This window comes from Cupriavidus sp. SZY C1 (assembly GCF_032190535.1).
In the GTDB taxonomy this organism is placed as follows: Bacteria; Pseudomonadota; Gammaproteobacteria; order Burkholderiales; family Burkholderiaceae; genus Cupriavidus; species Cupriavidus pauculus_C.
In genome coordinates this window covers 57672-111246 of sequence record NZ_JAUANU010000009.1, presented here as the reverse complement: position 1 = coordinate 111246, position 53575 = coordinate 57672, and the positions used below count along the sequence as shown (strand labels likewise).

Genomic DNA, 53575 nt, shown 5'->3' with positions numbered 1-53575 from the left:
GTTGCTATCCGAACTGCCGCTGCTATGCGGAACCGGTAGTACCCGAGGACTGACATGGCACCGTACCGTCTTCGGCAGGCCGGTCTACTCGCGCGTGGGCAAGCGAAGGAAGATGTTCGGGATCGTATGGGAAAGCAACTGATGGCAATGCGCATCTACACGACGCAGCGGCGCAGTCAGAACACGTGATCCCTGAATGACCAAAGCACTACACATCTATGTCCACGTGCGCGATTCGACGTGGAACGAGGAGGACCATCCGCGTGCGCAGAACGGGCAATTCGGCAGTGGTGGCGGCGCCGGCGGCGCGGGGAAAGTAAAGCTGAAGGGCGACGAACTCGGCGACTACACGAGCATGGCCGAGTTGCGACAAAAGGCCATGGCCAGCGCCGAAACGTTCATCGGGAAATCGTTCGAGAACAGGGCAACCGGCCACCATATACAAGTCACCCGGCGAGGCGTGAAACACACGATTTCGGGCGCGTCAGACACCTTGGTCCGTTCGATTCCAGCCATTCCCGCGCTACTCGAGAACGCCAAGCTGGTTTCGACAGCGTCAGACAAGCGGGGAGACGTCAACGTGCTAGCAGTCGAGACCTATCACGCTCCAATAGAGCTGGATGGGCAGCAGCACAACGCGATTCTGACCGTGAAGAGGTATTCGGATGGGCGTCGCTATTACGACCACGGCCTCGTGAAATGAGAAAGAGACCGCCGTTTGAGTAACGTACCTCACACGCTGCCAGGGCGGGATGGTTTGAACGTCCGGGGTCTCCGAGACCAATTATAGACATCCTCCAGCAGGTTTGCATATTCCTGCTGCATTTTCGCGACTAGACCGTATGGAACATCACAAATCGGGGAAATGCGGGTGCGACTCGGCTCCGCACGCTCGCGCGCATACCCGGGACGGCATCACCGCGTCCGGCGTGCTCTCTGCCGAGCAGATCGGCACGCGGCAATCGATCACGCCCGAAGGCTTCCTGCTTTGCGAGGAGGTGCCGATCGCGCGCGTCGGTTCGCAGGACTACGCGTACTTCGAACTGCCGACGCTTGAGGCGAAAGACGGCGTCATCGTTGCCGAGCGCACGGCTGACGTCCTGTTTAGCGCAGAGACGCTGGCCAGTTTCGAGGGCAAGCCGGTCACGATCGACCACCCGCCGGATTTCGTGACCCCGGCGAACTACATGTCCGTCGCGCGCGGCACGGTGCGAAATGTGCGCCGCGGCGAAGGTGCGCAGGCCGATTTGATGCTTGCCGACCTGCTCATCACCGACGCCGAGGCAATCCGCCGTGTGCAGAGCAAGGGCGCGGACGCGCTCACGCAGGTCAGTAACGGCTACGACGCCGAGTACGAACAAATTGCGCCTGGGCGGGCGCGACAGGCAACGATCGTGGGCAACCACGTCGCCCTGGTGAAAAACGCCCGCTGTGGCCCCGTGTGTTCCATCGGGGATAGCCTCTCCAACCTACTCCCGACAGGAGATTTCAGTATGGCAACGAAGAAGCCCGAGCAATCGACGCTGCTCGCGAAACTGCGCAAGGCGTTCATGACCCGCGACTCGGACGCATTCGAGCAGGTCGCGAACGAGATGACCGGCGACGAGGACGAGGCAGGCTCCGGCCTGCCGCAGATCCATATCCATGTGCCGGGTTCGGGAACGCCGCCGGCCGGCGCTACCGGTGATGCCGATTCCCCGGCGGGTGATCCCCCGGCCGGCCCGATGGCAGAAGTGCTGACGGCCCTCAAGGGCCTGACGGACGCTGTGACCGCGATCGCCGATCGCGTGACCAAGCTCGAGGCCGGCACGACCACCGCCGATGCCGATCCGGGCGGTGACGCGGACGACGATCCGAGCAAGACCGGCGACGCAGATCCGGACGACGACGCGGGCCAGATGAAGACCGGCGACTCCACCGCTTTCCGCGACGAGTTCCAAGACGCTATGTCGCGCGCCGAAATTCTCGCGCCGGGCGTGAAGCTGCCGACCTTCGACAGCAAGGCGACCGCCAAGAAGACCAGCGACTCCCTGTGCGTGCTCCGCCGTCGTGCGCTGCGTGCGGCGGGCGATAGCGATAACGCCGGCCTGGTCAAGTCCATCACCGGCGGGCAGGACATCAGCCAGATGACCTGCGACTCGGTCAAGACGATGTTCATGGCCGCGTCCGAAGTGGTGAAGCAGAAGAATCTCCTGACCGCCAACTCGCACAAGACGCAGACCAACGACGGCGGCGGCGAAAACTGGGCCGAAGCTCAGAACAAACGCAACGCTGATTTCTGGGCCAACCGCAAGTAAGGAGCTGACATGCCCTCGTACCAAGCATTCCAATACCGCATGCCGGCGGGGTTCGCCGGCGACCTGCAGCGCGCCGAGATCGCCACCATCGAGACGCAGATCATTGACGCCGCGACGCCTCCGACTTCCTTCGGTGTGCCGGTCAAGATGGTCGGTGGCAAGATCCAGCCGATCAACAATGCGGCCGACACCGCAGCGTCGGTGTACGGCTTCAACATCCGTGCGTACCCGATTCAGGGCAACGGCACCGATCCGCTGGGCACCTCGACCCCGCCGACCTCGGGTGTGACCGACATCCTGAAGCGTGGCTACATCATGGCTAACCTCGGCGGGACGGCCGATGCGGCCAAGAATGGCGTGGTGTACGTTCGTGTGGCCGCCGCCAGCGCCGGAAAGCCCATCGGTGGCGTGGAAGCCGCTGCGGACAGCACCAACACCGTTGCGCTGACGAATGCCTACTTCACCGGCCCCAAGGATGCATACGGGGCGGTGGAAATCGCCTTCAACATCTGACCCGGCGCCTAACCGCGCAATCCTGAGCCCGCCCAAGAGGCGGGCTTTCTGCTTCTAGGAGAGCATCGAATGCAAGCCAATCTGAATCACAAGCGTCGGGCTGGGATCGTCGGGACAGCCGTAGCGGCCGCCTTGGTCGCTGCCGCCTCTCCCCGCCGTATCCTCGCGCGCACGCAGGATCAGCAGTACACCTACGACCAGGCCACCGTCGATTCGACCGGTGCTTTTCTCGTGGGCCAGCTGGAACGTCTGGACCAGACCCTGAACGAGCCGCTGGTCGAGTTCACCTGGTCGCGAGACATCGATCTGCGTACTGACGTGTCCGCTGCCGACGAGATCGCCTCGTTCACCAACTCGACCTTCGCGTCGCCGGGCGGTATCACTGCCGGGGGGCTGAACTGGATCAGCAACGAGGGCAACGCGATTTCCGGCCCGTCCGTGGACATCGGCAAGACTGGCCAACCCATGCGCCTGTGGGGCTCGGAAGTGAAGTACACCGTGCCCGAACTGGTCAAGAGCCAGAAACTGGGCATGCCGATCGATGCGCAGAAGGTCGAGGCGATGAACCTCAAGCGCAATATGGACATCGACCAGATCGTCTACATCGGCGACCCGACGATGTCCTTCACGGGGCTGATCAACTCGGCATCGGCTGTTGGCAGCGTGAGCAACGTCGCCAACGGTGCTGCCGGCACCCCCCAGTGGACGACCAAGACGGCCGACGAGATCCTGAAGGACGTCAACGACACGCTGACCGCTGCCTGGGCGGCATCGGGCTGGAAGGCCATGCCCAACCGCTTGCTGCTGCCGCCGGCGCAGTACGGCTACATCGCCTCGGCGAAGGTCAGTTCGGCTGGCAACATGTCGATCCTGACCTACGTGCTGGAGAACAACATCAGCTCGCGTAGCGGGACCAAGCTGGAAATCCTTCCGCTGAAGTGGCTGATCGGTGCGGGCGCCGGCGGCACGCAAGGTCAACTGGGTACCGTCGACCGCATGGTCGCGTACAGCAAGGACAAGAAGTATGTCCAGTACCCGATGACCGAGCTGCAGCGCACCCCGCTGGAGTATCGCTCGCTGTTCCAGATCACCACCTACTGGTCTCGTCTCGGCCAGGTCGAGTTCCGCTACGGCGTGACGCTCGCCTACCGCGACGGCATCTAAGGGGGTGGACATGGCGAAAAACCACGTTCACACCGCGTTCTCGCTCACCGAGGACAACGGCAACGTCCGCAAGTTCGTTGCCGGGGAAGAGGTTCCGCGCGAGTTGGTAGACCACTGGTACGTGAAGCTGCATACCGGCGAGGCCCCTACCGTTGACCCGGGCGCCGAGGCTGCGGCCGACGAACTGCTCGCGGAGCTGGAAGCCAAGGCCAAGGCGCTGGACGAGCGTGAGAAGGCGCTGCAGGATAGCCAAGGCATTCTGGGGAGCATCCGGGAAGAGCAGAATGCCAAGGCTCTAGCGCTTTCGGAGCGCGAGAAGGCCGCCGATCAGCGCGAAGCGGACCTGAACGCTCGTGCCGAAGTGCTGGACGGGCGTGAGGTGGCCATCGCCAATCGTGAAAAGGCGGCCGAAGCAGCTGGCAAGGACGCCAATCAGCAAGGCCGCCGCCAAGGGAAATGAGGGGTATGATGCCCCCCTAAGGGGCATCTCGCCCACAGGATCCATATGGACGTCGCAAAGTTCCGCAACGACTTCCCGGAGTTCGCCGACCCGACGAAGTACTCCGACACCCAAGTCGCGCTGTGGCTCTCGGTCGCGGGTCATCTCGTCAACGGCGAACGCTGGGGGCCGCTGATGGACCTCGCCCTCGGACTAGTCGCCGCACACCACTTGGTGCTTGGGGCGCGCGACGTGCAGGCGGCAGAGGTGGGTGGCGTGCCTGGTCAGATGACCGGGCCCCAGTCGTCGAAGTCTGTCGATAAGGTCAGCGCCAGTTATGACACCGGTGCTGCGACCATCGATGGCGCGGGCTTTTGGAACCTGACTTCCTACGGCGTGCGCTTCGTCACTCTTTCCAAATCCATCGGCGCCGGGCCTTTGCAATTCTAGCCATCGGCGCTCGCAGGGGCGCTCAATGGCTGGTTTCATCAGGACGGATCGACTGAAGGAAGTTCTCGGGTCGATCAGCGGGCTCGTCGATAAGCAGGTGCTGGTAGGGGTTCCCGACAGCACTGCCGGTCGCAAGGACGAGGGCGCGCCGCTCAGCAACGCGGAAATCGGATACATCCAGGAAAATGGGGCGCCGGAGATCAACCTCCCAGCGCGCCCCCATCTGGTGCCAGGCGTCGCCGCGGCGCAGCCGAAGACCCTGCCGCTGCTGCAGAAGGGTATCGAGGCGGCGTTGGACGGCGACCTTGACGGCGCCAAGCGGCGCATGAGCATGGCCGGGCTTGCAGCCCAGTCCTCGGTTCGAGCGCTGATCAACAGCGGCATCGGCCCGGCCCTGAGCGAGGCCACGCTACGCAACCGCGCGCGGCGTGGCAGGAAAGGGGCGAAGGAAGAGTTGGCATCCCGCGCCGCCGGCCAGCAAGCCAGCACCGAGCTGGCCAAGCCCTTGGTCGACACCGCCCAGTACCGCAACTCTATTACCTACGTGCTTCGCAACCGGAAGTGACCATGGCACTACTCGACGTCGCCGACGTGCTGCTCGACCCGGATTTCATGGACACCGGCCTGGTGTGCAATCGGATGGTGCAGACGTTCGACGGGCACGGCCGCGCACAGAACACGGCCACGGCCGCGCCGTTCGCCGCAGTGGTCACCAGCGACAAGGGCGACATCCTGCAGCGTGGCTCGGACGGCAGCCTCATCACCGGGTCGATCACGCTGCATACACCGTTTCGGTTGAAGGACGGCAGCCCCGGCCAGGATGCAGACGAGGTGATCTGGCAGGGCCGGACCTACACCGTGGTCAGCGTCAATGACTACAGCCATTTCGGCCGCGGCTTCGTAGCCGCTGTCTGCGATCTGAAACCGCTTTCGGGGTAATCCATGGCAAACACCAGCGCCACCGGCGGCTACCTTGCGCCGACGGCGCCGGTGCCCGTCGAAGACGACGAGCTCGACAACCTGCTGCAGGAACTGGTCGCCGGCGTGAGCAGCCTGCCAGGTGAGATGGTGCGCCCGCGCTGGCAGCCGACTGTGCCGAAGCAACCCGAGCCGGCAGTCAACTGGTGTGCGCTGGGAATCACCTTGCAGGCGAATGACGCCGGCCCGGCGATCCAGCACGACGGCGATGGTGACGGCAGCGACGAGTACATCCGGCACCAGCAGATCGACCTGCTGTGCTCGTTCTATGGTCCGGCCGCGAAGGGGTACGCCCAGCGCCTGGCCGACGGCATGGCTATTCCTCAAAACAGCGAGCAAATGGCGCTCAACGGCATGAAGTTTGTCCGTGCGAGCGAGATACAGCCCGCGCCAGCGCTCATCAACCAACAGTGGACCCGGCGGTACGACCTGACGCTGACCCTGCGCCGCAAGATCACCCGGACCTATCCGGTCCTCAACCTGTTGTCCGCCGAAGTGCAGAGCACCACCGATTCGGTGCCGCCGGTGGCCGCAACGACCAACATTCACCAGTAGAGGAATGACCATGTCCAACGGACTGCCGGTATCGCGGCTGATCGACGTCACCATCAACATGTCGCCTCTGGCGGCACAGGGCGCCAACCTCAATACGGAGTTGATCCTTGGCGCTTCGCCGGTGATCGACACCAACGAGCGCATGCGCACCTACGGCACCATCGATGCCGTAGGCAGCGAGTTCGGCAACACCGCCCCGGAATACCTAGCCGCGCTGCTGTACTTCCAGCAGACGCCTCAGCCTTCCGAGCTGAAGATCGGCCGCTGGGCCAAGTCGGCAACGTCAGGCTCGATCCGGGGCGCAGCCCTGTCCGCTGCCCAGAAGGACATCACCGTCTGGAAGGCGGTCACGGCCGGCTCGTTCAAGGTCACGATCGACGCCACGGTGAAGACGCTGTCGGCACTGGACTTCTCGGGTGTCACAAACCTGAACGGCGTGGCAACGATCATCCAGACCGCACTGGCCGGTGCGAGCTGCGTGTGGAACGGCACGCAGTTCGTCATCACGTCGCCGACTACCGGCACCGCGTCGAAGGTGAGCTATGCCACGCCGACCGGTTCCGGTACCGACATCTCGACCATGCTGGGCCTGACCAGCGGCCTGGCGTCAGTGCCGGTCGACGGTATCGTGGCCGAGGCGCCCGACACGTGCGTGAACATCTTCCTGGACCGCTTCGCCAACAAGTTCCTCGGCATCCAGTTCGCCGATACGTCGGTGACGAATGACCAGCACGTGGCGGTGGCCGACCTGATCGAGGCGGATCAGCGCCACATCTACGGTGCCACCACGCAGGAACCGCAGGCGCTGGACGGCACTGCGACGACCGACCTGCTGTCGCGCTTCAAGGCCAAGAGCTACAAGTACTCGTTCGCGCAGTATTCGAGCACCAGCCCATATGCTGCCGCCTCGATGTTCGGACGTCTGCTGACTACGGATTTCAACGGCAACAACACGACGATCACCCTAATGTACAAGCAGGAGCCGGGCATCGTGCCCGAGACCCTGTCGAGCAGCCAGGCCAACGTGTTGCAAGACAAGCGCGGCAACGTGTTCGTCGAGTACGACAACGAAACGGCGATCGTGCAGTACGGCGTGACGCCGAGCGGCATCTTCATCGACTCGGTCTACAACTCGATCTGGTTCCGCAACCGCATCCAGACCGACGTCTACAACCTGCTGTACCAGAGCACGACGAAGGTGCCGCAGACCGACGCCGGTAATGCGCTGATCGCAACGACGATCGAGGCGGCATGCGCGGCTGCGGTGAACAATGGCTACCTGGCCCCCGGTGTCTGGAATGCCGGCGGCTTCGGCGCGCTGAAGCAGGGCGACACGCTTGCCAAGGGCTACTACGTCTACGCGCCGCCGATCGCGCTGCAGTCGCAGGCCGACCGCGAAGCTCGCAAGTCGGTCGCATTCCAGGTCGCGGCGAAGGAAGCCGGCGCCATCCATACCGTTGACATCCTGGTCAACGTGAACCGCTGATAGGGGAAAGAGACCATGCAAGGCGGAACCTATTCGTTTATTGATGTCCAGGCATCCATCGCCGGGCCGGGCGGGTCGTTCTCGCTCGGCTACGGTGAGGCGACGGCTGAAGAAGGCATCACCGTGGCTATGGCCAACGACAAGAACGCCATGACGGTGGGTTCGGACGGCAGCGTCCAGCACAGCCTGCGCGCGGACAGCTCGGGCCAGATCACGCTGCGGTACCTGAAGACCGCGCCGATCAACCGGACGCTGATGGCGCTGTACAACGCCCAGAAGCTCGACAGTCGGCTGTGGGGCAAGAACGTCATCACCGTGACCCAGTCCGTTGCGAACGATGCGATCGCTGGCATCTTCTGCGCCTTCAAGAAGGTGCCGGATCTGACCTACGCCACCGAGGGCGGCACCGTCGAATGGGTATTCGACGCTGGCCGAATCGAAGGCATGCTGGGGACGTACTAATCATGGGCCGTGAAATCGAACTTAACGGCGCCCAGTATTCCATCGGGCGGCTGACCGCAAAGCAACAACTGCACGTGTCGCGCCGTATCGCGCCGGTGATCCCGCCCATGATTCCGGCATTCCTGAAGCTGGCCGAGAAGCTTAAGGCCAGCGGCGCTGAGGCGTCCGATGCATCTGGCGCGGACAAGGCGAAGATGTTGATGGCGGGAGACCTTTCGGACCTCGGCGAGTCGCTGCAGCCCTTCGCTGACGCGCTGGCGGCCATGAACGATGCCGATGCCGATTACGTCATAGATAACTGCCTGACCGCCGTCCAGCGGCAGCAGCCCACTGGCTGGGCGCGCGTCGTGTCGCCCGAGCAGAAGACGCTCATGTTCCAGGACATGGACATGGCGGTGATTCTGCCGCTGGTGGTGCAGGTCATCGTGGCCAACCTCGGCCCTTTTATTCAAGGGTTGCTTACCAGCCTGCCGAGCAACCCGGATCAGTCGGGACAGGCTGGCTAAGGCACTTGCCGGGTGGCGAGGACTGGCTGATGGCGCCGGTTCTCGAGGGCTTGTGCAAGTACGAGTCCCTTGTCGACGGCACGCTCGGGCTGGAAGACATCGCGCTGATGAATGACGCGCTGGCCGTCCGGGCCGACAACCAGGCGGCCGCACGCCGCATCTTGGAACAGCAGAGCAATGGCCCAAAGCACCGTAATCCGTGAGTTCCTCGTCGCCTTGGGATTCAAGGTCGACGAGAAGGGCCTGAAGAAGTTCAACGACGGCGTCGAGCAGGCCACCAAGGGCGTCAAGCAACTGGTGACGACCATCTCGGCCTCGGCCCTGGCCGTCAGCGTCGGCGTGTCGGCGCTGGCGTCGAAACTGGAGAACTTGTACTTCGTCTCCAAACGCACCGGTGCGGCGGCCAACAGTCTGAAGGCGTTCGACTTTGCCGCCCGGAATCTGGGTATCTCGACAGAGACCGCCTTCGGCGCGGTGGAAAGCCTGGCGAAATTCCTGCGGAATAACCCGGCGGGCGAGGGCTATCTGGCCTCCATCGGTGTGCAGACGCGCAACGCCAATGGCGAACTGCGCGACACAGTCGACATCCTTGCCGACATCGGCACGGAACTTGCCAAACGGCCGACGTGGCTGTCCAGCCAGTACGGCAAGATCCTCGGCATCGACGAGAACCTTCTGCTGGCGATGCGTGACGGCGACTTTGCCAAGTTCATGCAGCAGTACCGGGAGATGTCCCGGCGCAACGGGCTGGACAAGGCCGCCGAGGACGCGCATGCCTTCATGGTCGCCCTCCGCGGGCTGGGCACGACCTTCGAGAACTTCGCGATCAAGGTTGAGGGCGCGCTGCTGCGCAGGGTCGGGCCGCAGCTCGCGCGGTTCCAAAAGTGGTTCGAAGATCATTCCGGCGAGATCTCCGAGCGGGTGGCGGAGATCGCCAGCGCTATCCTTGCTGCTGCCGCCGCGCTTGGGCCTCCGCTGTCCTGGCTGGCCGACAAATTCATCGAGCTTGATCAGGCGACGGACGGATGGTCGACGAAGATCATGCTGCTTGTCGGCGCCTTTGGGGCGCTGGGCGGTTTCAAGATCGTCAGCGGCATCTGGAAGATGGTCGCGGCAGTGCGCGCGCTAGGCGCAGCAAATGCGGCGGCAGCGGCGGCCGGCGGCGCTTCGGCTGCCGGAGGGGCCGCCGGCGCGGGGGGCGCGGCAGCGGCTGGCGCCGGTTGGCTGGCGCGCTTCCTGCCGTGGGCGGCTCGGATCGGTGGCGCTGCGGCGCTCATGTTCCATAGTGGCGGCCTGAACAACGGCGAGGACGCCGAGCTGGCCCGCAGGCGCGCGGCGGCCGGCCAGCCGGCTGGTACGGGAAATGCCGGCGTCGACGCCGTATCGTTTTTCCAGCGACTAGGCTGGTCCCATGACCAGGCCGCTGGCATCGTTGCCAATTTGCAGCGCGAGAGCACCGCCGGCTTGAATCACCGCGCCGTGGGCGACAACGGGCAAGCTTACGGTGTCGCCCAGTGGCACCCTGACCGCCAAGCGAACTTCAAAGCATGGTCCGGAAAGGACATCCGGGATTCGTCCCTGATGGAGCAACTGCAGTTCGTGAACTACGAACTGACGCGGGGCGCCGAGCAACGCGCCGGCCAGTTGTTACGCGCCGCGCAGAATGCCCAACAGGCTGGCGAGATCGTTTCTCGCTACTACGAACGGCCGGGCAAGGAAGAGGCGGACAAGGCCCGGGAAGCCGCACTTCGCGGCCGTGCTGCGGTCGACCTGAAGCAGGAGACGACTATCAACCTGTACGGAGTGTCTGACCCGGCGGCCGCCGGCCGGGCTGTAAATGACGGCCAGCGGCAGGTGAACGACGAAATCGTGCGCAACATGCAAGGGGCAATCTCGTGAGCTTCCTCGACATCATCACCTTCGTGCCTAAGACCATCGGGCCAGTGAAGATTGGCTGCACGCTTGAGGAAGCCCACCAGGACGAACTGCAGATTACCGAGCACCCGGTGGAGAAGGGGGCGCAGATCAACGATCACGCGTTCAAGCTGCAGCCGGAGGTAACGATCCAGTGCAGTTGGTCCAACGCCGATCTGGCCGCACTCATTGGCACCCTGGAATCGATTTTCACCGGGGGCGGCCTGCCGTCTAACGACTACATCAGCACGGTGTACTCGCAGCTGATCGCGCTGCAGGAGACGCGCCAGCCCTTTGATGTGGTGACATCGACGCGTGTGTATCACGACATGCTGTTCAAGTCGCTGCGCGTTGTTAAAGATCAGAAAACTGGCGAGGCTCTTAGCGTTACTGCCACGCTGAAGCAGATCCGGATCGTGCAGACGAAGGCGACAACGCTGCCGCCGAAGGAAAACCAAGCCGATCCCCAGGCCACGGCCGAGACCCAGAATGCCGGCACCAAGGCTGCGATGCCGGCCACGCCGGCGCCGGGCGGATCGGCGCCACCGACGAGCATGTAATGCCCACCTTCTACGAGATCCCTCTGACGCCAGATCCGCAGCGGTTCACGGTGACGCTCAGCGGCGTTGAATACCGGATGACGGTGCAATACCGCGACGCCGGCGGCGCCGGCTGGGTGCTGGACGTGGCCGACGCGACCAACCTGCCGATCGTGAGCGGCATCTTGCTGGTGACCGGTGTGGACCTGCTGGGCCAGTATCGACATCTGGGATTTGGCGGGCGGCTCTGGGTGCAGGGCGCGGCCGACCCCGATGACGTTCCGACGTTTGAAGACCTCGGCATCGGGTCGCACTTATACTGGGTGACCGACTAAGCTGAAAGACAATCAATGGACGACACGAACCGCAAGGAACTGCTGCTCTGGGCCGAAAAGGCTGCAATTGAAAGCCTGAAAGGGCATCACGCGAGCGCGGATGTCATCGCTAAAGAAGCCTCCACAACGCTGACGATTTTTCTGGCAGCAATGGGCGGTGGAATCGCCTATGCATTGAAACTGCTGGAGGCTGGCGAGTGGAAATGGCAGGCGGCGGGCTGTGCGTTCTTCACAGTTTGGTTCTTAGTGTTAAGTGTGCTGCTCGTTGGGAAGTGCCTGATGATTCGGGCGATTCCCCCGGTGTTTAATGAACCGAGCAACCTTTACATGCCCCAGTTTGCGTATCTCGATGTGATCGAATCCGAGCTGGATGGATTCCAGCGTCGGATAGCGGCCGTCGGAAAAGAGAATGGACGCGTCGTCTGGTGGTTGAACCGGCTGCGTATGGCAGCGGCACTCAGCCCGGTCGCTACCGCTTTGGCTTTGTGGGTTGGTTGGTGGACGGTTGGCGCCTAACCGTTCCCGGCTCAGACGGCCTCCGCTTCTGTCGGATGTTCGCGTCCCGAGTCGGGGTTCGGTACACTGGGGTCGTCGGGTCCGGGACTTTTGGCTTATTATTAGACGTCGTCATGGTGACTCTGGTTGTTCAGGTGTAGGAGCCGGTAAACATACCAGAGTCAGACGCAGCCCCGCCTCGGCGGGGCTTTTTCATTGGTGGCGATATGACCCAGCAATACGGCCGCAAGGTCTCGCTGATCATTGGGCGCGACGCCGGATCTGCCCTTGATCTGTCGCACCTCCGGATCGTTTTTGACGTGCGCCGTGGCGACACGCAGACGCCGAACTCAGCGCGTTTCCGTGTCTACAACCTTTCCGAAAACACCACGCAGCGTATCGAGTACGAGTACAGCCGGGTCGTTCTGCAGGCCGGGTATCAAGGTAACTACGGCATCATCTTCGACGGTACGATCAAGCAGGTTCGCCGCGGTCGTGAGAGCCAAACCGACACCTACCTGGACATAACGGCAGCCGATGGCGACTCAGCGTACAACTTCGCTGTGCTCAACATGACGTTGGCCGCGGGATCGACTCTGTCCGATCACATCGCGGCGGCGTGTACGGCAATGAATCCGTACGGCGTGACTCAAGGATACACGCCACCCCTGCCGACCAACCCTCTGCCTCGGGAAAAGGTCATGTTTGGGATGGTGCGCGATTTCCTCGCTAAGACCGCGAGGACCGCCCAAACTGTCTGGAGCATTCAGGACGGCAAGGTCGTCAATATCCCGGAGACATCCTATATGCCGGGGGACATTCCGGTGATCACCTCAGAGACCGGAATGGTGGGATTACCAGAGCAGACACAGAACGGCATCACTATCAAGATGCTGCTCAATCCCAATGTCAAAATCGGATCGCTGATCAAGATCGACAATCGCAGCGTTCAGCAGCGGGAGAGAAGCCTAGCGGTTGGGCAGCAGGCCGACGAGGCATTTATCGCAGAGGGGAACCGGCTCCAGGATGACGGGTACTACTACGTGATGCTGGCCAACCACAGCGGCGATACGCGCGGGAATGAGTTCTACACCGAAGTCGTATGCCTGGCGGCGGACGTGACAGCGGGCGTCCAGAACTTTACGGACAGGCAGGTAGTGCCGCCGGAGGGTGTGATCAAGCCGTGGGGTTGATCACAGTCCAGGCCATCCTTCGATGATTACGACACTGCCGTCGGGCCGGAAGTTGACTTTGGAGAAATCAACAAGGTTGCGAGCGGAAGTGTTTCCCTGCGGTCCGATGATCACGACGCTCCCTTTGCTGGCTGAAAGGGTGCCACCCCAGCATCCAATGTCTGGCTTCCTGGTGTTGTAGATCTCAGCTTTACGCATGTGCCTGGCGTTCACGATGGGCAAGCCGCATGGCTCTGATTCGTGCAGGACGTAGATGAAATGAGACCGGTCGATCGTATCTCCTTCCTTTCGTGTTCCAGGCGGTGTGACATATGCCGTTTGCGCGAGTACCGCATTGGCAAAAAGTGCGAGAAGTAGGGGCAGCTTCTTCATTCTGGAATCCAATGAACAGACTAGAGAGAATCGGCGAACCCGAGGTCGCGCTTCGCGTTGCATTCCATGGGCTGCGAGCAGACATCTGGACCGCCATTCCGGGAATCATCCAATCTTTTGACCCGGACGAGATGACCTGCCGGGTTCAGCCAGCAATCAAGGCAAATGTCCGGCAGAAGGACGGCGCGGTCGTTTCAGTTGCGCTTCCGCTCTTGGGCGATTGCCCTGTGCAGTTCCCATCTGGCGGAAATTGTAGTCTCACCTTCCCGGTTTCTCCAGGAGACGAGTGCCTGGTGGTGTTCTCCAGTCGGTGCATTGACGCTTGGTGGCAGTCCGGCGGTGTTCAGGAACAGGCCGAGCAGAGGATGCACGACCTGTCGGACGGGTTCGTGCTCCTTGGATTCCGGTCGAAGCCCCGGGCGCTGCCGAATGTGAGCACCACGGCCACGCAACTGCGATCTGAGTCCGGCACGACCTATATCGAGATGAATCCAACGCTGCAGAAGGTCAAGATCGTCGCGCCTGGTGGATTCGACGTGGTCGCACCCCTGTCGACCTTCTCGGCAGCAGTGACGATCACGGGGCTGTTGACGTTTGTGGGCGGCCTGGTCGGAAGCGCGGTTAGCGGGGCGGCAGCCGTCTTCAATGGCGTACTGAATGTCATTGGGCAAATCACCGCGAATGGAAAGCGCGTAGATGACACCCACACCCACAACGGCGTGCAGCCCGGCAGCGGCAGCAGCGGCAACGTGAACTAAGGATCTCCATGCGGTACCGAAAGCTATCCGGCACTGGTGACTATGTCTTCGGTGGGCAGCAGGCCGATTTCTACAAGGACGTCCCCGAGGCGGTGGCCCAGGCTGTGCTCACGCGGCTGCGCTTGTTGCGCGGGGAATGGTTCCTCGACAAGACGGCTGGCACGCCATGGAGTACCGAGGTGCTGGGAAAGTACACCAACGGTACCTACGACGCCGCTATCCGCCAGCGCATCCTGGGCACGCAAGGCGTGAGGGAAATTGTCGAGTACTCCGGCACCGTCGACACCGAGAAGCGGCACCTGAGCGTGGTCGCGAGGATCAACACCATCTACGGCCCCACCACCGTTGAGGCGACTCTGTAATGGCCATCACCACGACCGCACCCACAATCGATGCCAGCGGCATCACCGCGCCGACCTATGCTGATGTCCTCGACTATCTGAAGGGAAAATTCCGCGGCATTTATGGGCCGGACACGTATCTGGAGGAAGATAGCCAAGACGGCCAGTTGCTGGCTGTGTTCGCCGACTCTATCAACGATGCCAATGCCGTTGCCGTGGCAATCTACCGTTCCTTCAGCCCGGCCACCGCGCAAGACGATGCACTGTCGAGCAACGTCAAGATCAACGGCATTGGGCGAAAGGCCGCATCGTTCTCTACAGTCGACCTGCTGATCGTCGGCCAGGCCGGTACGACCATTACCAATGGCGTCGCCACGGACGCGAACAAGAACAAGTGGACGCTGCCGGCGACCGTGACGATTCCGCCTTCTGGCCAGATCACCGTCACCGCGACGTGCATTTCAATCGGCGCCATCAGCGCAGCTGCGGGCACGATCAGCCAGATCGGCACGCCGACGCTCGGTTGGCAGACGGTGACGAATCCGGATGACGCCGCGGAGGGCTCGCCAGTAGAGAAGGACGCAGCACTAAGGCAGCGGCAGACCGTATCCACAGCGCTCCCATCACTGACGGTGCTGGACGGCATCATCGGGACAGTGTGGAACGTGGCGGGCGTGACCCGAGTGCGCGCATACGAGAACGACTCGGCCACGACGGATGCGAATGGTTTGCCGCCGCACTCGATTTCTCTGGTGGTGGAAGGCGGTGATTCCACCGATATCGCAAACGCGATTGCCAAGAAGAAGACGCCTGGGTCGCCAACCTACGGCACGACGGCTGTTTCCGTGCAGGACATCTACGGGCGACCGATCACCATCCGATTCTTCCGACCCTCGACGGCGGCTATCACGGTAGCTGTAAGCCTTAAAGCTCTGACCGCTTATACCACCGCGGTCGGCGATGCGATCAAGCAAGCGGTCTCCGACTACGTTAATGGCGTAGCCATCGGTGGCGGAGAGTCGGGCAGCGTCGAATGGGCCGACTCGATCACGGCGGCCAACAGCGTCGGGGGTGGCACCGCCTTCAAGCTTACGGCTCTGACATTGACCGGGCCAGGCGGGGCGGGCGGGCCTGACGTGGCCTTGGGATTCAGCCAAGTGGCCGGGTGCACGCCGGCGGCGGTGACCCTGACGGTGACCTGATATGGCAGACATCACCAAGTACACCGGCCGCGTCACAAGCGAGCACAACCAGCAGCCAGCCTTCATGGCCGTGGTCGAAGCGCTGGCGCAGCCGATGGTCGAGCTGCAGAACCTGCTTGGCAGCATGCCGGGAAAGTTTGACCTCGATGCCGCGGTGGGTGCGCAGCTTGATGATGTTGGCCGGTGGGTTGGCATCTCGCGCAACGTGCCGGTGCCTCTGACCAGTGTCTACTTTTCGTTCGACACCGCAGGGCTTGGCTTCGACCAGGGCAATTGGAAGGGCCCATTCGATCCTGACACCGGGCTGACGCGGCTAGACGACGACACATACCGGCTGGTCATCCGCGCAAAGATTGGCGCGAACCACTGGGACGGCACACTCGGATCGTCGAAGGCCATCCTGGACTCGATCTTCGGCGGTGGCACCTCCGTCTTCATCCAGGACAACCAGGACATGTCGATGACCATCGGCATCTCTGGGGACGTCCCGTCTGCGGTGTTCCTAGGTCTGCTGGCGAACGGGACCATCCCTCTCAAGCCAGAAGGCGTAGGCATCAACATCGTAATCGTCACATCCCTGGATGGTGAACCGATCTTCGGCTTCGACATGAGCAACGATCTCGTCGCCGGCTTTGACACCGGCGCATGGGGAACACCACTGTAAGGAACACAATGGCAACAAATGACTTCCTAGTGTTTGGCGGCGGTGCTGGCGCCAACGTCATCCCGCAAGTCACCTATTCTGGCTTGACCGCCCGAACGGCTGGCTTCTCGTCGGGCGTCGCGCAATCAGCCCAGCTCAACAAGGTCTGGCGTCAGTCGAGCATCATGGCTGCGGTGCTCGCACAGTTCATCTCGGACCAAACTGGCCAAGACGCAGTGGATGACGGGACGACGGCAACCCTATTGGCAAACCTAAAGGCTGCGGTGCGACTTCAGCATGGCCAATGCAGGCTGTCCGTCGTTAGCGGCACTCAACTCAAGCTCTCCCCCTACAACGGCAATGGTCTGATCATCAACGGACTGCCGCAACAGGTCCCCGGTGTGGGTGTGAGCGTCAGCAACGCAGGATTAGCTGCCGGCACCTTGTACTACGCCTACTCCTACATGAACGCGGGGGTCATGGCTTTGGAGCTCTCGAGTACAGGGCATTCGACCGGGACGGCGGGCGTTGAGCAGAAGACCGGGGATCCTACACGTACGTTAGTCGGCATGGTGCGCACGAATGCTTCAAGCCAGTTCGTTGACTCGGCCACCCAGAGGTTCTGCCTCAACTGGTTCAACCGGCGATCGATTGCGGCGACCAATACCTTCAATGTCAACCGTTCGACAACAAGCACGACGCCTGTCGAGTTGAGTCCTACTGAACGCGCCGAGTTTCTTAACTGGGGAGACGAAAGCACCTATGTGACCTTTCTCGCGTCCGCTTCCCAGAACACGACGTCTGGCTCGTTCTCGAGTTCGGTTGGCTTGGACGGTATCACGCCTGCACCGTTCAACATGGTTGTCAACGTCACGGCCGTTAACACGCCTCAGAACGTTAGCGCCATGGGTGCGTTGACGCCCACCGAGGGCTATCACTATTTGACGGCATACGGTGCGGCGACGGCAGGGTTCACAGCAACCTGGCTGGGCCAATACCCGACGCTAACAGCAAATATCAGGGGCTGATATGAAATCAATTGGACCGACGTTTTCCGAAGAACTGAAGGAAGCGGGACTGATGGGCCTTCCGTTCTCTTGGGGGGACGATGGCAGCATTGCGTTCGCGCCATCGATTACCACGGAGCAAAAGGACGCAGTCATGGCGGTGTATGACCGCCATGACCCTAAGATCGTCGCGACTTAACCCGTCCACAACAAACTTTGGCCCGCTTTGGCGGGCTTTTTCATTTTCTCCGGGGAAATTAATGAACGAGGCCGACATGGCAAACGAAGCAGTGAAGCTCGCGCCTGCGGCGCCTGTAACCGTGATGACCTTCATGGGCTATAGCGTGCAAGACTGGGCCAGCTGGCTGACGGCCTTTTATGTGCTGCTGCTGATCGGGAATTTCATCTGGAAGGCCGTCCGCCCCTGGCTGCGGCGCGGGCCGGATGCGGAGGCACCCGATGCTTAAGCAGCGGATTGCGGTCGCAGCGCTAACGATGTCGGCGGCGGGCTTCGCCGGCTGGCAGGCATCCGAAGGTTTCACCGACCACGCCGTCATTCCAACGAAGGGAGACGTCCCGACAATCGGCCATGGATCGACCCGGTACGAGGATGGTCGGCCGGTTCGAATGGACGACACGATTACGCGGGAGCGGGCGGCGATACTCGCCAGAAATCTGATGACGGCTGACGAGAAGCGCTTTGTTGCAAGCCTGCCAGGCGTAAAGCTTCACCAGGAGGAATTCGACGTCTACATGGACTTCGTCGGTCAATTTGGTATCGGGAATTGGCGGGCGTCCAGCATGCGCAGGGACTTGCTGATGGGTGACTATGTGGGCGCGTGCAATGCGTTGCTGCTCTACAAGTACTCGGCCGGGTACGACTGCTCGACGCCGGGGAACAAGCGCTGTTATGGCGTATGGACTCGCCAACTGGATCGCAACCGCAAATGCCTGGAGTCCCAATGAGATACGGAAGCCGCAAGTTCCTGACTGCGTTGCTGGTCATCGTGTCCGCCGACGGCATGCTGCTGGTCGGCACAATCGATGCCGCGGTGTGGGGCGCGACTGTAGGCAGCGTCGTCGCTGCCTACATCGCAGGCAACGTTGCGCAGAAGGCGGTGACGAAGTGAGGGCCCCGATCTACCGAGTAGTGGCTGCCGTCGCCTTGGTCGCTGCCATCTTTGCCGCCGGCTGGGTAACGAACGGGTGGCGCAAGGACGCCGAAATTGACCGGATGAAGGCGGCCAGCGCTCAAGCGGACCTCGCTGGCGCCAACAAGGCGATCGAGGACCTTGGCGCGGCCAGTCAGACCATCCGGTCCAAGGCCGACGAGTTCAACGCCAGCCAAGCCGCGCTTGCCGCCAAGGTCGATCAGGCCGTGAAGGAATTCCGAAATGCGAAAAAGCCTCTGCCCGTGGATTGCCGCCCTGATGATTTCCGGGTGCGCAAGCTATCCGACGCCGTCGATGCGGCCAAGCAGGCCGCCGCCGCTCGATAGTGCATTGGCCGCGCCATGCCGGATCCCGGACGCGCCGGCGGCGGCCGACTATGACGCTTGGCAGGAATGGGTGATGGGCGATGTCCTCAAAGCGCTAGGTGACTGCGCCGCCCGGCATCGCCTGACCGTAGAGGCGTGGCCTCGGTAGCCGAAAAAGACGGCGAGACGTGCGGGGCGCCGCCTCGCCGTGTGAACGCTGTGATCTTTCACAGCGGCGAACCTTTGTTATCGGCGGCACGCCGAAATTCCGTAGGACTTAGCGTGCGGCGGGCGCCAGCCCGGTGAACGCATTGAACTGGCGACGAAAGCCCGTGTTGATAGAAATCAGAAGGGCAAAATCGAGAAGGAGACCAAAACACAGTCCAATCAGCGCGCCCACCAGCTTCTTGGGCTTGATGGGGCGCTCAGGTGCGTAGATAGGAGCAACCGCTCGTGTGTTAAACGTGCGTGACGGGTCCAGTTGTTCTTCCAGGGAGCGTTGCATTTCGCGCAGTACGCGCAGTTCCGTGTCGCTGGATCGAATCGCCTCGGAGAGCATCACGTTCTCAGAGAACTTCTTGGCTGCCGAGTCCCCGTTGCTCTGGATCCGTTCCAAGATAAGCGTGCGTTCACGGGTCAAGGAGTCAATCGACTTGTTGGTGTCCGCGAGGCTCTTCTCAAGCCGCGCTTTTCCGGGCTGAAGAATCTGAGCATGTTCTGCTTGCAGGATGCCCAATGCGGCCTCGGCAACTTTCATTGCTTGGTCACGGGATCGAGCTTCTACGCTGAGTTCGACGAAATGGTCGCCCCCACGCGCTACCGTTGCCTTCAGCGTACTCATCGGGAGAGCCGACATATCGACGCTGGAATCCGGGGGTAGCCCGGCCGCTTTCAGCGCCTGTTGCGCGAAACCTTTGAAATTGACGCGCTGGACCAACGCACCTGGATCAGTCAGGCGACGGTCCCTTCCAATCCCCATTTGGCCGATGCCGACAAGAACGGTAGCCTGCCAACGGGGCGCAAACGTGGTTGATATGAAGGCGCCACAGGCTGCGGCAGCTATGGCGATGACTGTAAGGAACGCTGCAACGCGAATACTCGACTTCATTTCTCTCGGCTGGGTCCGTGAAGATTCGCCTTGCCAAAATGTCTCAAGACAAGGAACGGCGGACCCTCGAATATACAACCAACTGCGACGAATCGTTCCCTACTTTTGTGGGGATTTTGCTATGCGGAACGAATTTGACATGTCTGGGTAATTTGACTCTGATGTCGACGTTGCGACAGGTTTGGTGGAGCACGGGCGACTTCGTCTCCCATTTATCCGCACCCGGTCCCAAAAAAAACGCCACGGCCGCCATAGCCGTGGCTTCAACGATTTAGGAAGTAGCCGCCGGTTTCCCGGCAGGTCAGAGGATGTCACGGGGAAGCCGCTTGGTGCATCGCCCGAAAGGGTGAAAACTACCGCTTAAATCGCTCGGGGTACAAAAAGCCGCGGCCCGGATGGGTCGTGGCTGAATGTAAGTTCCTGTTCCCGGATCTGTCCTACGCTGGCGCCCCGCTAGGGGCGTCCAACGCGCAATACCCGTGGGCCTCAATATCGTTCATGACGGCGGACGGCATCAGACCCAGCATGGGGGTGTCGACGTCTAGTTGAGCGTCTGCCGATGTTTCGATGGGCCCTAGCCACTCGATGACGTGAGAGGGGAGCGTAGCCAAATTGGTACCAACTCGGACGAAAAGCGCGCGATGTCCGCTGCGATGGAGCGTGATCAACATGACGATGTGAGCACAGCCGGGTGGGCGTTCATTGAGGAAGAAAATATACAAATTACCGCGGAGGATCGCCAGTGCCTAATGCGCAGGACGCTTCTACCCGGCCATCCTTGTTACGAAGGCCACCCTAGCTCCCTCCGGCATGGTAGCGTCGTGCAAGCATGTACAGGGTATTTTATGCTTGCAAAAAACGAGTCCGGTAGGATAGTATGCAAGCATATTGTTTCGCGGAGTGCTTGCATGGCTGGGAAGAAGGAAGTGCCCCAGGCTCAGAAGGCCGAAGGAAAAGCTAAAGGGGGGGTCGCAAGGGCGCAATCGCTGTCGGATGAGCAGCGCCGGGATATCGCCAAGAAGGCTGCCTTGGCTCGGTGGGGAGCAAAGCCCATTAAAGCGACCCACACCGGAAACTTCAAAGAGAACTTCGGCATCGATGTGGACTGTTATGTCCTCAACGATGAGGCCAAGACTGCCGTGATTAGTCAGTCGGGTATGGCTAGAGTGCTGGGAATATCTCCGCGTGGCAATGTCTTGGAGCGGTTTGCGGGCAGTGAAACCATGGCGGGATTCGCCGGGGCCGAGCTACTTCATAAACTGCGAAATCCCCTTATTTTTCAATGGGGTGTCGGCGGGGCGGAACAGCCTCCCTCAAACATCAAGGGCTTTGAGGCTGGGCTGCTGATCGATTTATGCAATGCGATCACCGCTGCAAACTCAGCGGGTCGGCTGGGGAAGCGTTACGAAAAGATCGTCCAGCAGGCATCGATTGTTACAGGCGCTTCTGCAAAAGCTGGAATCCAAGGCCTTGTCTACGCATTGGCGGGCTACGACCAGACAAAAGAAGAGGTCATTGCCGCGTATAAGTTTTATGTCATGGAGGAGGCGCGCGAATACGAACGTGAATTCCCCATGGAGTTGTACGAGCAATGGTACAGATTGTATGGCTTGGCGAAGCCGGAGCGCGGCAGGCCTTGGGAGTTCCGGTATCTAACTATTGATCACATATATAAGCCTCTTGCGAAGAGCAATGGGAAGGTTTTCGCTCTCGCGCGATCCAACAAACAAGAATTTGGGGACAAAAACAATAAAATTCACCAGTTTCTTTCTGAGGTTGGCGTGAAGGCTCTGAGGACACAAGTGGGCAAGATAGCCGGTATAGCAATGGTTTCTGAAAGTCGTGAGCAGTACGAAAAATTCATTGCCGAAAAGATCTACGGTCAGTCAAGCTTTGACTTTGGGGAAACGTGACTATCGTGCTCATCTCTTGAACCTCGCCGGCGGCACTGCTTCCGGCCGCTTGACCTTTATCAGGGCGGTCCATGAAAAATGCCGGCGCACGGCCGGCTTTAAAAGGAACGTGTGGGGGCGCGATTCAGGCGATGACGTTTAGCTGGCCGGGCGTGATGCCGAGCGCGGCGGCTACCTTCACCCGCGTCGCCTTGCGCATCTTGCCCTTGCCGTTCTCGATCTCGGCGTAGCCAGGCTGGGAGATGCCCATGCGGTCGGCAACTTCTTTCTGGGTCAGGTTCAGATGCTCGCGCCAAGCGCGGGCCGGGCTAAGGCCCTCCACTAGGAGACGGTGGGCAACCTCATTGGGAACCCAGTCACGGTCAGCGCCGCGGTCGGAGACATAGTCGGCGTATGGGATCACTACGAAGGCCGGCTTGCCTTGTGCGTCGTGGATGATCTGAATGTTTGGCGGTGTGTCCATCGTGTTCCGTGTTGTCCTGGTAAAGAAGTATAGGACAACATAAGAAAACGTAAAACTAAAATATAGGAAAGTAATGCGGAAGCGCTACGTGGGCTCTCCGGGCGGGCACGATCCGTTGTGGAAGGTCATCGCTTGAAGCGTTCAGGCGGCACCGCGCCGGGGCGCTTCACCTTGATCCAGTCCGTCGAGCGCACCCCGTCCTGATAGCTCGAGCCCAGCCGCTTCCCTACCACGCCTTCCAGCTTCAGCTCTAGGGCGGAGCGATACAGCCAGTCGCCGTCGTCGACGCCCGTGACATGGAGCACCTGGCCGCCGTGCGAGCGCAGCAGCTTGGCCAGCATTGCCTTGCGCTTCTCCAGCGCTATGGGCCGGAAGTCCCTCCCCATGGCGACCAGAACGTCGAACACGCAATAGACGACCAGGTCCGCGCCTTCGTACCAACCCTTGCGCCGCGCACGCGCGTGCAGGCGGTCGAAATTGCTACGCCCCAGGTCGTCCAGCACGCATACCTCTCCATCCAGCACGCTGCCACTCGGCATGTCCGCGACTGCGGCGGCCACCTCCGGGAACCAGGCAGTCGCGTCAATCCCGCCGCGGCTCTTCAGCCGGGCCGTGGATCCGGTACTGGCCAAGACGCGGTAGCCGTCGTACTTGATCTCGTAGAGCCAGTCGCCCTCGCGCGGAATGGTTTTTCGCTCTGTAAGCAGCATGGGGCAGAGCTGGTCCAGTGTCGGGGCGCCGTCGCCTCGGGGCATGGCGCTTAGCCCTTGACGTCGCGGGGGTCATGGCCGAAGGAGTTCCGAGCGCGGATCTGGCCGTCGAGGCCGTGAATCAGCAGCTCGACCTTGTCGCGCTTGGCGCGCTCGGTGCCGGCGGCAATCGCTTCCTCCTGCGTGAAGAACATTGTTCGGTCGCCGCCGCCGGCCGTCTCGACGGCCCATTCGTTCCCGGCCGGTACCACATGGATATCTGCTGCCATGGCTGTCTCCTAGAGTTATGAAGACAGTCTGCGCGCGGTCCACGCATCGCCACTATCGGTAGGCGTCTGACATCCACCTAAGGGACGCGGGCAAAAAAACCACGCAGGGATGTTCTGCGTGGCGACATGGAAAATCGCGGGGTCAATCGCGAACCTTTAGTGTGCCCCGGTCGTGTGATGTTGTCGTCCCTACGCCGGTGGGGACGCCACGCTCTAAAGTTAAATCGTGTTGTGACGTAATACCGGATTCACTTGCTTTTCCAGTGAACCCGTTCCGTAGTAGTTCGGGGCTGGCGGCCCCGCCGGCCTCGCTTTTTTGCATGCAGCTACGACCCGTCCTTGGCAGGCAGGGTCCGCCGAATCTTCTCTAGCACCCTGCGGTGCTTGTCCTCAGCCTCTTCCCACGTCTCAGACTCGAAGGACTTGCTCATGCCGCCGTTGACGGTGGTCCGGAACATGGGCGGCTTGTCGTCTCGTAGGCTCGCCCAGCCGGAGAAGTAGGTCCAGACCTCGACCGCGTATTCCGGCAGCAAGTCCTTAATCTGCCAGGCTTTGCCATCGCAAGTCATCCACATGGCGTGCTCGGTGTAGTCGTAGCAACGCCGCGGCGCGCCCGCTTCGTCCAGGACGTAATAGCGGTCGTAAGCCGGGTCGATTGGATTGCTGGGCAGGCCGCCCGGCGGCGCGGGTGGGCGGGGCAGGGCTTTAAGCCGAGGCATCTAGCAACACCTCCAGTTCCCGTCTCGCTTCCTCGACGGCCTCACCGGCTGGTTCGCCGTACCCGTTCTCCCAGCCGTGGAAGCCAGCAGCCTCCGTTCCGGCCGTCAAGTTATCCAGCGCAGCCAGTAGGCGCCTGGCCGCGTCGCTCACTGTCGGGCGAGCCAGCAATGGCTCTCCGCACCGGTCGTTCATCTCGCCCTCATGTCTTTAATGTATGCCGCGCAATGGGTGTCAAGAAGCACATTGAAAAACCCAATTGGCAGGTTGTGGCAACAGCACTCACACTGGCTATATACTGTATGAATATACAGTAGTTGTATAGGGGTTCGATGGGACTTGCGCGGGTCCCCCGGTCGGTCAGGCAGGGATGGTCAATCCAAAAAAGTGAGGGGTACGTGAACGCAATGAACGAAAGAAGCACGCCGCCGGTGCCGGCCGGCTTGGAAGGGGCAAGGAAAATCGCAGAGGGTGTCGCGGGCATCTTCAGCGCCTTGCAAGCGCTGGGGGTGGACGACCAAGAGGTCGAGCGGCTTTGCCAGGTGGGAGCTGCCCTAACGCAGAACCTCAGCAACGAGCTCGAGATCGCGCAGGAGGAGAGGGCGGCCCGGCCTCAGTTGCGCGCAGTGCCGGTGGTCAGCTTCTTCAATGCCGACGATTCCCTAGAAGGCGAACACTAGGCGCAAGCCTGGGCCCGCGCGATTGCGACCAGACGCGGGTCCGCCTGCGTCAGCACGTCCAGAAGCAGCCGTTTCTCCTCGAGGTAGAGCTTGGCAAACTCTGGGTCGTGCATGACGATGCTCGATGTATTGCTGATCAGGTCGGCACACTTGACCGTTTGGACCCAGCCTGGCGCAGCGGCCAGGCGAGCCCGGGAAGCGGCTTTCCTTTCGGCCCGGTTACCCTGTTCGAGGTCGGACAGGAACATGACTCCACGCGAAACGAACTCACCGAAAGCCTCGGTCAAATGATCGGGCGTTACGGACTGGTCTTCTACGCAGTCATGGAGCCAAGCGGTGGCCACCATTTCCTCTGCGCGATCCCCATAGCTTGAGAAGGCCACCGAACTCACAATCCCCGCTACCTCGGCAAGATGGTCCAAATAAGGGTTGTTTGTGTATTTCCGCCGCTGGTCCTTGTGGACTTGGCGGGCGAACATCATGGCGTTGTAGGCAATGCTCATGCTTCCTCCGTACCTGATTCTGCGAGTCTCGTGCTTGCGAGCAGTATACGGCGGCTGCCCGCTCCTGAATTATTGGTTTTGAATAATTTGGACTAAACGGAGGCGCGGCTTGAATGGCCCGCCCAGTTTGCCTATCGTAGAGGTCCGCACCTTCAGGGGGGAGGCGGCCATGTGGATCTGCATCCGATGCCGCGCCGAAATCTCCGTCGATGCTGTGGAGCCTGGCATCGACGACTTCGGCATCTACTTCATCTGCCCGCATTGCGGTCGGCGCAACAAACTGATCAACGTTAGCGCGCGGGACAGAAACGGCCGCCGGCGAGGTGGACTCTTGCTGCAGCAGACCGGTAACTGACGCAGGCTGCTGCTTCCATCAGTCTTTCTGCATGGCCGGTGGTTGCGGTAGGGGCATCCAGTGGGTTGGATCAGGCTGCATGCCACCATCGCAGTCCAGCCATCCTTCAAAGCCATCGCTTTCCTGCTGGTCTATCCAAGCGCCGGTCAGATCGCGCTGTTCGCGGACGTATGGTTCTTCGCTGCACCACCAACCTTGTGCAACGGACGATCCATTGGTCACGATGATGTTTGTCCCATCCTTCGGCGCCGTCGCAATCGGCTGCCACCCAGCCTGCTTGCGCGAGGCTTGCCATGCGGCGAGCGGCGATATGTCGGCGTTGTTCTGCCACTGCTCGACCATCCACTTCTCAAATTCCTCGTTCACGGTTGCTCTCCGGTGTCGTTGATGATCTTGTAGTGCCTTCCGCCGAGATGAAGCAGTTTCGGCTCCTTTGGCTTCTTCCAGACACACAGGCCGTTCGCATCGATATTCCCACCCTGCTGTATCCACCATGTGGTGACGTTCCAGAACGATGCCTTCGCACTCGGCTGACGCTTCGCTGGATCGCCGTCAGCGTTCAACAGAATGGGGCCAGCATACGGGTGCATCTCAAACTTGTGCCGCACTCCGTTCTCGTCAACGATCACTCGGTCAGGACCGCCAACTGATAGATGGCAGCGCGTGCCGCCGAAGTCTATGAATGGCATCACCCCTCCCTCCGCCCGTCCAGCGAAGCGCGTGCTGCGTCGAAAAGCTTGCTGCCTGCCCACATCATGCGCGTTGCCTTAAGAGGGTCTTTGTGGCATTTGCATCCGCCATTGGTATGCATGCCGGTTGGCTTCTTCACGAGACACCCGCCGTCAGTGCAACCTCCAACGGTATCGCGCATGGTTTCGTAGTCGCGCAATGCGTCGCGCAGATCCGCCTCCCCGCCACCAGCCTGGCTGGCGCGCTCCAGTTCGCCGACACGCCGCTCTGCCGCGATCCGCAGCTCATGCTCGCGCTCCCAATCGGCAACGCGCTGCGATGCCTGCTCGGCCCAGGAGTCGCGGTCGGCTTCGAGTTCGCGGATGCGAGTGATCGCACGCTCAAGAAGATTGACGGATGCGTAACGATTCGGCTGTCCGACGTTCGTGTCATCAATGCAGTGCTGAAGCTCTTGCGCAATGTCACGACGCGCCATGTGCTTCAACGGATGGTCGATACGGTCACGCATCTCTGCGTCGAACTTGGCGCGCAGGTCTTCGTACCGCGTTGCTTCTGGCCATGCATTCTCTCCGCAGTTCTGGCAGTACCCACGCTTCGGATCTGGCGCGTGGCAATTGCAGTACCGCTGACGGTTGTCTTTAGCCATTCCCGCCCTCCGGTTCGGTGCGCGCACCTTCACCCGAGAAGATGCCATGCTGTTGCAGCCACTCTTGATACCTGGCCGTTTCCAAGGGCTTTAATGCGGTGTGCCCGATTGGCCATCCCATCAACCACTCGACCCACTCCGGGTTCAGCTGGCCACCGTCGGACGCCATAACCGCGTGGTCGATCCTGTCGTTCGATCTGTCCCGTCCATTCTTGCGAACCAGCGCCGCAGGCGAAGATCCTTTGCTCGCGCTCGCGCACGGCGTCGGCCACATCGCGCGCGCAGAAACCGCTTCGATCAGCGTCCCGCCCTCCCGGCCCTTGCGCGGCGTGATCCTGCCGCCCTTGTCCGCCAGGCTTGCTGTCGGCGTTGGCCAGAGCTTGGCAGCCGAAGACAGGCCCCAACCCGCGTTCTTGCTGGCACCCGGCTTGTTGTGGTTCCCATGTACTGTGGGAGTGGGCCAAAGCTTCACTGCAAGCGTGAGCGGAGTTCCGCCTTGCGCATACTTCCTGTCGCGCATCACCGCGCTGTCTCGCGTTGGCGTGGGCCACAATCCAGATTCGCTCTCGAAGGTGGGGAGCGCCGACGTCGGCCGCAGATATGACACCCCATTCCGCATCGAACCCCATCTCGGCCAGGTCTCCGAGAACTCGGGAAAGTCCCCGAGAAGTGAGCATTGGGGAGTTCTCCACTTCGACTCGGCGGGGTCGTACTTCGCAAATGACGCGCGCCATTTCTGTCCAGAGTCCGCTGCGCTCTCCGTCAAGTCCATCTCCGGTTCCAGCTGCGCTGATGTCCTGGCATGGAAACCCTCCAGCCACGACGTCAACAATTCCGCGCCAAGGTCTTCCGTCAAAGGTTCGAACGTCATTCCAAATCGGGAACGGAGGAAAGGTGCCGTCATTTTGGCGAGCGACAAGGACGGCCTGGGCGTAGGGATCAAATTCAACGGCGCATACGCATCGACGGCCGAGCAGTTGACCTGCAAGGATGCCTCCACCAGCGCCCGCGAAAAGATGAAGCTCATTCACCGGCACCTCCATTGCTCTGCGCCCCCTGTTGCCGCTCGCGCTGCTTGATTGCTCGGAGCGAGACTAAACGCCTAAATTCCGCCGCCAGCCAGCGCATCCGGTCAGGGTGCGAAAGATCTGCCGGACACCGGTTGTACGCACTCATCATGTCGTGCCAGTCACCTTCATGCGCCGCCGCGAGGGCGTCCCTCTTATCCGCCTCGCTCGCCGCGTCTGCCGGGGTGGCGACGCACTTGCACGCAGCGGCGTAGCATGTGTCGTGAGGGCAATCTTCCGCGATGTTGTCTTGGCCCATGTCGCTAGGTTCTGCCGGGGTGGCGGATTGCTGGCGAAGCAGTGCGATCATGGTTTCGGGCGGCACGCGCAATGTGTTGTCACCGGCAACATTCATCATCGCCTGCGCTTTGCGAATCCACCCATCCACCTGCGCAGCGGGTGCCGGGCCCTCCCGAACCGCCACCGCAGGCCCATAACTGGTCATTCGCGCGGTCAGCTTTGTGAAACAACATGGGCACTCCACGTCAAGGCTATCTACCGGGGTAGCGGATTGTTGGCGGGCGTCGTTTGCCTCTGCGTGATAGCGGTCGAACCAGCTCCCAAACGCAACCTTCTTGTTCGCCTGCGCAGCGGGTGCCGGGGTGGGGGTGATCGCAGCAATGATGAAATCGAATGCGGCAAGGTCTTCCGGCTCGCAAAGTTCCAGCGCGCCACGCACTTGATGCACGGCAGCGGAAAACCCGTCGGTCGGCGCTGCTTCGCTGCTGTCAAGCATTTGCTCCACGTCGGCTGCGTGCGGCGTCAGTTTCGGCGCTGGTGCGGCGGGCGCGGCGAGTAGGGCGCGTGCTTGGTCAAACAGATAGTTGGGAACGTACTCTGCGTCAGCAAAATCAAGGAACTTACGCAAAAGTTCATGCACCCCCTCCCCATTGCGGGCATCCGCATTGACGACTGGGGACAGATCGTGTGGCATTGCAACCAGCATCATTTGCCAGATTTTCCGAATTTCAGACGTATTGAGTGTGATGCGCCCATCATCAATAGGGATTTCGACGCGCTGCGCAGCCTCATACATTTCGGCAGTCGGCTCACCGATGTATTCAGTGCGGGCATCCGCAGAATGGGCGGCGAATCGGTCCAGCAGCACGTTCGAGAAATCTGCCAGTTTGGATTTCACATGCTCGTCGGCATGAAAGTACCACTCGTCGATCATCGTGGCGATCAGCCCCGCTTGGCGTGCGGTGGTGTTGGGGGTGGTCGTCATTTGGATTGCTCCTTGATGTCTTCGGCGATCTCTTGACCGGCGACAATGCCTTCGTCCCAAACGTTGTACTTGTTGTTTGCGATGCGGGCGCATTCTTCCACGACAGCATTCCACGCCGCATGAGCGAATGACTTTTCATAGTCACCGCCACCGGCTCGGACAAACTGCCCATCCTTTTCCCACCAGCATTCGAAGTGCTGCCCGAAACCATTGTTTTTGCCCGCAATCCCTTGATGCGCCTCAGATTGGGCTGCTGCTCGAATTGCCTGAAATCCTCGAATCTGGTTCTTGATAAGAGCATGGCGCCGCTGGTCTTGAGGACCGTCCGGCAGATTTCCAATGCATGCCAATGCTTCGGACAGAAGACTTGCCACTACCCCCTTCGCAGCGCCCAACGCTTCCGGGGCGGCCATCTTCACGAGCACGTCAGGAAAGCCGCTGTCTTCGTCTTCCACCCACGCGAAGCCTTGCTTGCGAACGTTCTCCAAAGCTTCCGCGAGGCTCGATCCGGCGAACGCCTCTCGTCGCACGTAGCCTGCGGGGCCCGCTACCATGATGTGCCACAGCAACGCTTCCGGGGCGGGGCGGGCGGCATTTCTGGCAGAACTCTTTTTCCGCGCTTCCCACATGGCGTCCACATGCGAGTGCTTGTAGACGATGCCCTGCCATGAGTCGATCTGCTTCGTCAGATCGAGATGCGCATACTCAGCTTCAAACGCAGCACGCTCCCGCGCCTCGCTGTCTCGCCCGTCCTGCGCACTGCCTTGGGTAGGTTTGGGGTCGGCCATGTCTCTCTCTATTCAGTTCAGGGGCGGGCAAGCGTTACCCGGGCGAATCTGGTCCATGGACAACCGGCTACGGTGTGGTCGCCGGCGCCGCAGTAGCAGCAGATGTAGGCTTTCATCGCAGCGTGGAAAGCAGGGGCACGCCGACAACCAGCACGAAGGCCAGCAGCGCCCAGATCATTACGAAGTCATCCATGTCCAGACTCCTGTTAATGGGTGATCAGCCGACCGTTGCCGGCTCGACCTTGGTGAAGGGATACTTGGCCGTCTCCGGTTTGCTGTACTTGCCGAAGTAGGCGCCGATCGATTCCGCGTTCTTGAATGCCTCGAACTCTGCTGCCGTGAAGTTGGCGTAGTGGTACAGGCTCCCCGCACCGGCCTTGCTTTTGAACCGGATGGCGAGGGTGTTGCTGGTGACGTCGTGGCCGATGCTGTGGATTTGGCTGCTGGAAACTTCAATCATTGCAATCTCCAGTTGAGGTTTAACTCGATCGTTCATTTCATCTCTCCTGTCTTTTCTCAAGTAGCTGCTTCGATCACGTTTGATTGGGTCGAACGTTCCAAACTTCAGGAATCTGCGCCGCAGAATGCTTGGGTCCTGCTTCAACTCCTTGCCCCACTGCGCGTACGTCTGGGTCTTTCCATTCCAAGTCACGTAGACATTCGTCCGCTTGTTGTTGTCCTGCTCTTCCTTGGTTGCCCATCTGCAATTTCCCGGCTCGTAATCTTCGTTGGAATTCGGGAAGCGATCCAAGGTCTTTCCTTCGGGGCGTTCACCCATATCCGCGTAGAAGTTCTCGAATGATTTCCAGCGCTCGCAGACCACCACACCCCTGCCTCCGTAATTTGGGAAGGCGCCGTTGGTCTTGTTTTGGCAGCGGCCCAACATCGCGTGCCAGGATTTGTATGCGCCAGAGTTATGCAATCCATGCCTGATGCTGTTCTTGCCGACGATTTCCTTATGGAGGCACCCACACGATTTCGCTCGGCCTCGCACCAGGTTCATCGTTCCCACAAGTCGAGCTTCTCCGCAGTCGCACACACAGTTCCACTGCGTGAGCGGATTTTTGCCGGTGCTGCTTGGGCCTTTGTCGATTACGAGTAGTCGCCCGAAACGCTGCCCGGCGATATCAATTCGCTTTCCCATGCTTCGTCCTGGTTAGCGATAGGCGCCCGTCAGGAACGGGAAGGCCATTGCCAAAGCTGCGATGACGGCTATGCCGACGAGAGTCCAGCGCTGCACGCGCTTGCTGTCTCGAAGCCGGATGAAGATGGGGTCTTGCATGTCGATCATGGCGCCCGCTCCATCGTTTCCACGATCAGCTTTGCCCAGCACTCGGCACGAATCAGGCGCTCGTCGCCGTTGTAGGGGAACCGATGGGGCCCGACCTGAAGGGTGGTTTCGGTGACCTCGATTTCGTTGGCTTCTTCGTCGTGAATGAAGCCGACGCGGAGGAAGCCTTCGAGCACCGCGCCGTGCGGCCCTGTGAAAGGCGCGTCCAGCGTGAAGGTGTGGCCCGTTCCGATCACGATTGAGCTCCGACTTTTGCGAGGGCGGCATCGGCGGCCCGGATCTCGTCCGACCGCGCCGCGTCCGACGCCAGAAGGCGCTCATGGGCCCGCTTAAGGTTGGAGAGGGCCTGGACAAGTTCAGGCATCAGGTTTTCATGCGCTGCCTGTCTTGCCGTGGCTTGGCTCGTATTCATTGCCGCCTCCGTGCATTCGTTATCAACATGCACACATATTAGCACACGCATTAGCAAGTGCAAGGGTGGCGACGAAGCCGTTCTAAGTTCGGGAGGGGAGTAAGACGCGCCGGAAGCGGCGCAAAACAGGCGTAGCTTTTAGCGTAGGTCGCTGCTGGGACCTAGCATTGGCGCGCTACAGGCGCTGCTGCATCATCGGCGTCTGCTTGTCAGCCTTGTCGGCCGGCTCCGCCTTGTCGGCGCGGCCCTTGCGCGGGGGCTTGCCTTCCGCGGCGGCCAGGGTCTCGGCGGACACGGGCGCGGCGTCCGGGGCGGCATCGGGGCGCGTGGTTTCGGCTGGTTGGGAAAAGGCTTCTGCGGACATGCATTCCTCTCGGGCGGCCCACGGGCCGGGCCGCCGGTATATCGGTTCGCGCCGGGGCGCAAAGCGGCATTTTACTGCCTGCCTCGCCAATCTAGCGGGAAGCCGGTGCGTTGTAATGCGGAGGATTCTTAAACTGGGTCGGACCAGGCCGAGGATGTCGGCTGGCGGCCCGCCGTGCTGCGCGGGGAGGGGCCGGCACAGGCGCCGGCGGCCGCACGGATGGCAGGCGGGAAGGCAGCGGGGGCGCCACAGCGGGCCCCGTGCACTGTTCGGCTTCAGCCCTCGATGGGCTTCAGCGCGGGCTTGGCGTTGTCCAGCGAGTACGGCGACAGCAGGCGCACCATCTGGGCGAACGCCTTGGGGTTGCCGGCCAGCACCTCGCCCTGTTCCATCTGGCGCGATTCGCCGGCGTAGTTGCCCACCAGGCCGCCGGCCTCGGTGATCAGCAGCATGCCCGCGGCCATGTCCCACGGCTTCAGGCCGCGCTCGAAGAAGCCGTCCAGGCGGCCGCAGGCCACGTAGGCCAGGTCCAGCGCGGCGGCGCCCGGGCGGCGCAGGCCGGCGCAGCTGCGCGTCATCAGCGCGAACATTTCCAGGTATTCCTCGACGCCTTCGAGGTCGCGGAACGGGAAGCCGGTGCCGATCAGGCAGTCGGCCAGCTTGTCGCGGCGGGTCACGCGGATGCGGCGGTTGTTCAGGAACGCGCCGGCGCCCTTGCTGGCCGTGAACAGTTCGTCGCGGGTGGGATCGTAGACCACGGCCTGGGACGGCGCGCCCTTGTGCAGCAGCCCGATCGAGACCGCGTATTGCGGAAAGCCGTGGATGAAGTTGGTGGTGCCGTCCAGCGGATCGATCACCCAGGTGAATTCGGCCTGTTCCTCGCCCTCGGCCCAGGACTGGCCGGACTCTTCCGCTAGAATGGCGTGCTCGGGGTAGGCGGTGCGGATGACCTCGATGATCGCGGCCTCGGCGGCGCGGTCGACTTCGGTCACGAAATCGTTGTGCTGCTTGCGCGAGACGCGGACCAGGTCGACGTCGATCGACGCGCGGTTGATGATGGATCCCGCCTTGCGGGCCGCCTTGACGGCGATATTGAGCATCGGATGCATGAATCTCTCCAGGGGCCCGCGGACCTGCCCGGATGGCGGCCTGCCGCCAGGATCATCATGGCGGACGGGGCGCACGGACAGTCCGGCCAGGGCCGAACAGCACAACGGATTGTCGAAGAACGAGGGGCGTCGCCAGAGCTTCGGGCGCCGCGCCGCAATTGGAAGGCTGCATTGTATAGGAACCCGGCCCGCCATACGAGTCGCGCACGGCAAACGCCGCGGCCAGGGCATCCCAGATGACTGACGCATTGAATTCCCAGGCGGGGCAGGCCCCCGCGGACGCCGCCGCCGGTGGCTTGTCCGGCATTTTTTCCCGTGTGCGCGTGGTGCTGGTGGAAACCAGCCACCCGGGCAATGTCGGGTCCGTGGCCCGGGCCATGAAGACGATGGGCTTTGGCGACGCGCCGGGCAGCCTGGTGCTGGTGTCGCCGCGCGAGCCGGACGTGCTGGCCCATCCGGACGCCGTGGCCATGGCCAGCGGTGCCGACGACGTGCTGGCCGGCGCGCGGATCGTCGACGACATCGAGGCGGCGCTGGCCGGCACGGCCTTCACGGTGGCGATGACGGCCCGCCAGCGCGAATTCGGCCCGCCGCGCCTGCTGCCGCGCGCCGCCGCGGCCCGGGGCAGTGCGCTGCTGGCGGCCGACGACGGCGCGGAGATCGCCCTGGTGTTCGGCAACGAGCGCTACGGGCTGCCCAACGCAGCGGTGCTGCGCTGCTCGGCCGTGACCCATATTCCCGCCAATCCGGCCTATGCGTCGCTGAACCTGGCCCAGGCCGTGCAGCTGGTGGCCTACGAGCTGCGGCTGGCGCTGCTGGATGCCCACGCGGCGGCCGGCGTGGTGCCGGACGGCGTACCGAATATCGGCTATGCTGGCGAGCCGGCCACGACGGAGCAGGTCGAATCGATGTTCGACCATTTCCAGGCCGGGCTGGTGGCCATCGGCTTCCTGGACCCCGACAACCCCCGCAAGCTGATGCCGCGCCTGCGGCGCATGTTTGCCCGGGCCGGGCTGGAGCGCGAGGAAGTGAACATCCTGCGCGGCATCGCCAAGCGCATGCTGCTGGCCGGCAGGCAGACCGAAGGCAACAAGGAAGGCTGAATTCCGTGACCCGCGTCCCGGCACCCGACATGCAGCGCGCCATCCGCGGCCCCGCCCCCGGCCGTGAGACGCCGCGCGCCTGCGCCGGCCAGCCCGCGCGATGTTGAAGCCGCCGCGACCCGAAAAGCCCTGATGGCCTCAGGGCCCGGCGGCAGGCGCTTAAATCTCTTACACTCCCTGCTCGCCACCGCGAGGCCGTCCCCCTACCAGAATCAGGCCCTACCGGCTCATGACCGCGCCGGCGCCGTCCGCATGCCGTGCGGACGCGCGCACGGCCCGGCAACACGACACGACGAAGATGTTCACTCGCCTGAAGGAAGATATCGATGCCATCATGCGGCGCGACCCCGCCGCGCGCAGCCGCCTGGAAGTGCTGACCTGCTATCCGGGGCTGCACGCGGTGATGTTCCATCGCGTGGCCCACGCCTGCTGGCGCGGCGGATTCCACTGGCTGGGCCGCTGGATCTCGCACTGGTCGCGCTGGCTGACCGGCATCGAGATCCATCCCGCCGTCCGGCTGGGCCGGCGCGTGTTCATCGACCACGGCATGGGCGTAGTGATTGGCGAGACAGCCGAGATTGGCGACGACTGCACGATCTACCAGGGCGTGACGCTGGGCGGCACGTCGCTCTACAAGGGCCAGAAGCGCCACCCGACGCTGGGCGCGGGCGTGGTGGTCAGCGCCGGGGCCAAGGTGCTGGGCGGATTCGAGGTGGGCGACGGCGCGCGCGTGGGATCGAACGCGGTGGTGCTCAAGCCGGTGCCGCCGGGCGCCACGGCCGTGGGCATCCCGGCCCGCATCATCATGCCGGACGCGCCGGCCACGCAGCAGGGCGCCAAACAGGAGTTCTCGGCCTACGGCATCACGCCGAATGCCGACGATCCGGTGTCGCTGGCCCTGAAGAGCCTGATCGACAACGCGGCCAAGCAGCATGACCGGATCGAGGCCGTGCTGGCCGCGCTGGACCGGCTGGGCGAGCACCTGGAAAACACGCCGAACGATCGTTTCGACGCCAGCGAACTGCGCAAGCTGATGAAATAGCGCTCGCCGGCGTGCGGCGGGGCAGGACCGGCGGCTCCGGTCAGTCCACCCGCGGCAGCAGGCGGAAGCCGTCGGCGTCCAGTTGCAGGACGGCCGCGCGCGGGCGCCGGCCGTCGAGATCCCAGTCGGTCAGCACCCAGCGTTCGCCGCCGGCATGCGTGTGGCGCGCCGGGCGATGGGTGTGGCCATGGACCAGCGTGCGGGCCGCGCTCGATGCCAGCAGCGCCTCGACGGCCGCCGGCGACGCATCGCCATAGTCCGGCGGCGCCGCACCGTCGGCCTGGCGCGCACGGCCGGCCTCGCTGTCGGCCCGCAGCCGCCGGGCAATCTTCAGCCGCGTGTTCAGCGGCAACGCCAGGAACAGCCGCTGCACCCAGCCCTTGCGCGTCCAGTGCCGGAAGCGGTTGTAGCGCGGGTCGTCGACGCAGAGCAGGTCGCCGTGGCTCAGCACCACGCGCGCGCCGCCGCAGACAATCACGGTCGGGTCCGGCAGCAGCGTGGCACCGGCCGCCCGCGCAAAGCGCTGGCCGATCAGGAAGTCGCGGTTGCCGTGCATCAGGAAGACCGGCACGCCCGTATCGGCCAGCCGGCGCAGCGCCGCCGCGATGCCGGCCGCGAACGGCGTATCGGTCTCCTCGTCGCCTACCCAGAATTCGAAGAAATCGCCCAGGATGAACAGCGCGCGGGCCTGCCGCGCGGCGTCGTCCAGCACGTGCTGGAAGGCGGCCAGCGTGCGGGGCATGCCCGGCGTCAGGTGGAGATCGGAAATGAACCACGCCGGCGCCGACACCTCGATCGGTGCGGCTGCCGGCGCGGGCAGGGTTGCGGTCATGCGGGTCGGAAAGGTCGGTTCACGAGCGGCATGCCGCGTGGGGGAGGAAGAGGGCGGTCGAACGATTATTCGACGATGGTGGCCTTCTGGATCACCACGTCGTCCATCGGCACGTCCTGGTGGAAGCCCGAGCTGCCCGTGCGCACGGCCTTGATGGCGTCCACGACGTCGGTGCCTTCCACGACCTTGCCGAACACGGCGTAGCCGAAGCCCTGCGGCGTGGGCGAGCTGAAGTTCAGGAAGTCGTTGTCCACCACGTTGATGAAGAACTGCGCCGTGGCCGAGTGCGGCGCGTTGGTGCGGGCCATGGCCACCGTGTAGCGGTCGTTCTTCAGGCCGTTGCCGGCTTCGTTCTCGATCGGCGCGTCGGTGTCCTTTTGCTTCATGCCCGGCTCGAAGCCGCCGCCCTGGATCATGAAGTTCTTGATGACGCGATGGAAGATCGTGTTGTCATAGTGGCCCTTGCGCACGTACGACAGGAAGTTCTCCACCGTCTTGGGGGCCTTCTCGGCGTCCAGTTCGATGGTGATGACGCCTTGCGTCGTTTGGAGTTGTACCTTGCTCATGGGTGACCTCTGTCTGGTGACGGTGAGGCCCGCGCGGCGGCGGGCCGGGAGTTACTTGGTGACGACGGTGGCGGACTCGATCACGACCGGGGCGGCCGGCACGTTGCGCATGGCGCCGTAGGCCGTGGTCGGCGTGGTCTTGATCTTGTCGATCGTGTCCATGCCTTCCACCACCTTGCCGAAGACGGCATATCCGTTGCCATCGGGCTGCGGGTAGTCGAGGTTCGGATTATCCACCACATTGACGAAGAACTGGGCCGTGGCCGAGTTCGGGTTCGACGTGCGCGCCATGGCCACGGTGCCGGCCTTGTTCTTGAGGCCGTTCTGCGACTCCAGCGGGATCGGCGCGCGCGTGGGCTTTTCCTTCATGTCGCGGTCAAAGCCGCCGCCCTGCACCATGAAGCCGTTGATCACGCGGTGGAAGATGGTGCCGCTGTAGAAGCCGCTTTTCACGTATTCCATGAAGTTGGCCACGGTCTTGGGCGCGGCGTCGGGGTAGACCTCGATCGTGAACTTGCCGGCGTTGGTGACGAACTGCACACGCTCGGCCTTGGGAGCGGCGGCGGCCGGGCTGGCGCCCTGGGCCATGGCGGCCAGCGGGCTCAGCGCGGTGGCGGCGGCCACCAGGCCGGCCAGGACGATGCGTCGGGAAAGGGTCATGTCTGGAACTCCGTCTTTCAGTGCAGGTAAATCAAGGGAGAGCGGGCGGCAGCGGCCGGGCGCGGGCCCGTCCGCCGCAATGTGCCGGGGTCAGCGGGCCGCGGGAGCGCTGGCGGGCGCCTTGCGCACGCGCGGCGCGGCGGCCGGCGCACTGGCCGGGGCCGGCGTGCCGCCAAGCTGCTGCAGGCTGGCGGCGGCGCGGGCGTCGGCGGGGTTGCGGCGTACCGCATCGCCATACGCCTTTTCCGCCAGGCGCCGGTAGACGTCGCCCAGGTTGCTGTAGGCGATGGCGTAGTCGGGCTTGGCATCGATGGCCAGCAGCAGCTCGGCCTCGGCGCGCTTCAGGTCGCCGCGCCTGGCATAGAGCAGGGCCAGGTTGTTGTGCGGCTCGGGCAACTCGGGAAAGTCCTGCGCCATCTCGGCGAAGGCCTGGATGGCTTCGTCCTCGCGGCCGGCCTTGGCCATGGCCCACGCGCGCTGGAAGCGGGCCTGGGCGTTGCGCGGGTTGCTGGCCAGCACCTTGTCGAAGCCCTTGATGGCGTCGTCGTAGCGCTGGTCGTTGACGGCCTTCTGCGCGGGCACCATGCCGGGGTCCGCCGACGCCACGCCGCCGGTGGTCACCGTCGCCGCGGGCATCGACATCGGGCCATTCTGGGCGGCGGCCGGCCGGGCCAGCAGCGCCCCGGCGATCGCCAGCGCACCCGCGACGGGAAGCGCGACGGAAAGGGCGGCGCCACGGCGGGCCGTCGCGGAGATCGGGAAAGGCAGAAGCAGGCTCATGTAAGGGCGGTCCGTTATACTCCGCGGCATTCTAGCAAAGCGGCACGGCGTGCACGACGCGCCCCAGGCGCCGCCACCCGTCCCCCGGCCGGCCCAGCGGGGTTCCGGTAAGATATGGGGCCCGTGCGCCATGGCGCGCCCGCCGCGCACGCCGCCCTGCCACTCATCACACAAGCTCCATGCAGCAACTGAACATCTACAACACGCTCGCGCGTGAGAAGCAGCCTTTCGTGCCAATCGAACCCGGCAAGGTCCGCATGTACGTGTGCGGCATGACCGTGTACGACTACTGCCACGTGGGCCACGCGCGGGTGATGGTGGTGTTCGACATGGTGCACCGCTGGCTGCGCGCCGCTGGCTACGATGTGACGTATGTGCAGAACATCACCGACATCGACGACAAGATCATCCGCCGGGCGGCCGAGAACGGCGAGACCATCGGCCAGCTCACCACGCGTTTCATCCAGTTCATGCACGAGGATGCGGCCGCGCTGGGCGTGATCCGGCCCGACTACGAGCCGCGCGCCACGGAATTCGTGCCGCAGATGCTCAACATCATCGACAAGCTCGAAGCCCGCGGCCTGGCCTACCAGGCGGCCGACGGCGACGTGAATTTCTCGGTGCGCAAGTTCCCGGGCTACGGCAAGCTGTCCGGCAAGTCGCTGGAGGACCTGCGCGCCGGCGAGCGCGTGAGCGCCAACGACGCCAAGCAGGACCCGCTGGACTTCGTGCTCTGGAAGTCGGCCAAGGAGTCTGAGCCGCCCGAGAGCAAGTGGGATTCGAAGTGGGGCAGCGGCCGCCCGGGCTGGCATATTGAATGCTCCGCCATGAGCTGCACGTTGCTGGGCGAGCATTTCGACATCCACGGCGGCGGCGCCGACCTGCAGTTCCCGCACCACGAGAACGAGATCGCGCAGTCCGAAGGCGCCAGCGGCAAGCCGTTCGTCAACATGTGGATGCACAACGGCTTCGTGCGTATCAATGACGAGAAGATGTCGAAATCACTTGGCAATTTCTTCACGATCCGCGAAGTGCTCAAGCAGTACGACCCCGAGGTCGTGCGCTTCTTCATCCTGCGCGCGCACTACCGCAGCCCGCTGAACTACAGCGACGCCCACCTGGACGACGCCCGCCATGCGCTGACGCGCCTGTACACGGCGCTCAAGGAAACGCAGCCGGGCGGCTGCGCCGTGGACTGGGACGAGGCGCACGCGCGCCGCTTTGCCGAGGCGATGAGCGACGACTTCAACACGCCGATCGCCATGTCGGTGCTGTTCGACCTGGCCAGCGAGGTGAACCGGTCCGGCTCGCTCCAGGCCGCCCACCAGCTCAAGGCGCTGGCCGGCACGCTGGGCCTGCTGGAGCGCGATCCGCACACGTTCCTGCAGGGCGGGGCCAGCGTGGACGGGCTCAGCGCCGAACAGATCGACGCGCAGATCGCGGCACGCCGCGCGGCCAAGGCCGAGCGCAACTTTGCCGAGGCGGATCGCATCCGCGCGGCGTTGCTGGAGGCCGGCGTGGTCCTGGAAGACAAGCCGGGTGGTGCCACCGAGTGGAGGCGTGCTTGAACGCTGCCGCGCGCAAGCCGAAATCCGCAACCGTCGCGCCCAAGCCTGCCGGCAAGGCCGCCGCCAGGCAGGCGCCCAGGGTGCCGGCGCGCGACGAGCCGAAGGCGGCTGCCGCCACCAGGACCGGCGGCAAGGGCCGCAAGGTCGACCTGCCCGAGGCGCAGGCCGTGCCGCTGCCGGTGGAGACCGTGGTCGACGCCGTGCGCCCGGCCTACTGGGACGAGGCCTGCGCCGACCTGATGAAGCGCGACCGCATCCTGCGCAAGATGATTCCGACCTACGGGCCCGCCCACCTGGTGTCGCGCGGTGACCCGTTCATCACGCTGGCGCGATCCATCGTCGGCCAGCAGATCTCGGTCAAGGCGGCGCAGTCGGTGTGGGAACGGTTGGTGACGCTGTGTCCACGCGTCACGCCGGCACAGTTCCTGCGCGCCGGCAACGAGCAACTGGCCGGGTGCGGGTTGTCCAAGCGCAAGGCCGAGTACATCACCGACCTGGCCAGCCACTTCAAGGCCGGCACGGTCCACGTGAACGACTGGGCCGGCATGGACGACGAGGCCGTGATCGCTGAGCTGACGCAGATCCGGGGCATCGGGCGCTGGACGGCCGAGATGTTCCTGATGTTCAATCTGATGCGTCCGAACGTCCTGCCGCTGGACGACGTGGGCCTGATCAACGCGATCTCGGCCAACTACTTCAGTGGCGAACCCGTCACCCGCAGCGAGGCGCGCGAGGTGGCGGCCAACTGGGAGCCCTGGCGCACCGTGGCCACGTGGTACATGTGGCGCAGCCTGGACCCCCTGCCAGTGACGTATTAGCGGCAGGAAGTGGCAGCATGAGGCAGTGGCGGGGTTGACGCCTGCCAAAAATGCATAGAAATCAACATATTGGGTCGCAGTCTTCTGGAGTTTTTCCGGTAGAATGCGCCCCTTCACAGACAGGTCCGCGTTTTTATGAAAACCACCTTCCTGGATTTCGAGCAGCCGATTGCCGAGCTCGAGGCAAAGATCGAAGAACTGCGCTTTGTGCAGGACGACTCGGCTGTCGACATTTCCGAAGAGATTTCGCGGCTGGCCGGCAAGAGCCAGCAGCTGACCAAGGATATCTATGCCAACCTGACCCCGTGGCAGGTTGCGCAGATCGCGCGCCACCCGCAGCGTCCGTACACGCTGGACTATGTGCGCGAGATCTTCACCGACTTCCATGAACTGCACGGCGACCGTGCGTTTGCCGACGACCTGTCGATCGTCGGCGGCCTGGCGCGCTTCAACGGCCAGGCGTGCATGGTCATCGGCCACCAGAAGGGCCGCGACACGAAGGAACGCGCGCTGCGCAACTTCGGCATGTCCAAGCCCGAGGGCTACCGCAAGGCCAAGCGCCTGATGGAACTGGCCGACAAGTTCGGCCTGCCGATCTTCACGTTCGTCGATACCCCGGGCGCGTTCCCGGGCATCGACGCCGAGGAGCGCGGCCAGTCGGAGGCGATCGGCCACAACCTCTACGTCATGGCCGGCCTGAAGGTGCCCCTGATTGCCACGATCATCGGCGAGGGCGGCTCGGGCGGCGCGCTGGCGATTGCCGTGGGCGACGTCGTGCAGATGCTGCAGTTCGCCACGTACGCCGTGATTTCGCCGGAAGGCTGCGCGTCGATCCTGTGGAAGACGGCCGAGAAGGCCCCGGAAGCCGCCGAGGCGCTGGGCCTGACCGCGCACCGCCTGAAGGCGCTGGGCCTGGTCGACAAGATCATCAACGAGCCGCTTGGCGGTGCCCACCGCGACCCGAAGGGCATGGCGACGATGCTCAAGCGGTCGCTGGCCGAATCGCTGCGCCAGTTCCAGGGCATGAGCGTCAAGGAACTGCAGGCGCGCCGCCACGAGCGCCTGATGGCCTATGGCAAGTTCAAGGAAACCGGCGCCCAGGAGTGACGTGGGCACCGAAGACCCGACGCACCTGACCGCGCGTCTGACCGACAAGGTCGCACAGGCTCTACAGGCCAGTGCGGCCTTTGTTGTTTCTGGCGCCCCGGAAGCCGCCGGCACGCCGCCCGCCACCGTGGCCGTGGCGCTGTCGGGCGGGCGCGATTCCGTGGCGCTGCTGCATGCCGCGCGCGGGGCGCTGGCCGCTACGTGGCCGCTGGCGCGGCTGGTGGCGCTGCACGTCCATCACGGGCTCCAGCCGCAGGCCGATGCATGGGACGACTTCTGCGCGACGCTCTGTGCCGAGCTCGACGTGCCGCTGGCCAGTACCCGCGTCGCCGTTCGGCCGATGGCGGGCGAGGGCATCGAGGCTGCCGCGCGACGCGCCCGCTATGACGCCCTGGGGCGGATGTGCCGTGAGCAGGGCGCCCGGCTGCTGCTGTTCGCCCATCATCGCGACGACCAGGTGGAAACCGTGCTGCTGCGGCTGTTCCGGGGCACCGGCGTGGCCGGCATGGCCGGGATGCCGGCGCGCCGGCCGCTCGATGCGCGCGGCGACGTACAACTGCTGCGGCCCTGGCTCGATGTGTCGCGTGCCGATATCGATATCTATTGCCACGCGCACGGCCTGCGCTGGATCGACGACCCTTCGAACGCCGACACACGGTTCGCCCGCAACGCGCTGCGCGCGCAGTTGCCGGGGCTGCTGCAGGCATTCCCCGCGCTTTACGAGAATGTGACCCAGGCCGCCGCCCATTTCGGCCAGGCCGCCGGCATGCTCGATGCGCTGGCCGAGCAGGCGCTGTCGCGGCTGGTCTGCGCCGGGCGCGATGCCGATACCCTTTCTGAACTCGACCTCGCCGGCCTGCGCGCCTTGCCGGCCGAGCACGCCGATGCGGTGCTTCGGCACTGGCTGCGCGACCTCGGCGCCCAGCCGCCCAGCACCGCGCGGCTGGCGGCGATGCGCGCGCAGTTGATCGAACATGGCGGCGGAGAGCCCGCCATTGCGCACGATGGACTGGTGCTGCGCCGGTTCCGTGGCCGCGTGCTGGCCTGCCAACGCGTGCCCGACGAGACGCCGGCGCCGTTCGCGTTCGACTGGCACGGCGAAGCCCGCATCGTGGTGCCAGCATGGCGGGGCGAACTGCATTTCGCGCGGGACGACACCTTCGGCGTGCCTGAAGCCGTGCTGCGCGCACCGCTGCGGCTGGCCGCGAGGGCCGGCGGCGAACGTATCGTCCTGCGGCCCGGTGGCCCGGCGCGGGCGCTGAAGCAGGCGTACCAGGAGGCCGGCATCCCGGCCTGGCGCCGCCTGTATCTGCCGCTGCTGTGGAGCGCATCGACCGAGGGTGGCGAGCAGCTTGTGATGGCCGGCGGCCTGGGCATGCATCGCCGCTGGCCGGCCGCCGTGGAGGGGGCGCCGCGCTGGCGCGTGGAGTGGCTGGCGGCGCCGGTTGCCGGACGCTGAAGAGCTGGCAAGCGGGCCGGGTGGCCCCACCTTACGTCATAAATAGGGACAGATTTAATTCTCTATGTGAATAGAATTCACATAAAAACAGCGTCAAATTTGCCACGTTTTTGGCCTTTCTTCGTCCGCTGGCCTTTACGGGACGCGGCGCATCGTGTAATTTCATCGGCTTTGCACAATCGCTGGCGTCGACAAGAAGATGGCTCTCATCGTTCACAAATACGGCGGCACTTCGATGGGTTCCACGGAACGCATCAAGAATGTCGCCAAGCGCGTGGCCAAGTGGCACCGCGCCGGTCACCGCGTAGTCGTGGTGCCTTCGGCCATGTCGGGCGAGACCAATCGCCTGCTGGGCCTGGCCAAGGAAATTTCCGCGCAGCCGGACCCGCGCGAGCTGGACATGCTGGCGTCCACGGGCGAGCAGGCCAGCGTGGCCCTGCTGGCCATCGCGCTGCATGGCGAGGGCATCGACGCGGTCAGCTACACGGGCTGGCAGGTGCCGGTGAAGACCGATTCGGCCTACACCAAGGCCCGCATCGAATCGATCGACGACGAGCGCATCCTGGGTGACCTGGAGGCGGGCAAGGTGGTGGTCATCACCGGCTTCCAGGGCATCGACGACGACGGCAACATCACCACGCTGGGCCGCGGCGGCTCGGACACCTCGGCCGTGGCCATCGCGGCCGCCATCGAGGCCGACGAGTGCCTGATCTACACCGACGTGGACGGCGTGTACACGACCGACCCGCGCGTGGTGGAAGACGCCCGCCGGCTCGACCAGATCACCTTCGAGGAAATGCTGGAAATGGCCAGCCTGGGCTCCAAGGTGCTGCAGATCCGCTCGGTGGAATTCGCCGGCAAGTACCGCGTGAAGACCCGCGTGCTGTCGTCGCTGACCGATCCCCTGATGCCGCTCGAGCAGGAAATGCACTCGGGCACGCTGATTACTTTTGAGGAAGATTCTGAAATGGAAGCAGCCGTCATCTCCGGCATTGCCTTCGCTCGTGACGAGGCCAAGATCACCGTGCTCGGCGTGCCGGACAAGCCGGGCATCGCCTACCAGATCCTGGGCCCGATCGCCGACGCCAACATCGACGTCGACATGATCATCCAGAACCAGTCCGTCGAGGGCAAGACCGACTTCACGTTCACCGTGCCGCGCGCCGACTACCAGCGCGCGCTGACGATCCTGAACGACGGCGTGAAGGCCCACATCGGCGCGGCCAGCGTGTCGGGCGATCCGAAGGTGTCGAAGGTGTCGGTGGTGGGCGTGGGCATGCGCTCGCACGTCGGCATCGCCAGCAAGATGTTCCGCACGCTGTCGGAAGAGGGCATCAACATCCAGATGATTTCCACGTCGGAAATCAAGATCTCGGTGCTGATCGACGAGAAGTACATGGAGCTGGCCGTGCGCGCGCTCCACAAGGTGTTCGAGCTGGATCAGGCGTGATCCGTGGCTGGTAAGGCCGTTCCGGCGCGACACGATCGCGGCGCCGATTGCCGCGATTTTTGTCACGGTTCATCGAAAATTCGTTGACCAGTCGGGACTGCCTCGCTAGAATACGCGCTCTGTTGTGCAGCCTCCCTTGCACAACAAAAGTTTGGGAGACGTGGCCGAGAGGTCGAAGGCACTCCCCTGCTAAGGGAGCATCCGGGCCAAAACCTGGATCGAGGGTTCGAATCCCTCCGTCTCCGCCACTACGTCTGTATTGGCGGCGAACCCCGGAAGATCGCGGTCTTCCGGGGTTTTGTTTTTTTGGGCCCGCTTTCGATGCGATGCGCGCGCCCTGGACGGTGGCTGTTGCACCGGCCCCTCACCGACGGGTTTTCTCGCCTTGGCAAGCCCAAGCCGCATGCCGGTACATCGCAGTGATCGGCATCCTGCAACCTCGCTGTAGTCGCCCGTTTCCCTGCTCCGCCCGCATCCGCCGAGGCTTCTCCGCCGAGGAGCATGCCATCGCCGCCCTGTGCCACCTTTTCGGCGTCCCTTAGACCTGGATTAAGAAACCCCCACGACAAGCCCGCTGCGCGTTGCGTATCGGTCACGATCGCCTTCTCGACCGGTTTCGATATTGCTAGAGTCGCGCCCCAGAAAAACGTGGCCCGGGCCGGATGCGCGGCATGGCAGCGACGTTCCACACCATGTCGTGAGAAGGGGTCGTTCTTTGTACCGATTCTGGCTTTCAGGAAGCGGCGCTTGGGTGCCGCTGATGTTGTGCGTGTTCGCTGCGCCTGCGCTGGCGTCCGGCATCGTGCCGGATGGCAGCACTGCCACGACGGCTGCCGTCGGGGCCGGCGGCCGTATTGCCGTGGGCGTGGCCGCGGCCGTGGGCGGCGTGTCCACCAACAACTATCGCGAGTTCAACGTCCCGGCGGCGGGTGTGGACCTGAACAACGCCACCGCTCGCGCCCGGACGATACTCAACCAGGTCACGGGCACCCGCCCGTCGCTGCTGGAAGGCCCGCTGAACGTGCTGGGGCCGCGTGCCAACGTCGTCATCGCCAATCCCAACGGCATCAGCGTCAACGGCATGGTGGTCCAGAACATCGGCAACCTGGCGCTGACCACCGGGCAGGTCACCTTCAACGACGTCTCGGTCAACGGCCAGCTCCAGCGCAACCTGGTGCTCAGCACGCGGCAGGGCGCCATCGATATCGGGCCCGGTGGGTTGTCGGGCACGCTGCTGAACCTCGAACTGATCGCCAAGCAGCTCCGCGTGGCCGGGAGGGTCGAGAACCGCTATACCGATCCGAACTCTCGCGTCCGGGCCGTGGTTGGCGACAGCCATGCCGAGATCGATGCCAGCGTATCGCCGGGCGACAACCTGTCGCCGTGGATCTCGTACGCAGCCGGCGGCGCCTCGTCCGGCAACCTCGCGCTGGACATCACCAGCGCGGGCAGCCTGCTCGGCGGCCGGGTGGAAGTCATCGTGACCGATCAGGGCGCGGGCGTGCGGCATGCCGGCGCCGCGTATGCGACGGCTGGCGATTTCCTGATCTCCGGCACCGGCGACCTGCAGCTTGGCGGGGGCAAGGTCGGTGCCACGCGCGATGTGTGGATCGATAGCGGCGGGCTGTTCGGCAGCGGATCGATGACCGCAGGCCGGCACGTCCAGATAACTTCCGAGCGCGTCGCACTGGCCGACAGTGCCATCGCGGCAGGCACGTCGACAACGGGCGACATCGTCATCGGGGCACCGGGCCAGACGCGCAGCCGGACGCTGGCGCTTGCCGACACCGCCCTGGACGCGAGCGGCGGTATCGGCCTGTTCGATGCCGGCGCGGGCATTGCGCTGGCCGGTGTACGGCTCAACGCCAACGGCAACGTGGTGATCGAAGGCCAGGGGGCGCGCGGACTGAGCGTGAGCGCCGGGCGCGGGCGATCGGCACTGACTTCCAGGCAGGGGGGGCTGTCGGTGCTGGCCACGGACCTGCATGCCGGCGGGGCCGATATCGACGGCGTCGGCGGGGTGTCCATCAGGACCGGAGACCTGACGTTGCGCGATGCGACGCTGTCGTCCACGGGCGGTGACGTGGAGGTCCAGGCAGGCGGGCTCTGGCAGCAGCAGGACGCGGACGTGCTGGCGGCGTCGAACGTCAAGATCCAGGCCGGCGCCATGCAACTGGCTTCGGCCACGCGCCAGTCGACCGTCATCGCCAAACACGGCGGCGTCCGCCTGAGCATCGATGGCGATCTTGTCAACGACGGCGCGCTGGTGCAAGGCCAGACCCGCTCCGACCAGGCCGGGTCGGAAGGCGCGCTGGCGGTGCGCGCGGGTGGCGCCATCCTGAACAGCTCGACGCCGCAGTACCTGGGCATCTTCTTTGGCGCCGCCGACGATGTCGTCGTGCTGGCCGGGGGCGATATCGTCAATCGGCATGCGCGCATGCTGTCGAACGCGCGGCTCGATGTGGCGGCGACGGGCGATCTGATCAACGAGATCACCAGGCAGCCCGGCGCCAACGGCGACCAGGCCGTGGTGGACGCCACGTCGGGGCGGCGCTGGCTGGTGCTCTCCAAGCGGTCCAGCACGTACGACATCGACTATGGCGCGGTGGATCGCCCGGGACAGACTGCCTATCTGCTATCGGACACCGGCACGACGCTCAGCGGCCGCAACGTGTTCAACACCGGCGGCGAGATCTACGCCAACAACGGCGCGATATCGATCCATGCCGCAGACACGTTCCGCACACAGGGCGTGACGACCGGGCAGGCCCACTACGCCCGCACCTGCATGATCGTATGCCGGACGTCGGCGTCGTCGAACACCGCGGTGACCGGCGGCCTGTTGTCGGCGGGCGGCGGTATCGACATCACGGCTGGCCGGGCCGCCGAGAACATCGGCGGCCGCGTGCTGGCGCTGGGCGACCTGACCGTGGACGCGCCGGTCACGTATGCGTCGGGGCTCACCGGCTACACGGCGATCGCGCGCGACCGGGGATTCAAGGCGTTCTTCGGCGATACCTGGGCGCGGCTGTATGCGATGGACGTCGGCGGAAGCTGGATGGCGACCGGCCGCACACGCATCGGCGGGGATGCCGTCGTCAATGGCGGCAGCTTCGATGGCGACGTGGCCATCGCGGGCGCCACCAGCGTGAGCCGGTCGCGCCAGCAGGATTCCGTATCGGTGGAAAACCATCTGGGCCTGACGACATGGCTGTGGCGATGAAGCGGGCGGCCGCCGCCGCGCTGATGGCGATGATGGCTTCGGCCGGCGTGCAGGCGCAGGTGTCGCCCATCGGGCCCCTGCCGCCGGAGGACCCGGCGCAACGCCTGCTCCGGGAACAGCGGCAGCGCGATCTGCAACGAGAGGCCACCCAGCCGCCGCCGCAGATCGACAGCCGCGTGCCGATGGCGCCCGACGTGCGCGTGGAGGACGTGGAGGAGACGGCAGCTACGTTCGACATCCGCCGCATCGAGGTGGAAGGCAACACGGTGCTGTCCGATGCGGAGGTCGATGCCGTGACGGCGCCGTTCATCGGTCAACGGCTCGGCGCCAACCGCATCAACCTGCTGCTGCGCCGGTTCACCGAGGCGTTCGTGGCCAAGGGCTACATCACCACGCGCGCCTACCTTGGCGAGCAGAACCTGGCCAGCGGCGTGCTGCGCGTGACGGTTGTGCCGGGCCGCGTGGAATCGCTCCAGCTCAACGGCAAGACACTGCGGCCGGGGCCGCTGCCGCTGTTCGACACGGCGGCCGGCGGCTGGATCACCGATGCCGGGACGGTGTGGCAGTTTCCCGCGCCGGGCGACACGCTGCGGCTGGCCGACCTCGAACAGGGTGTCGATCAGTTGAACCGGCTGCGCCGCAATCGCGCGGAGCTGCAGATCCTGCCGGGGCAGACGCCGGGAGGCTCGGTGGTAGCGCTGGCGAACCAGCCCGGCGACCGGTTCCGCTTCAACGCGGGCGTGGACAACTACGGCAGCCGCGTCACCGGTATCTCCCGCACACGGCTGGGGGTCGACGCCGACAACGCGCTGGGGCTGCAGGAATCGCTGGGCGTGAGCTACGTGGGCACGTCGGACACCAATGCCGCCGTGGCGTCGGCCGCGGTGCCGTTCGGCTACAACACGTTCAGCTACACGGCTTCGCTGTCGGAATACCAGAACACGATCGGTGACACGGCGCTGCTGTACGGCCGGTCGATGGGCCATACGCTCGGATGGAACCGCGTGCTGACGCGCAACCAGCGCGGCCGGCAGGCCGTGGACCTGACGCTCACGTGGCGCAAGAGCGAGCGCGAGATCAACAACCTGCAACTGGACCCGCAGCGGCTGACCGTGTTGCGCGCCGCCTGGAACGGGCTGTGGCGGTTCGCCGCCAATGCGCAGCAGGGCTACGTGACGGCGGAAGCCGGCTACTCGCGCGGCCTGACATCGTTCCATGCGACCGACGATCCGTCCGATATACGCCGGGACGAAGCGCACGCGCAATTCAACAAGTTCGACGCCAGCACGACCCTGCAACTGCCGCTGCCCCCGGTGGCCGGACGGGCGCAGGTGGCGTGGCGGGCCCAGCTGGTCGGACAGTGGACCAACGTCGCGCTGTTCGGGTCGGAGCAGGTCTACGCCGGCGGCATGAGCACGGTGCGCGGCTTCCGGGAAGGCGTGATCGCCGGCGACCGTGGCGCCTATCTGCGCAACGAATTCGCGTGGATCAACGCGCCGGTGCTGGGCGGCCTGCGCATGGAACCGTATGTGTTCCTGGATGGCGGCGAGACGCAGTACGTGGCAACGCGCCGATGGCAGGCAGTTGCCGGCGCGGGCGCGGGTATCCGTCTGTCGGCGCAGTGGGCGGGACAAACCTTCACAAGCGAAGTTCTGGTGGGTGCGCCGCTGGCGCAGCCCGCCAGCCTGGGGCCCCGGCGCGCGATCGCGCTGGCCACCCTGAACTGGATCTACTAGGAGCAGCAAGCCATGCAAGCGAAAGTCACCCGCGCAGTCCTTGGTGCCGTGATGGCCATCGGCCTCCAAGGGGCGCACGCCGCCACGGTCAATGGCGTGGCGATTCCGGACAGCGCCATCGCCCAGGCCGTGCAGGCAGCCGGGCTGCCGGATTCCCCGGCCGCGCGCGAGGCCATCAAGCAGCAGCTCATCGCGCGCGAGCTGTTCCGGCAGGAAGCCGCCAAGGACAAGGCGCTGGAGCAGCGGCCCGAGGTGCAGGCGTTGCTGCGCGAGGCACGCCAGCAGATCCTGACGCAAGCCTGGCTCAAGGACCACATCAAGCCCGCGCCGGTGACCGACGCCGAGGTGCGCGCGCGGTACGACGCCATCGTCGCCACGCTCGGCGACAAGGAATACAAGGCGCGCGTGATCGAGGTGGCGGACGATGCCGCCGCCAATGCCGTGCTGGGCCGGATCAAGGCCGGCGAGGATTTCGCGAGGATCGCGCAGGACGTGAGCCTGGCGCCGTCGAAGGCGGCTGGCGGCGCGATGGACTGGGTGAGTTTCAAGGTGCCGGCGCAGGAGGGCAAGACGCAGACGCTGCCGTTGCCGATTGCGCAGGCCTTGTCGATGCTGCCGCCGGGGGCCGTCAGCCCGTCGCCGGTGGTGGTCGGCGAGCGCCGCTACGTCGTCAAGGTCGATGCCGTGCGGCCCACGCAGGTGCCGTCCTTCGACACGGCGGCGCCTGGCATCCGGCAGGCCCTGCAGGCGCAGGCGCTGGAACGCGCCACGGTGGCGCTCGTGACCGGCCTGCTGGCGAAGGCAAGGATTACCCAGTAACGACGGCGCCGGGCGCCCGAGCGCTCGTTCTCCCCTTCCTGTCTTCAACGGCATGCCCGCAGGGCACGCCGGTTGACGACCTCCGACTGAAGCACGCTGTTCAGCCATTCCATGCATCGCGACCGCCCGGCCACGCTGTACCCCGTTCCCTTGTCCAACGCTTCCGCCACCGACGTCTCGCTGGCCGACCGCGGCCGTCGCAGCCTCGTCGCCCGCACCTTGTCGACGTTGCTCGCCATCACGATGTGGGTGGGCCCGATGTCGATCACGCTGCAGCAGTCCAGGCAGGCGGCCGGGGTCATTGCGGCGGGCGTTACGCCGGTCGACGGCCTGGCGACCCATGTGGGCGCGGTGCGGCAGGGGCTGCTCAGTTGGGCGATGGCCCGCCTGCCCGTCGTGGTGAGCTTCGGCCCCGCCGAGGCCGCCGCGGCACCCGTGGTCGACCCCAACGCGCCGATCCGGTTTACGCCGGCAATCACGGCAACGACGGGCCCCGGTGCGCCGGCCGGCGGCGTGCCGGTCGTGGGGATTACCACGCCGAACGCACAGGGCGTCTCGCTGAACCAGTACCGGTCCTTTGTCGTCGACCCCATCGGGCTGATCCTGAACAACAGCGTCACCGGCGGCGGCGCCTTCCTGGGCGGACAGGTGGCCGGCAACGCCAATCTCGCGGCGTCGGGCCCCGCGCGGCTGATCGTCAACCAGGTCACCAGCAGTGCGCCGGCGCAGATCAACGGCATGGTCGAGGTCTTCGGCGCGCAGGCCGGCGTGGTGATTGCCGCGCCCGGCGGCATCCACACGAATGGCGCGGGCTTTACCAATACTTCGCAGGTCACGCTGACGACGGGCACGCCGCAGTGGTTGTCGGCTTCGGGGGCGTCCACGAGCTTCGATGTCGCGGCGACGGCGGGCTTTCTGGTGGAAGGCGGCCGCATCCAGATCGGCAACCCCACGCCGGGCGCGCCGAGCACGGGCATCGAGGGTAGCGTCGGCAGCATCAGCCTGATCGCGGAATCGATCGGTGTCGACGCCGCGATCAACGCCGGGCGACAGATCAACCTGATCGCTGGCCGGCAACTGGTCAGGCCCGATGGCGACGGGTTGGCGACGAGCCCGGCTGGCGCCAACACCGCTGCGGTCAATACCACGGCGGCCAACGGGCTGGCCATCGACGCCACCGCATTCGGCGCGATGAATGCCGGGCAGATCCACATTGTCAGCACCGCCGCTGGGGTGGGCGTGCGCGCGGACGGCAATCTGGCCGCGTCGGCTGGTGGCCTGACAATCGACGCCGCTGGGAACCTGAGGATCGGCAGCAGCTATGCCAAGCAAGAGGTTGCGCTGAAGGCGGGCGGCGCGCTGGAGGCCGCCGGCAATGGCATCGGCGAGGCGGGTTACACGGTCAATGCCCAGGGCGACGTGGCGCTGGGCGGCACGCTGGAATCGGGGCGCGGCTTGACGGTGACGTCTGCGGAAGGCGCGATCCAGGGCGCCGGCGGCGTCAGGGCGCAGCAGGCGGTGGCGCTGGACGCCGCAACCCATGTCGACGTCGGCGGCGCGGTCAGCGGTGCCACGATCGCCGTCAAGGCGGCGGGGCAGGGCGGCAGCGGCGATATCCGGCTCGGCGGCGACGTCACCTCGCCGGGGACCATCGCCCTGCAGGCCGCGCGCGACACGGTGATCGACGGCAGCGCGGTGTCGGCAGGCGACCTGAACCTTGCGTCCCAGCGCAACTTGACGATCCGGGGCGCGGCGGGCAGCACCACGGGCAACGTCTCGCTTGTCGGCGTGGATGGCAGCGTGACGACATCGGGCAACGTCGTGTCGCCCGGCACGCTCAGCGTGAAGGCCGGGACCGACGTCCAACTCGGTGGGCAGGTGGTGGCCGATGGCGCGCTTGACGTGACGGCGCAGAGCGGCAGCATCGCCACGAGCGGGCAGATCGGCAGCAATGCGGGCATGACGCTGCGGGCAGCGCGGGACGTGACGATCGGCGGCCAGGCGCAGAGCGCCGGCGATGCCGCCATCACGGCGACCCAAGGCAACGTCGCCGTCAACGGCGCGATGATCGCCAACGGCAACGCCACGGTTTCGGCGGGTGGCAATGCAGTGGTCTCGGGCAGCCTGTCGAGCGGCGGCAATGCGAACGTGACGGCTGCCACGGGGTCGGCCACGATCAGCGGCGCGCTGACGAGCCTGGGCAACGCCGGCGTTTCGGCGGCGCAGGACGCCACGTTGTCCGGCAGCACGATGACGGGCGGCAATCTTGGCGTTTCGGCGGGACGCACGCTCCAGGTGGGCGACCTGACGTGGGTTGGCAAGGACGCCACGCTGCGCGGCGGCGATGTGGCGATCGGCGCGCCAGCGGGCAAGCAGAACGCCATCAACGGCACGCTGGACGCCGCTGCCACGCGCGGCCTGACGATGACCGGCGACACCACCGCGACGAACATCACCCTGAGCGGCGCCACGGTGAACAATGCCGGCGGCACGGTTGCCGTACAGCGGTTGCAGGCGTCGGCAGGGTCGCTGACCAATGCGGGCACGCTGGCTGGCAGCACGGTGAAACTCGACGCCGCGAACCTGACCAACCGGGGCGTGCTGGGCGGGCAGACCGTCAACATCACCGTCGCCAATGCCTTCGACAACGCCGCCGGCCTGCTGTCCGGCGCGCAGAGCCTGACGGTGTCGACGGGCGCGCTCGCCAGCAATCAGGGCGGCACGATTTTCGCGGGCGACCTGAGCGGCCAGAATCCGCTGGCCGGCAATCTCGTGATGTCGGTGCTTGGCGGCGATGGCAGCTTCAACAACGTCGGCGGGCAGTTGCTGGCTGGCAATGACCTTACGTTGCACGCGTGGAACCAGGTGTTCGATCCGTCCGCGGCGGCCATGGGAAAGATCGATGCCAACGGTACGGTGACGCTCGGTGCGCTGGCGATCCACAACACCGGCACCTGGACCGTCCCCGGCGGAAGC

At 64.2% G+C, this 53575-nt stretch carries 65 protein-coding genes and 1 tRNA gene (2 of these 66 only partly in view); 43 read left to right on the top strand and 23 right to left on the bottom strand.

Going from position 1 to position 53575, the window contains the following annotated elements; translation table 11 throughout:
- From QTN24_RS15575 to QTN24_RS15485, 19 genes are all read left to right on the top strand, one after another.
- Positions 1–53, top strand: the 3' end of a protein-coding gene (locus QTN24_RS15575) for a phage minor head protein (protein WP_313838061.1). 685 nt of this gene lie to the left of the window's left edge; 53 of the gene's 738 nt are visible here — the last part of the coding sequence; the start codon falls outside the window, past its left edge; the stop codon is at positions 51–53.
- Between the two features lie 143 nt (positions 54–196).
- The gene (locus QTN24_RS15570; RefSeq protein ID WP_313838059.1) at positions 197–703 is read left to right on the top strand and encodes a hypothetical protein; all 507 of its coding nucleotides are present in this window, start codon (positions 197–199) and stop codon (positions 701–703) included.
- 139 nt (positions 704–842) lie between these two features.
- Positions 843–2297 carry a DUF2213 domain-containing protein gene (locus QTN24_RS15565; RefSeq protein WP_313838057.1) on the top strand — a complete coding sequence of 485 codons (1455 nt, stop codon included), beginning with the start codon at positions 843–845 and terminating at the stop codon, positions 2295–2297.
- Positions 2298–2306: 9 nt separating this feature from the next.
- The gene (locus QTN24_RS15560; protein WP_313838056.1) at positions 2307–2810 is read left to right on the top strand and encodes a hypothetical protein; all 504 of its coding nucleotides are present in this window, start codon (positions 2307–2309) and stop codon (positions 2808–2810) included.
- Between the two features lie 69 nt (positions 2811–2879).
- Positions 2880–3974, top strand: a complete 1095-nt coding sequence (locus tag QTN24_RS15555) for a DUF2184 domain-containing protein (RefSeq protein WP_313838055.1) — start codon at positions 2880–2882, stop codon at positions 3972–3974.
- 10 nt (positions 3975–3984) lie between these two features.
- Positions 3985–4434 (top strand): hypothetical protein, encoded by a 450-nt coding sequence (locus tag QTN24_RS15550; protein WP_313838053.1) that lies wholly within the window; start codon positions 3985–3987, stop codon positions 4432–4434.
- A 45-nt stretch (positions 4435–4479) separates the two neighbouring features.
- On the top strand, positions 4480–4863 hold the full coding sequence (locus QTN24_RS15545; RefSeq protein ID WP_313838051.1) for a DUF4054 domain-containing protein: 384 nt from the start codon (positions 4480–4482) through the stop codon (positions 4861–4863).
- A 25-nt stretch (positions 4864–4888) separates the two neighbouring features.
- Positions 4889–5428, top strand: a complete 540-nt coding sequence (locus tag QTN24_RS15540) for a hypothetical protein (RefSeq protein ID WP_313838049.1) — start codon at positions 4889–4891, stop codon at positions 5426–5428.
- Positions 5429–5430: 2 nt separating this feature from the next.
- Entirely contained in the window at positions 5431–5802 is a 372-nt protein-coding gene (locus QTN24_RS15535; protein ID WP_313838047.1) for a hypothetical protein, read from the top strand.
- Between the two features lie 3 nt (positions 5803–5805).
- Positions 5806–6396: an LIC_12616 family protein gene (locus QTN24_RS15530; RefSeq protein WP_313838045.1), complete on the top strand. Its 591-nt coding sequence runs from the start codon at positions 5806–5808 to the stop codon at positions 6394–6396.
- 10 nt (positions 6397–6406) lie between these two features.
- Positions 6407–7882, top strand: a complete 1476-nt coding sequence (locus tag QTN24_RS15525; RefSeq protein WP_313838043.1) for a DUF3383 domain-containing protein — start codon at positions 6407–6409, stop codon at positions 7880–7882.
- Positions 7883–7897: 15 nt separating this feature from the next.
- Complete coding sequence (locus tag QTN24_RS15520) at positions 7898–8344, top strand: phage protein (RefSeq protein WP_313838042.1); 447 nt, start codon at positions 7898–7900, stop codon at positions 8342–8344.
- A 2-nt stretch (positions 8345–8346) separates the two neighbouring features.
- The gene (locus QTN24_RS15515; RefSeq protein ID WP_313838040.1) at positions 8347–8850 is read left to right on the top strand and encodes a phage tail assembly chaperone; all 504 of its coding nucleotides are present in this window, start codon (positions 8347–8349) and stop codon (positions 8848–8850) included.
- 29 nt (positions 8851–8879) lie between these two features.
- Positions 8880–9053 (top strand): DUF6889 family protein, encoded by a 174-nt coding sequence (locus QTN24_RS15510; protein WP_313838038.1) that lies wholly within the window; start codon positions 8880–8882, stop codon positions 9051–9053.
- Positions 9028–10749: a phage tail tip lysozyme gene (locus QTN24_RS15505; protein WP_313838036.1), complete on the top strand. Its 1722-nt coding sequence runs from the start codon at positions 9028–9030 to the stop codon at positions 10747–10749. Before QTN24_RS15510 ends, QTN24_RS15505 begins: the two co-directional genes overlap by 26 nt.
- A complete protein-coding gene (locus QTN24_RS15500) occupies positions 10746–11324 on the top strand; it encodes a phage baseplate protein (protein WP_313838034.1) in 579 nt (192 codons plus the stop codon). Before QTN24_RS15505 ends, QTN24_RS15500 begins: the two co-directional genes overlap by 4 nt.
- A complete protein-coding gene (locus QTN24_RS15495; protein WP_313838032.1) occupies positions 11324–11638 on the top strand; it encodes a phage baseplate plug protein in 315 nt (104 codons plus the stop codon). The genes QTN24_RS15500 and QTN24_RS15495 overlap by 1 nt, the downstream gene beginning before the upstream one ends.
- Positions 11639–11653: 15 nt before the next feature.
- Entirely contained in the window at positions 11654–12154 is a 501-nt protein-coding gene (locus QTN24_RS15490) for a hypothetical protein (protein ID WP_313838030.1), read from the top strand.
- 206 nt (positions 12155–12360) lie between these two features.
- Positions 12361–13326 carry a phage protein gene (locus QTN24_RS15485; protein ID WP_313838028.1) on the top strand — a complete coding sequence of 322 codons (966 nt, stop codon included), beginning with the start codon at positions 12361–12363 and terminating at the stop codon, positions 13324–13326.
- Here QTN24_RS15485 and QTN24_RS15480 read toward each other — a convergent pair whose 3' ends face one another.
- Positions 13327–13698 carry a hypothetical protein gene (locus QTN24_RS15480; protein ID WP_313838026.1) on the bottom strand — a complete coding sequence of 124 codons (372 nt, stop codon included), beginning with the start codon at positions 13696–13698 and terminating at the stop codon, positions 13327–13329.
- Between the two features lie 11 nt (positions 13699–13709).
- On the opposite strand from QTN24_RS15480, the gene QTN24_RS15475 reads away from it, so the two are divergent.
- The 9 genes from QTN24_RS15475 to QTN24_RS15435 all read left to right on the top strand — a co-directional run bounded on the left by QTN24_RS15475 (position 13710) and on the right by QTN24_RS15435 (position 19147).
- Positions 13710–14456, top strand: a complete 747-nt coding sequence (locus QTN24_RS15475; RefSeq protein ID WP_313838024.1) for a Gp138 family membrane-puncturing spike protein — start codon at positions 13710–13712, stop codon at positions 14454–14456.
- 8 nt (positions 14457–14464) lie between these two features.
- On the top strand, positions 14465–14818 hold the full coding sequence (locus tag QTN24_RS15470; RefSeq protein ID WP_313838022.1) for a hypothetical protein: 354 nt from the start codon (positions 14465–14467) through the stop codon (positions 14816–14818).
- Positions 14818–15999, top strand: coding sequence for a baseplate J/gp47 family protein (locus tag QTN24_RS15465; protein WP_313838020.1), 1182 nt, complete (start codon positions 14818–14820; stop codon positions 15997–15999). The genes QTN24_RS15470 and QTN24_RS15465 overlap by 1 nt, the downstream gene beginning before the upstream one ends.
- 1 nt (position 16000) lies before the next feature.
- Entirely contained in the window at positions 16001–16663 is a 663-nt protein-coding gene (locus tag QTN24_RS15460; RefSeq protein WP_313838018.1) for a DUF2612 domain-containing protein, read from the top strand.
- An 8-nt stretch (positions 16664–16671) separates the two neighbouring features.
- Entirely contained in the window at positions 16672–17670 is a 999-nt protein-coding gene (locus QTN24_RS15455) for a hypothetical protein (RefSeq protein WP_313838017.1), read from the top strand.
- Between the two features lie 239 nt (positions 17671–17909).
- Positions 17910–18116, top strand: a complete 207-nt coding sequence (locus tag QTN24_RS15450; RefSeq protein WP_313838016.1) for a hypothetical protein — start codon at positions 17910–17912, stop codon at positions 18114–18116.
- The gene (locus QTN24_RS15445) at positions 18109–18615 is read left to right on the top strand and encodes a glycoside hydrolase family protein (RefSeq protein ID WP_313838014.1); all 507 of its coding nucleotides are present in this window, start codon (positions 18109–18111) and stop codon (positions 18613–18615) included. The genes QTN24_RS15450 and QTN24_RS15445 overlap by 8 nt, the downstream gene beginning before the upstream one ends.
- Positions 18612–18779, top strand: a complete 168-nt coding sequence (locus QTN24_RS15440; RefSeq protein ID WP_313838012.1) for a hypothetical protein — start codon at positions 18612–18614, stop codon at positions 18777–18779. Before QTN24_RS15445 ends, QTN24_RS15440 begins: the two co-directional genes overlap by 4 nt.
- A 20-nt stretch (positions 18780–18799) precedes the next feature.
- Positions 18800–19147, top strand: coding sequence for a hypothetical protein (locus tag QTN24_RS15435; RefSeq protein ID WP_313838010.1), 348 nt, complete (start codon positions 18800–18802; stop codon positions 19145–19147).
- Between the two features lie 256 nt (positions 19148–19403).
- Here the strand turns inward: QTN24_RS15435 and QTN24_RS15430 are convergent, their stop codons facing one another.
- The gene (locus QTN24_RS15430; protein ID WP_313838009.1) at positions 19404–20234 is read right to left on the bottom strand and encodes a hypothetical protein; all 831 of its coding nucleotides are present in this window, start codon (positions 20232–20234) and stop codon (positions 19404–19406) included.
- A 908-nt stretch (positions 20235–21142) separates the two neighbouring features.
- Here QTN24_RS15430 and QTN24_RS15425 point away from each other — a divergent pair.
- The gene (locus QTN24_RS15425; protein ID WP_313838007.1) at positions 21143–22147 is read left to right on the top strand and encodes a P63C domain-containing protein; all 1005 of its coding nucleotides are present in this window, start codon (positions 21143–21145) and stop codon (positions 22145–22147) included.
- A 124-nt stretch (positions 22148–22271) separates the two neighbouring features.
- Here QTN24_RS15425 and QTN24_RS15420 read toward each other — a convergent pair whose 3' ends face one another.
- The 4 genes from QTN24_RS15420 to QTN24_RS15405 all read right to left on the bottom strand — a co-directional run bounded on the left by QTN24_RS15420 (position 22272) and on the right by QTN24_RS15405 (position 24308).
- Complete coding sequence (locus QTN24_RS15420) at positions 22272–22610, bottom strand: helix-turn-helix domain-containing protein (protein ID WP_313838006.1); 339 nt, start codon at positions 22608–22610, stop codon at positions 22272–22274.
- Positions 22611–22735: 125 nt separating this feature from the next.
- Entirely contained in the window at positions 22736–23320 is a 585-nt protein-coding gene (locus tag QTN24_RS15415) for a hypothetical protein (protein WP_313838005.1), read from the bottom strand.
- Between the two features lie 50 nt (positions 23321–23370).
- Positions 23371–23589, bottom strand: a complete 219-nt coding sequence (locus QTN24_RS15410) for a DUF2188 domain-containing protein (protein WP_124684668.1) — start codon at positions 23587–23589, stop codon at positions 23371–23373.
- Between the two features lie 326 nt (positions 23590–23915).
- The gene (locus QTN24_RS15405; protein ID WP_313838003.1) at positions 23916–24308 is read right to left on the bottom strand and encodes a hypothetical protein; all 393 of its coding nucleotides are present in this window, start codon (positions 24306–24308) and stop codon (positions 23916–23918) included.
- Positions 24309–24713: 405 nt separating this feature from the next.
- Here QTN24_RS15405 and QTN24_RS15400 point away from each other — a divergent pair, with 405 nt between their 5' ends.
- Positions 24714–24986: a hypothetical protein gene (locus QTN24_RS15400; protein ID WP_124684666.1), complete on the top strand. Its 273-nt coding sequence runs from the start codon at positions 24714–24716 to the stop codon at positions 24984–24986.
- Here the strand turns inward: QTN24_RS15400 and QTN24_RS15395 are convergent.
- Positions 24983–25489, bottom strand: coding sequence for an HD domain-containing protein (locus QTN24_RS15395; protein ID WP_313838002.1), 507 nt, complete (start codon positions 25487–25489; stop codon positions 24983–24985). The genes QTN24_RS15400 and QTN24_RS15395 overlap by 4 nt on opposite strands.
- Before the next feature lie 169 nt (positions 25490–25658).
- Here QTN24_RS15395 and QTN24_RS15390 point away from each other — a divergent pair, with 169 nt between their 5' ends.
- The gene (locus QTN24_RS15390; protein WP_313838000.1) at positions 25659–25844 is read left to right on the top strand and encodes a hypothetical protein; all 186 of its coding nucleotides are present in this window, start codon (positions 25659–25661) and stop codon (positions 25842–25844) included.
- Positions 25845–25862: 18 nt separating this feature from the next.
- Here QTN24_RS15390 and QTN24_RS15385 read toward each other — a convergent pair whose 3' ends face one another.
- The 12 genes from QTN24_RS15385 to QTN24_RS15330 all read right to left on the bottom strand — a co-directional run bounded on the left by QTN24_RS15385 (position 25863) and on the right by QTN24_RS15330 (position 33436).
- On the bottom strand, positions 25863–26210 hold the full coding sequence (locus QTN24_RS15385; RefSeq protein ID WP_313837999.1) for a DUF551 domain-containing protein: 348 nt from the start codon (positions 26208–26210) through the stop codon (positions 25863–25865).
- Complete coding sequence (locus QTN24_RS15380) at positions 26207–26533, bottom strand: hypothetical protein (RefSeq protein WP_313837998.1); 327 nt, start codon at positions 26531–26533, stop codon at positions 26207–26209. The genes QTN24_RS15385 and QTN24_RS15380 overlap by 4 nt, the downstream gene beginning before the upstream one ends.
- Positions 26533–27180, bottom strand: coding sequence for a hypothetical protein (locus QTN24_RS15375; protein ID WP_313837997.1), 648 nt, complete (start codon positions 27178–27180; stop codon positions 26533–26535). The genes QTN24_RS15380 and QTN24_RS15375 overlap by 1 nt, the downstream gene beginning before the upstream one ends.
- A 29-nt stretch (positions 27181–27209) precedes the next feature.
- A complete protein-coding gene (locus QTN24_RS15370) occupies positions 27210–28223 on the bottom strand; it encodes a DNA cytosine methyltransferase (protein WP_409559037.1) in 1014 nt (337 codons plus the stop codon).
- Positions 28204–29472 carry a hypothetical protein gene (locus QTN24_RS15365; protein ID WP_313837993.1) on the bottom strand — a complete coding sequence of 423 codons (1269 nt, stop codon included), beginning with the start codon at positions 29470–29472 and terminating at the stop codon, positions 28204–28206. Before QTN24_RS15365 ends, QTN24_RS15370 begins: the two co-directional genes overlap by 20 nt.
- Positions 29469–30260 (bottom strand): hypothetical protein, encoded by a 792-nt coding sequence (locus tag QTN24_RS15360; RefSeq protein WP_313837991.1) that lies wholly within the window; start codon positions 30258–30260, stop codon positions 29469–29471. Before QTN24_RS15360 ends, QTN24_RS15365 begins: the two co-directional genes overlap by 4 nt.
- Before the next feature lie 217 nt (positions 30261–30477).
- Positions 30478–31404, bottom strand: coding sequence for a KTSC domain-containing protein (locus QTN24_RS15355; protein ID WP_313837989.1), 927 nt, complete (start codon positions 31402–31404; stop codon positions 30478–30480).
- A 12-nt stretch (positions 31405–31416) separates the two neighbouring features.
- Positions 31417–31551 (bottom strand): hypothetical protein, encoded by a 135-nt coding sequence (locus tag QTN24_RS15350; protein ID WP_301337469.1) that lies wholly within the window; start codon positions 31549–31551, stop codon positions 31417–31419.
- A complete protein-coding gene (locus QTN24_RS15345) occupies positions 31548–31787 on the bottom strand; it encodes a hypothetical protein (RefSeq protein WP_124684658.1) in 240 nt (79 codons plus the stop codon). Before QTN24_RS15345 ends, QTN24_RS15350 begins: the two co-directional genes overlap by 4 nt.
- A complete protein-coding gene (locus QTN24_RS15340; protein WP_313837986.1) occupies positions 31784–31963 on the bottom strand; it encodes a hypothetical protein in 180 nt (59 codons plus the stop codon). Before QTN24_RS15340 ends, QTN24_RS15345 begins: the two co-directional genes overlap by 4 nt.
- 175 nt (positions 31964–32138) lie before the next feature.
- Entirely contained in the window at positions 32139–32327 is a 189-nt protein-coding gene (locus QTN24_RS15335; RefSeq protein ID WP_313837984.1) for a hypothetical protein, read from the bottom strand.
- Positions 32328–32602: 275 nt separating this feature from the next.
- The gene (locus QTN24_RS15330; protein ID WP_124684655.1) at positions 32603–33436 is read right to left on the bottom strand and encodes an inositol monophosphatase family protein; all 834 of its coding nucleotides are present in this window, start codon (positions 33434–33436) and stop codon (positions 32603–32605) included.
- A 236-nt stretch (positions 33437–33672) separates the two neighbouring features.
- Between QTN24_RS15330 and QTN24_RS15325 the strand changes: the two genes are divergently transcribed.
- Both QTN24_RS15325 and cysE read left to right on the top strand, forming a co-directional pair.
- On the top strand, positions 33673–34539 hold the full coding sequence (locus QTN24_RS15325; protein ID WP_313837982.1) for an RNA methyltransferase: 867 nt from the start codon (positions 33673–33675) through the stop codon (positions 34537–34539).
- 298 nt (positions 34540–34837) lie between these two features.
- Complete coding sequence (cysE, locus tag QTN24_RS15320) at positions 34838–35581, top strand: serine O-acetyltransferase (RefSeq protein ID WP_124684653.1); 744 nt, start codon at positions 34838–34840, stop codon at positions 35579–35581.
- A gap of 40 nt (positions 35582–35621) precedes the next feature.
- Here cysE and QTN24_RS15315 read toward each other — a convergent pair whose 3' ends face one another.
- The 4 genes from QTN24_RS15315 to QTN24_RS15300 all read right to left on the bottom strand — a co-directional run bounded on the left by QTN24_RS15315 (position 35622) and on the right by QTN24_RS15300 (position 38419).
- The gene (locus QTN24_RS15315; protein WP_313837979.1) at positions 35622–36413 is read right to left on the bottom strand and encodes a UDP-2,3-diacylglucosamine diphosphatase; all 792 of its coding nucleotides are present in this window, start codon (positions 36411–36413) and stop codon (positions 35622–35624) included.
- A gap of 65 nt (positions 36414–36478) precedes the next feature.
- Entirely contained in the window at positions 36479–36979 is a 501-nt protein-coding gene (locus QTN24_RS15310; protein ID WP_124684651.1) for a peptidylprolyl isomerase, read from the bottom strand.
- Positions 36980–37030: 51 nt separating this feature from the next.
- Positions 37031–37639, bottom strand: a complete 609-nt coding sequence (locus QTN24_RS15305; RefSeq protein ID WP_124684650.1) for a peptidylprolyl isomerase — start codon at positions 37637–37639, stop codon at positions 37031–37033.
- A 90-nt stretch (positions 37640–37729) separates the two neighbouring features.
- On the bottom strand, positions 37730–38419 hold the full coding sequence (locus QTN24_RS15300) for a tetratricopeptide repeat protein (RefSeq protein ID WP_313837974.1): 690 nt from the start codon (positions 38417–38419) through the stop codon (positions 37730–37732).
- A 179-nt stretch (positions 38420–38598) separates the two neighbouring features.
- Between QTN24_RS15300 and cysS the strand changes: the two genes are divergently transcribed.
- The 10 genes from cysS to QTN24_RS15250 all read left to right on the top strand — a co-directional run.
- A complete protein-coding gene (gene cysS / locus QTN24_RS15295) occupies positions 38599–39987 on the top strand; it encodes a cysteine--tRNA ligase (RefSeq protein ID WP_313837972.1) in 1389 nt (462 codons plus the stop codon).
- A complete protein-coding gene (locus QTN24_RS15290; RefSeq protein WP_409559036.1) occupies positions 39972–40805 on the top strand; it encodes a DNA-3-methyladenine glycosylase family protein in 834 nt (277 codons plus the stop codon). Before cysS ends, QTN24_RS15290 begins: the two co-directional genes overlap by 16 nt.
- 135 nt (positions 40806–40940) lie before the next feature.
- Complete coding sequence (locus QTN24_RS15285) at positions 40941–41912, top strand: acetyl-CoA carboxylase carboxyltransferase subunit alpha (protein WP_124684646.1); 972 nt, start codon at positions 40941–40943, stop codon at positions 41910–41912.
- Positions 41878–43371, top strand: coding sequence for a tRNA lysidine(34) synthetase TilS (gene tilS, locus QTN24_RS15280; RefSeq protein WP_409559035.1), 1494 nt, complete (start codon positions 41878–41880; stop codon positions 43369–43371). The genes QTN24_RS15285 and tilS overlap by 35 nt, the downstream gene beginning before the upstream one ends.
- 199 nt (positions 43372–43570) lie before the next feature.
- Entirely contained in the window at positions 43571–44821 is a 1251-nt protein-coding gene (locus tag QTN24_RS15275; RefSeq protein ID WP_124684645.1) for an aspartate kinase, read from the top strand.
- A gap of 154 nt (positions 44822–44975) precedes the next feature.
- A tRNA-Ser gene (locus QTN24_RS15270) sits at positions 44976–45069 on the top strand.
- Between the two features lie 512 nt (positions 45070–45581).
- On the top strand, positions 45582–48044 hold the full coding sequence (locus tag QTN24_RS15265; RefSeq protein ID WP_313838215.1) for a filamentous hemagglutinin N-terminal domain-containing protein: 2463 nt from the start codon (positions 45582–45584) through the stop codon (positions 48042–48044).
- On the top strand, positions 48029–49780 hold the full coding sequence (locus QTN24_RS15260; RefSeq protein WP_313837966.1) for a ShlB/FhaC/HecB family hemolysin secretion/activation protein: 1752 nt from the start codon (positions 48029–48031) through the stop codon (positions 49778–49780). The genes QTN24_RS15265 and QTN24_RS15260 overlap by 16 nt, the downstream gene beginning before the upstream one ends.
- A 12-nt stretch (positions 49781–49792) precedes the next feature.
- Entirely contained in the window at positions 49793–50599 is an 807-nt protein-coding gene (locus tag QTN24_RS15255; RefSeq protein ID WP_313837964.1) for a peptidyl-prolyl cis-trans isomerase, read from the top strand.
- A 111-nt stretch (positions 50600–50710) separates the two neighbouring features.
- Positions 50711–53575 carry the beginning of a filamentous hemagglutinin N-terminal domain-containing protein gene (locus tag QTN24_RS15250; RefSeq protein ID WP_313837962.1) on the top strand. It continues 4719 nt past the right edge of the window, so the window shows 2865 of its 7584 coding nt (coding positions 1–2865); the start codon lies at positions 50711–50713; its stop codon lies off the right edge, out of view.

Excerpts from the sequence above, each read along its gene's own strand:
- QTN24_RS15440 (WP_313838012.1), top strand. The coding sequence starts at position 18,612 with ATGAGATACGGAAGCCGCAAGTTCCTGACTGCGTTGCTGGTCATCGTG.
- QTN24_RS15285 (WP_124684646.1), top strand. The coding sequence starts at position 40,941 with ATGAAAACCACCTTCCTGGATTTCGAGCAGCCGATTGCCGAGCTCGAG.
- QTN24_RS15565 (WP_313838057.1), top strand. The coding sequence starts at position 843 with ATGGAACATCACAAATCGGGGAAATGCGGGTGCGACTCGGCTCCGCAC.
- QTN24_RS15535 (WP_313838047.1), top strand. The coding sequence starts at position 5,431 with ATGGCACTACTCGACGTCGCCGACGTGCTGCTCGACCCGGATTTCATG.
- tilS (WP_409559035.1), top strand. The coding sequence starts at position 41,878 with ATGGCAAGTTCAAGGAAACCGGCGCCCAGGAGTGACGTGGGCACCGAA.
- QTN24_RS15265 (WP_313838215.1), top strand. The coding sequence starts at position 45,582 with ATGTTGTGCGTGTTCGCTGCGCCTGCGCTGGCGTCCGGCATCGTGCCG.
- cysS (WP_313837972.1), top strand. The coding sequence starts at position 38,599 with ATGCAGCAACTGAACATCTACAACACGCTCGCGCGTGAGAAGCAGCCT.
- QTN24_RS15570 (WP_313838059.1), top strand. The coding sequence starts at position 197 with ATGACCAAAGCACTACACATCTATGTCCACGTGCGCGATTCGACGTGG.
- QTN24_RS15530 (WP_313838045.1), top strand. The coding sequence starts at position 5,806 with ATGGCAAACACCAGCGCCACCGGCGGCTACCTTGCGCCGACGGCGCCG.
- QTN24_RS15355 (WP_313837989.1), bottom strand. The coding sequence starts at position 31,404 with ATGGGAAAGCGAATTGATATCGCCGGGCAGCGTTTCGGGCGACTACTC.
- QTN24_RS15275 (WP_124684645.1), top strand. The coding sequence starts at position 43,571 with ATGGCTCTCATCGTTCACAAATACGGCGGCACTTCGATGGGTTCCACG.
- QTN24_RS15545 (WP_313838051.1), top strand. The coding sequence starts at position 4,480 with ATGGACGTCGCAAAGTTCCGCAACGACTTCCCGGAGTTCGCCGACCCG.
- QTN24_RS15510 (WP_313838038.1), top strand. The coding sequence starts at position 8,880 with ATGGCGCCGGTTCTCGAGGGCTTGTGCAAGTACGAGTCCCTTGTCGAC.
- QTN24_RS15445 (WP_313838014.1), top strand. The coding sequence starts at position 18,109 with ATGCTTAAGCAGCGGATTGCGGTCGCAGCGCTAACGATGTCGGCGGCG.
- QTN24_RS15520 (WP_313838042.1), top strand. The coding sequence starts at position 7,898 with ATGCAAGGCGGAACCTATTCGTTTATTGATGTCCAGGCATCCATCGCC.
- QTN24_RS15315 (WP_313837979.1), bottom strand. The coding sequence starts at position 36,413 with ATGACCGCAACCCTGCCCGCGCCGGCAGCCGCACCGATCGAGGTGTCG.
- QTN24_RS15540 (WP_313838049.1), top strand. The coding sequence starts at position 4,889 with ATGGCTGGTTTCATCAGGACGGATCGACTGAAGGAAGTTCTCGGGTCG.
- QTN24_RS15380 (WP_313837998.1), bottom strand. The coding sequence starts at position 26,533 with ATGCCATTCATAGACTTCGGCGGCACGCGCTGCCATCTATCAGTTGGC.
- QTN24_RS15405 (WP_313838003.1), bottom strand. The coding sequence starts at position 24,308 with ATGCCTCGGCTTAAAGCCCTGCCCCGCCCACCCGCGCCGCCGGGCGGC.
- QTN24_RS15525 (WP_313838043.1), top strand. The coding sequence starts at position 6,407 with ATGTCCAACGGACTGCCGGTATCGCGGCTGATCGACGTCACCATCAAC.
- QTN24_RS15255 (WP_313837964.1), top strand. The coding sequence starts at position 49,793 with ATGCAAGCGAAAGTCACCCGCGCAGTCCTTGGTGCCGTGATGGCCATC.
- QTN24_RS15465 (WP_313838020.1), top strand. The coding sequence starts at position 14,818 with ATGGCCATCACCACGACCGCACCCACAATCGATGCCAGCGGCATCACC.
- QTN24_RS15365 (WP_313837993.1), bottom strand. The coding sequence starts at position 29,472 with ATGACGACCACCCCCAACACCACCGCACGCCAAGCGGGGCTGATCGCC.
- QTN24_RS15415 (WP_313838005.1), bottom strand. The coding sequence starts at position 23,320 with ATGCTGCTTACAGAGCGAAAAACCATTCCGCGCGAGGGCGACTGGCTC.
- QTN24_RS15400 (WP_124684666.1), top strand. The coding sequence starts at position 24,714 with ATGAACGAAAGAAGCACGCCGCCGGTGCCGGCCGGCTTGGAAGGGGCA.
- QTN24_RS15390 (WP_313838000.1), top strand. The coding sequence starts at position 25,659 with ATGTGGATCTGCATCCGATGCCGCGCCGAAATCTCCGTCGATGCTGTG.
- QTN24_RS15330 (WP_124684655.1), bottom strand. The coding sequence starts at position 33,436 with ATGCATCCGATGCTCAATATCGCCGTCAAGGCGGCCCGCAAGGCGGGA.
- QTN24_RS15555 (WP_313838055.1), top strand. The coding sequence starts at position 2,880 with ATGCAAGCCAATCTGAATCACAAGCGTCGGGCTGGGATCGTCGGGACA.
- QTN24_RS15475 (WP_313838024.1), top strand. The coding sequence starts at position 13,710 with ATGAACAGACTAGAGAGAATCGGCGAACCCGAGGTCGCGCTTCGCGTT.
- QTN24_RS15425 (WP_313838007.1), top strand. The coding sequence starts at position 21,143 with ATGGCTGGGAAGAAGGAAGTGCCCCAGGCTCAGAAGGCCGAAGGAAAA.
- QTN24_RS15430 (WP_313838009.1), bottom strand. The coding sequence starts at position 20,234 with ATGAAGTCGAGTATTCGCGTTGCAGCGTTCCTTACAGTCATCGCCATA.
- QTN24_RS15260 (WP_313837966.1), top strand. The coding sequence starts at position 48,029 with ATGGCTGTGGCGATGAAGCGGGCGGCCGCCGCCGCGCTGATGGCGATG.
- QTN24_RS15350 (WP_301337469.1), bottom strand. The coding sequence starts at position 31,551 with ATGATCGACATGCAAGACCCCATCTTCATCCGGCTTCGAGACAGCAAG.
- QTN24_RS15305 (WP_124684650.1), bottom strand. The coding sequence starts at position 37,639 with ATGACCCTTTCCCGACGCATCGTCCTGGCCGGCCTGGTGGCCGCCGCC.
- QTN24_RS15505 (WP_313838036.1), top strand. The coding sequence starts at position 9,028 with ATGGCCCAAAGCACCGTAATCCGTGAGTTCCTCGTCGCCTTGGGATTC.
- QTN24_RS15375 (WP_313837997.1), bottom strand. The coding sequence starts at position 27,180 with ATGGCTAAAGACAACCGTCAGCGGTACTGCAATTGCCACGCGCCAGAT.
- QTN24_RS15460 (WP_313838018.1), top strand. The coding sequence starts at position 16,001 with ATGGCAGACATCACCAAGTACACCGGCCGCGTCACAAGCGAGCACAAC.
- QTN24_RS15470 (WP_313838022.1), top strand. The coding sequence starts at position 14,465 with ATGCGGTACCGAAAGCTATCCGGCACTGGTGACTATGTCTTCGGTGGG.
- QTN24_RS15450 (WP_313838016.1), top strand. The coding sequence starts at position 17,910 with ATGAACGAGGCCGACATGGCAAACGAAGCAGTGAAGCTCGCGCCTGCG.
- QTN24_RS15410 (WP_124684668.1), bottom strand. The coding sequence starts at position 23,589 with ATGGCAGCAGATATCCATGTGGTACCGGCCGGGAACGAATGGGCCGTC.
- QTN24_RS15560 (WP_313838056.1), top strand. The coding sequence starts at position 2,307 with ATGCCCTCGTACCAAGCATTCCAATACCGCATGCCGGCGGGGTTCGCC.
- QTN24_RS15515 (WP_313838040.1), top strand. The coding sequence starts at position 8,347 with ATGGGCCGTGAAATCGAACTTAACGGCGCCCAGTATTCCATCGGGCGG.
- QTN24_RS15325 (WP_313837982.1), top strand. The coding sequence starts at position 33,673 with ATGACTGACGCATTGAATTCCCAGGCGGGGCAGGCCCCCGCGGACGCC.
- QTN24_RS15455 (WP_313838017.1), top strand. The coding sequence starts at position 16,672 with ATGGCAACAAATGACTTCCTAGTGTTTGGCGGCGGTGCTGGCGCCAAC.
- QTN24_RS15395 (WP_313838002.1), bottom strand. The coding sequence starts at position 25,489 with ATGAGCATTGCCTACAACGCCATGATGTTCGCCCGCCAAGTCCACAAG.
- QTN24_RS15335 (WP_313837984.1), bottom strand. The coding sequence starts at position 32,327 with ATGTCCGCAGAAGCCTTTTCCCAACCAGCCGAAACCACGCGCCCCGAT.
- QTN24_RS15310 (WP_124684651.1), bottom strand. The coding sequence starts at position 36,979 with ATGAGCAAGGTACAACTCCAAACGACGCAAGGCGTCATCACCATCGAA.
- QTN24_RS15485 (WP_313838028.1), top strand. The coding sequence starts at position 12,361 with ATGACCCAGCAATACGGCCGCAAGGTCTCGCTGATCATTGGGCGCGAC.
- cysE (WP_124684653.1), top strand. The coding sequence starts at position 34,838 with ATGTTCACTCGCCTGAAGGAAGATATCGATGCCATCATGCGGCGCGAC.
- QTN24_RS15340 (WP_313837986.1), bottom strand. The coding sequence starts at position 31,963 with ATGAATACGAGCCAAGCCACGGCAAGACAGGCAGCGCATGAAAACCTG.
- QTN24_RS15420 (WP_313838006.1), bottom strand. The coding sequence starts at position 22,610 with ATGGACACACCGCCAAACATTCAGATCATCCACGACGCACAAGGCAAG.
- QTN24_RS15300 (WP_313837974.1), bottom strand. The coding sequence starts at position 38,419 with ATGAGCCTGCTTCTGCCTTTCCCGATCTCCGCGACGGCCCGCCGTGGC.
- QTN24_RS15490 (WP_313838030.1), top strand. The coding sequence starts at position 11,654 with ATGGACGACACGAACCGCAAGGAACTGCTGCTCTGGGCCGAAAAGGCT.
- QTN24_RS15550 (WP_313838053.1), top strand. The coding sequence starts at position 3,985 with ATGGCGAAAAACCACGTTCACACCGCGTTCTCGCTCACCGAGGACAAC.
- QTN24_RS15495 (WP_313838032.1), top strand. The coding sequence starts at position 11,324 with ATGCCCACCTTCTACGAGATCCCTCTGACGCCAGATCCGCAGCGGTTC.
- QTN24_RS15370 (WP_409559037.1), bottom strand. The coding sequence starts at position 28,223 with ATGGAGGTGCCGGTGAATGAGCTTCATCTTTTCGCGGGCGCTGGTGGA.
- QTN24_RS15360 (WP_313837991.1), bottom strand. The coding sequence starts at position 30,260 with ATGGCCGACCCCAAACCTACCCAAGGCAGTGCGCAGGACGGGCGAGAC.
- QTN24_RS15480 (WP_313838026.1), bottom strand. The coding sequence starts at position 13,698 with ATGAAGAAGCTGCCCCTACTTCTCGCACTTTTTGCCAATGCGGTACTC.